The following is a 57,671-nucleotide window of genomic DNA, read 5'->3' on the forward strand; positions in this document are numbered from 1 at the left end:
TGTAGCGCACAAGATAGGATTGGGTATCCGAACGTGGTTGGGTGATGACTGCTTTCAACTGCACATGCCCCGCCTGCGATTCGCCGACTTTTGTACCGTTAAAAAGATCGGGTGAAGAGAGAACCGGCTCGCCCTGACCGGTCACGATGGATTGACGGGCGCCCAACGCCACCTGGCCGTTTTCCGCGATCCATCCCTGTGCAACAACAAGGTTCAGGCAAACCGTATCGCCGCCGGCGACCGTGTTGCCGGCAGGAAGTAAATTACCATTGGCATTGGAGAGATAAGCCCGGGCGATGGTCAGGCCGCCGGCTTCGTGTACAATGATGCCATTCAGGATGGTTGCCTTGCTGTTGGTCTGCAGATTCGGAAAAGAATCCAGCGGTTCGCCGGATGGTGCAGAAGGCGAGTGGCAGCCGGCAAGGAAAATTGAAAAGGTGCACGAAAAAACAAGAGAGCTCCAACGCATGCGAAAAGGTAACGAGCAGGCGGGTTGTCCCCAAATAAAAACCCGCAAAAAGGAAGTGATGCCGTGAATCTGCCAATGGCCAAGGGGCCTTTTCAGGTGTCAGATGGCACGTATTTTCCAGTTCTGCGGGCCGGGAATGAATCGTATGGTCAGAGAAACCAGTCGTTCCAATAAAGAGGCAGGGAGCCTGAACAAAATCGTTTTACACCAATAGAATAGCGTACGGATTAGGCATTCAGCCGGGAATTGGATTTTATTCGGTCCCTGCTTTTATTGGAGTGTGTTTAAAAATTTAAAATTTGGGGCAGCGCATTTGCATCGGCGTTGACGATTCGTTCGGCAGGCGCCAGCCAAAGCGCACGAGCGTCGAAAAGAACGAGTCGTTGTTTCGCTGCTGGCCACGCTGTTCGCCGTTGTCGGGACGGGAATTGGAGCTATAGCCGCGGTAATAAACCTGCTTTGCTACCGTAGCGTTTTCCGGCGTCAGGTATTTGTCAAACAAAGCGGGATCGATGTAGGTCGAGCTCACATCATCGATATAGTCGGTAAAGGTTTTGCGGTGAAGCACTTCGAGGCCGATATACATCTGGTCAGTCAGGTAGTACTTGGCACCAAAACCCATGGGCACTTCTCTTTGTGTAAGACTGTACGGTGTCCGCCCGGCGTATTCAGCCATTCCCTGGCCTTCGGTGTGCAGGGGCTGAAGGTCTACCCAGCGTTGCGTGCCGTTGGGTGCGTAGTATACTGCCTGCGGATTGAATTTGAAAAATCCTATACCAATCAGCCCATAAGGGCGAAGCTTGCCGGCAAGCCCGTCGTATTGCTCCATGAAAACCGTCGGGTAAAGTTCGATGGCGGCGTATCCTTCTGTCATTGTGGAGCGGAAATGCAAATTCCGTGCTTTCCGGAATGTTTCAAAACCGCCTTTATCGCTGATCAGGCTGTCGGCACCTTCCAGCTGTCCCGAGTTAAAGGCAAGGCGAAAGCCGAACCAGTCGACGGGGTAATAATTCAGGTAAAAGCCTTTGCAAAGCTTGGTCAGCGAGAGGTTCACGTCTTTCACCAATGTCGTTCCCTTTCCGTAGTTGCCACCCAGGTCGCCAAGAAAAAATAGCGGGCCGAGGCCAACGCCGACCTCCACATTGCGATAGGCGACCGATTGTGCATTGGACAAAAAGGAAAAGGAAACAAAGGTTATGAGGAAGACTGTACGGATTGCGTGTACAATTGTTCTCATGGGATTTGGATTTTCGTTTGGATTACTAAACGAAAGTAACCGCCCACTAATTAATTTACAAGCAACTCGTAAAGAATCATTGAATTCTCAGTACTTGTGCGTCGTAGATCTACGATGGTTGTTTTAGCATGTAAATGTGCTCGATACCATCTTCCAGGTAAACCTCGCTGACCTGCTGAAAGCCGAATGACTCGTAAAAGCGTTTGAGGTAAAGTTGCGCCCCGATCCTGATCGGCCCCTGGCCAAATAACCGGTAGCAGGTATCGATGGACGTTGTCATCAGTTCGCGGCCGGCGCCATGGCGGCGCACAGCCGGTGAAGTAACAACCCTTCCGATGGAAATTTCAGGGTAAATGACACCGGGAGGCACCAACCGTGTGTAGGCGACAAGTTTGTTGCCGGTCATTCCCATCAGGTGGTAGCACACCTGGTCTTTATCATCGGCGTCCTGGAAAACGCAGTTCTGCTCCACCACGAAAACTTCGTTTCGAAGCTGCAGGATGGCATAGAGCTCAAACGGAGTCAATACCTCAAATTTTTTTAAGATCCAATCGGTATGCATCATAAACTGGATTAACGGCTTGGTGCCGGAACAACCGGCAGGCTTTCGTTGCCGGTTTCATTCACCGTCTGCACAGCAAAAAAATAGTTGTCTTTTGAGTAGGGCAGTTGCGCCTGTGTCTCGGTGGTAAAAATTTTCTTTTGCCAGACAGGGCTGGTCGTTTCCCGCATCAAAATATAATAGCCTTTCGCCTTCCCTGTTTTGGGTGCCTGCCAGCTGAGGACCGTATAGTTTGTCAGGTTTTTTACGTCCACTTTTACGTCCTGCGGCATGGATGGCGCCTTGGCCAAATTGGCAAGATTGCTCAGGTTCATCGCCGTGTTTTTGCGCAGGTATTCAAAGTCCATGAACTGCGGCAGGTCGCCATATTGAATGCCGTTTTCCATCCGAACATTCTGGTGCTGGTGATAATAATTTTCATTCATTTCGGTGATGCGCACAGCGGCATAGCCATTCTCGACATAGGGAGTGTGATCGCCGCCGCGCAGAAACCGGTCGTTGCGATAGATCATCACCACCTGCAGGTTGTCAACATAGCGTTCGCCCACTTCTTTCACGTAGCGGGCCAGTTGCCTTGCCTTCCCGTCATTTTCCAGTCCCAGTTGCCGGATCGCCTTGCCGGCCTTGTCCAGTTCAAATGCCGGCAGGCCCTCACTGAACACACGAATCCGGGTGTTGTCTATAATGTTGGTTTGGCTGGAATTATTGCTGCCCATGATATCATTGTTCAGCACAGCCTCGATGTTCCAGGCCTCTTTTTTTGCCTTGTTTGCCATGAAATTTGCTCCCAGCAGCCCCTGCTCTTCGCCACTGACAGCGACGAAAATCACCGTTGCCGGGAAACTGTGACGGCTCATCACACGGGCACATTCCAGCACGGCGGCTGTGCCGCTGCCATCGTCGTTGGCGCCGGGTGCATCGCCGGTTCTATCCATTACACTGGTGCGCATGTTGTCCAGATGACCACTGATGATAAAAATGCGGTTGTCGGCAGGGTCGGTGCCTTTCAACGTAGCTACCACGTTTCCGAGGTTAATGGCAGAATCAACCCGCTTGCCGTCGGGACCATAGGTCGTTGTATCGATCAGGGCAGTTAAGCGGCCATTCGATGTTTTGGCAAACTGGCTGAAGCGGCTCAATACCCAGTTTCTGGCTGCACCAATTCCCCGTTTGGAATCTTTTTGGGTGCTCAACGTATTTCGTGTGCCGAAAGCAACCAGCGTTTTGATGTAGGATTGCAGCGAGTCGGCCGACACTTCTTTGACCATGTTTTCAATTTCCGGGTCTCGTTGCACAACTGTTTGCCCCAAAGCAGTAACAGCGAATCCATGGACGGCAATAACGAACACCAACAGTTTTCTCATGCGTAAATTTTAGGGTGCTAAAATTAAGGACTCGCTGCCTTTGGCGCTTTTCTTCTATTTTTAATTTTAAACTTTTGCAGATCCCTGATGAGACAGTCTTTTTTACTTGCCCTTCTTTGCCTTGCTCTTTCGCCATTTGCGCAAAAGAGACCGGAAAGCATCGCCATTGTCGGTGTGGGCGATGTGATGCTGGGCACGACATACCCCGGCAATTCCCTGCCCCCCGGCGACGGCCAGGGTGTATTGACAGCCGTGACACCCTACCTTAAAAAGGCCAACCTGACCTTTGGCAATTACGAAGGGGCTTTGTTCGACGGTACCGGCGTGCCGAAAACCTGTGCCGACACAACGCGGTGTTTTGCGTTTAAAACACCGGAACGATACGCCGCCCACCTGCAAAGTGCCGGCTTTTCGGTGATGAGCGTGGCCAATAACCACAGCGGTGATTTTGGTGAGGAAGGACGGGTGCGAACCGTGGCCGCCTTGCAAAAAGCGGGCATTGCCGCCTGCGGCACCGTAAAGCAGCCCTACACGATCGTGGAAAAAAACGGCGTGAAATACGGCATTGCGGCCTTTGCACCCAACAAGGGCACACAGGATATCAACGACTATAAATCGGCAGGTAGGATCGTCGCGACACTGAGCCGCCTTTGCGACATCGTGGTGGTTTCGTTTCACGGTGGTGCCGAAGGCGCGGACAAGCAGCATGTGCCCCGGCAACCCGAGTGGTTTTTGGGCGAAAACAGGGGGGATGTGTACCGCTTTGCGAGGGTAGTGATCGACTCCGGCGCCGACGTCGTGTTTGGTCACGGGCCGCATGTGTCGCGGGCCATAGACCTGTACAAGGGTCGGTTCATTGCATACAGCATGGGCAATTTTGCCACCTATGGCAAGTTTAGTTTGAAAGGCGATGCCGGTATTGCGCCGATCGTGAAAGTTTATGTCGACAAAAAAGGACAGTTCCTAAAGGGGCAGATCATTCCGATCCGGCAGGTTGGCGCCGGCCGGCCGCGGCTGGATTCGTCCGGGGCCGTTGTGCAAAGAATCAGGGCGTTGACGGCGCAGGATTTTCCCGAATCGTCGCTGGTCATTCATTCAGACGGTGCCATCAGGCACAGGCCAAAAAAGAAAGAGAAACAGGCAACATGACGATTCCCCCTACCGCTATTGCCACTATTACCTGGGCCAGGAACCCTGCAGAAGAAGTCCTGTTGCTTTCGGCGATCAGGGAGCTAACAGCTTTCGGGTTGCCCCTGTTCGTGACCGACGGTGGTTCTTCCGGTGCATTTACCCGGGAGTTGCGATCGATGCCGCAGGTCCAGGTAAGCCAGTCAAAAGGGTTGTGGCCGCAGGTGAAGAACAGCGTAACGAAGGCCGTACGGTCCGGCGCTCAAACCATATTTTATACCGAGCCGGATAAACTTGCTTTTTTCCGTAACCATTTGCCGCAACTGCTGGCAACAAAACAAGCGGGGGAGAAGACAGGTGTCGTGCTGGCATCGCGTACGCCCCAGGCGCTGTCGACATTTCCTCCTTTCCAGCAAATGACGGAAACGACAATCAACAACTGCTGCGCAGAGATTACAGGGAACGTAACTGATTATTGCTACGGGCCCTTCCTTTTTTCCAGTCGCCTTCTTTCCTGTCTCGATGCCCTGCCGGAAAATTGCGGTTGGGGATGGCGACCCTTCCTGTTTGTCATGGCTCATCGCCTTGGGATGGAGATTGACCTGTTTCAGGGCGACTTTGTTTGTCCGCCCGATCAGCGGGAGGATGATGCCACTGAACGGATCTACCGCATGAAGCAACTTTCGCAAAACATCGACGGGATTGTACTGGCAACGTCCCAACTGTTGGTCTAATCATCTGCCATCGCTGGCCAGTAGCTTCCAGTTCCAGGCGACCATGACCCACTCAATGCCATCCGGCGCAGTATAGTGGTGGATGTCGGTAAAACCGATCCGCTCGTGTGCACGAAGCGAACGAAGATTGGTGGCGGCAATTTCCGTGACCGCAAAATCGTAGCGGCCTTGCAGCGATTTTCGGTAATACGCGTAACATGCGTCAAGAACGCCTTTGCCCCTGTATGGCCTGGACACGCAGGCCTGACCCACAACCACATAGTGAAAATCGGAAACCGTCCTGCCGGCAAAAGGTACATGACCGAACAGCTCAAACATCGGTTGCAGGATTGGAATTTCATTTGCGGACTCCGCTGTCATGACGAGGAGGTAAGCGATCACGTAGTCGTCATCTTTTGCGATGATGTGCGGTTCAATTTCATTCAGCGTCTTCAACTGTGCTTCGCTGTGTTCAACGGTTACAAAGCCCTGTGCGCTTTTTTCTTCCCTGCTGAGTGCCGACGGCAAATTCTCCCGTTGCAATTGCAAAATGGCTTTCAGTTCTTCGTCCGATTCAGCACGTTTATAATGGACCATGGCTTGTACAAAATGAAAGGGTCAGTAGCCGTATTTGTTGTTCCAAAGGCTTTTTAAAAAGCGACGCAGCTCGTCTTCCCGCGGGTTTTTGCCCGGATCGTAAAAAGTAGTGCCTTTGATTGCGTCGGGTAAAAATTCCTGCTCGGTAAAATTCTTTTCATAGCTATGGGCATACTTGTAGTTCTTGCCATAGCCCATTCGCTTCATGAGTCCCGTCGGCGCATTGCGGATGTGCAGCGGTACCGGCAAATCACCCTGCTTTCTGACCATGTCCAATGCTTCTTCAATGGCCATGTAGGATGCATTGCTTTTGTGGGAGGAGGCCAGGTAAGTAGCACATTGCGCAAGGATGATCCTCGACTCGGGGTAGCCGATCTTGTTCACCGCTTCGAAACAGGAGTTGGCAAGAACCAGAGCGGTGGGATTGGCGTTGCCGATGTCTTCGGCAGCAAAGATCACCATGCGCCGTGCAATGAATTTTACGTCTTCACCGCCCTCTATCATGCGGGCCAGCCAGTAGATGGCGCCGTTTGGATCGGAGCCCCGCATGGACTTGATAAAAGCCGAAATGATGTCGTAGTGCTGCTCGCCGCTTTTGTCGTAAAGGGCAATGCGCTGCTGGGCGATTTTCAACACGTCCTCATCGGTTATGATAATTGTTGCATCTTCTGGTTGGGCGTCAACAACAATTTCAAACAAGTTCAACAGCTTTCGTGCATCACCGCCGGACAAGCGGATGAGTGCTTCGGTTTCCCTGAGCTCGATCTTTTTTGTGCGCAGCCACTCGTCCTTTTCCATTGCCTGGTGAAGAAGCTGCACGAGGTCGTCCACTTCCAGCGGCTTCAGCACGTATACCTGGCAGCGGCTTAATAAGGCGCTGTTGACTTCAAAAGAAGGGTTTTCCGTGGTTGCACCGATCAGGGTAACAATTCCTTTTTCAACAGCCCCTAACAATGCATCCTGCTGGCCCTTGTTAAAGCGGTGAATTTCGTCGATAAACAGGATGGTGCCTTTTTCTTCCTGGGCTGCTGCAATGGCCTCCCGAACGTCTTTTACGCCGGAACTGATGGCGCTGAGCTGGATAAACGGAACGTTCAGCGTGTGGGCGATGATGTTGGCAATGGTGGTTTTGCCCGTACCCGGCGGACCCCATAAAATAAGCGACGGGATTTTGCCTCTCTCGATCGCCGACCGCAAAATACTGCCTTTGCCGGTGAGGTGCTGCTGGCCTACCAGTTCATCAAGGGTTTGCGGACGCATGCGTTCCGCCAGGGGAGCTGCTGTTTGCATATGTAAAAAATTCGAAGGTCAAAGGTAAAGTGGGCTCTCGTGAAGCAGGAATGGTTCTGCATATTACGGATTTGCCCGGAAGATGCGCTTGCATTTACTTTGCGCTCTTCATACGACTTTATGAACGATTATACCATCAATGTGGCACAGGTTGAAGAATTGCAGACCATCCGCAATGTCGATGAACTGGAAACAATCTTTACCCGTGCAAAAAGCGCTGTCGTCAACGGCGCAAAAGTGATCCTGGTAAGAAAAGAGGCCTCCGGCAAGATCAATAAATTCGATGCAATGGATACACTGGAAGACCTGGAAAAATACCGCGAACGTGTTTTTCGCTACCTGTAAAAAACAAACGTCAAAATTCAAAAGCTTCCCTGTGTTTAGCTTTGAATTTTGACGTTTGAATTTGCCTTTGTCAGATTTCCTTACTCAGAAAAAACCTTTACACTCCGCTCGACAAATGCCGTCAGGTCGGCGCCTTTCAGCATGCCTTGCGAAAGAAGCGCCAAATCAAAGGCCTGCTTTGCTAGTTGCGTGGCGTGTGCTTCATCGCTCTGGAGAATCTTTGTTACCAGTTTGTGATTGGCGTTGATGGTAACCTTGTAGCTGTCGGGCAGGTTGCCGTAGAAGCCCATACCGCCACCGCCCATACGGGCCATGTCTTTCATGCGGCGCATCCACTCTTCCATGGTAATGGTCACCGGCATTTCTTCGGACGAAAGGCTTTCCACTTCTACCTTCATGTGACCGTTGCCGATCGCCTTCTCAAAAACTTCTTTCACCTTTTTGGTTTCGTCTTCCGTGAGCTGGTGCGTTTGTGCATCGTCTTTTTCGATCAGCTTGTCCATTACGTCGGCATCCACCCGCTTGAAGGAAACTTTTTCCAGCTTCATTTCCAGTTGCTGCATTAAGTGGTTGTCGAGCGGCATGTCCATCACCAGCACATCGTAATTGCGCTTTTCGGCCGTAACGATGTAGCTGTGCTGCTTTTCCGCGTCGATGGTGTAGAGATAGATGGCTGTGCCGTTTTTGTCGGTTTGAAAATCCTTCACTTTGGCGTTGTATTCTTCGAGGGTAAAATGTTCGCCTTTGGTGTTGGTGAGGAGCGCAAAGTCCTTTGCCTTTTCGTAAAACTTCTCCTCGGTGATCATGCCGTACTTCACAAACAAGCCAATGTCTTTCCATTTTTCCTCATAAGCCTTGCGGTCTTTTCGGAAGAGTTCGTTGAGCTTGTCGGCCACCTTGCGGGTGATATAGCTGTTGATCTTTTTCACGTTGCTGTCGGCCTGCAAAAAGGAACGGCTGACGTTCAGCGGAATGTCCGGTGAGTCAATCACACCGTGCAGCAGCATTAAGAATTCCGGCACGATATCCTTGACTTCGTCGGTAATGAAGACCTGGCGGGAGAAAAGTTTGATCTTGTTTTTTTGCAGCTCAAAATCATTCTTCACCTTGGGGAAGTAAAGTACGCCGGTCAGATGGAAAGGGTAATCAACGTTCAGGTGAATCCAGAACAGCGGCTCTTCCGACATCGGATAGAGTTCGCGGTAAAATTTCAGGTAGTCTTCATCTTTTAATTCAGAAGGCTGCCTGGTCCAGATGGGCGTGGTGTCGTTGATGATGTTGTCCACTTCCACATCCCTGAACTTCGTCTTTCCTTCTTCGTCTACGCCATCTTCTTCGTGTTCTGTCTTGGTGCCGAACTTGATGGGCACAGGCATGAACTTGCAGTATTTCTCGAGGATGCCCTGCAGCTTCCATTTGTCGAGGAACTCTTCGTTTTCGCTATTGATGTACAGGATGACATCGGTGCCCCTTTCTGTTCTGTTGCCCTCGGTAATCTCAAACTCGGTGCTGCCATCGCAAACCCAGCGGGCCGGCTCGGCGCCTTCCTGGTAGGAGAGGGTTTGGATCTCCACTTTATCCGCTACCATAAAAGCGGAATAAAAACCAAGACCAAAACGGCCGATGATCTCATTGGCGTCTTTGGCTTCCTTGAATTTTTCCATGAACTCCGTCGCGCCGGAAAACGCAATCTGGTTGATGTACTTTTTGATCTCTTCGGCTGTCATTCCAATTCCACGGTCAGACACCGTGATGGTTTTGGCTGTTTCGTCCAGCGAAATTTCAATCTGCAGGTTTCCCAGCTCCTTGTTGTATTGCCCGAGAGAAGAGAGACGCTTTACTTTTTGCGTGGCATCAACGGCATTGCTTACCAGTTCCCGCAAAAAAATCTCGTGATCGGAGTAAAGAAATTTTTTAATGATGGGAAAAATATTCTCCGTGTGAATGGATATCGTTCCTTTTTCCTGTACCATAATAGATTATTTGTAAAAATGATTTTTGAACAGCCTTTCCACTATCAATGCCTGTTCCAGTGTAAAGGTAATTGCCACATTGACAGCAAAAGGGCTTTTTCGCTTGTTTTTCAGTCACCTGCGAAACAAACCGGCAGTCGGAAAACCGCCACAGAACGACAGCGACCTGAACAAATTGCAGTTAATTTTTCTAAAAAAAATTTTCTATACAAATCGACTTCTGGCATTTGTGGGCATACTAGTTGCATTGGAGAACGTGAAATTTTTTCATTGCTAACAAAAAAACACGAAATATGAAAAAGACGTTTCTGGCGATGCTCCTGGTAGGAGGTACTATGTCGGTGTTTGCGCAAAACACGCAGACCAATCCGACAAATCAAAGCACAACAAATCCCACTACGGCTCCGACAACAACGCAGCCGACAACTACACAACCGACTTCAACACCCACTGATCCATCTACAACAACGAGCAGCATGGCCACTGACACTGTCCGGCCCACAGGGGCGCCTTCTGCAACAGGCAACTGGAACGGCGTTAGTGCCAGCACTTCCTGGACTCCGGAAACAGCACCGGCTTATAGCTGGAACAACTACGGTAACTGGCAGAACATGGGCAGTGTGTATCCCACTGGCAACGCAAATCTGAACAACAGCAGCAACATGAACAATACAGCTGCCAATGGCGCCCTGAATTCAACTGGTTCTTACAGTGCTTATGGTGGCACGGCCGTTGCCAACCTGCCTGCCAATGTTCAAATGCGTTTCAACCAGGATTTTCCAACTGGAGCCAACAACCAGTTTAGCTGGAACCAATACGGCGACTGGTTCCATACGCATTACTTGAGCAATGGCCGCCTCTGGCAATACTATTACAGCAAACGCGGTGATGGTTATGCGCTGGTACTGCCGGTTGTTCATACCTATGTGCCGGAAAACATCATTAACAATGCAATCCAGAAGTATGGTACCAACCTGTATTCAATTGGTATGGTAAAAACCAACAGCGGTAACAGTGCTTACCAGGTAGGTTTGATCCAGAATGGACAATTGAACATGCAATACCTGGATGATAACGGTGCGACCGTAGCGGATGTTTGGAGAACAGAAGACAGCACCGGCATGAACTCCATGCAGAACAATGCAGCCATGGATAGCAGTGGCTCCATGAATGCACAGCCCTCAACCGGTAATGAAACCATGAGCAGCAGCACGGACTCTAACATGAACAATAGCGATGCGAACAAGGAAAAAACAAAAGTAAAAGTGAAGCATGCCGACGGCTCGATTGACAAGATCAAGACCAAGAATGGCCAGTTGAAAGTGAAGTCAAAGCCTTCAACAGACAATACGAATAACGAACAGCAATAAGAATTCGTTTTACAAAAAAGAACCCGGCGGATGCTGGGTTCTTTTTTTCATGGTTGTACAATACAGTAGGGGACTGACCGTGTATTGTATTGTTTCAAAAATTTGGTGACCGGAAAAAAATAAATGATGGACAAAAACATTGACAGGCATTTGGATGTGCCGGCGGAAGCCAACCGCGATAAACACATGAATTATTTGGATGAAGAAAGCAGGGATGAAAACCATTCAGGTGACGAACGCACGAGCCATACAAAGGAAGAGCAGGATCGCCGCAGGGAGTGGGAAGAAGGATTGAAAGAAGGCCGACAGGCCGCATCCAAAAACAACGACTGATGTTACCGGAATACAAAGAATCCACGTTTGAAGAGCAGGATCTCCATTGCCCTAATTGCCAGTGGAAAGGAAAGGGCTATGATGCCGTGGTGATTGACTTTTTCGGCGTTGTTGGTAACAAAGAAGTTCATTGTCCCAACTGCGACGAAACCATCGGCATCATCCTGAAAGACGAACATGAGTCACCGGGTGAAAGTACCGATGACGTCAATATACAAGCCGACTAGCTTTCTTTACCTGCCGTTGTAAGGAGTCTTTCTTCGATAACCTGTTGAAACGTCTTTTTTGGTATCGCACCTTTCTGCATCATCGGCGCACCTTCCATGGGAATGAACAGGAGTGTCGGAATACTTTGGATTCCGAATAACATGGATAATTCTGATTCCTTGTCGGTGTCGATTTTGTAAATTAGTACCCGTCCTTCGTATTCCTTCGACAACTCTTCCAGTACAGGGGCAACGGCCTTGCAGGGCCCACACCAGTCGGCATAAAAATCAATGATGGCCGGAAGTGTGCCCTTGTATTTCCAGTTTTCTTCTTTCGCGTAATCAAAGATGTTCTCTTTAAATCCGTCGGCTGTTAATTGAATTGTGGCCATTCTTTTCTTTTTTCCTGTACCAGAATCAGGCCAGTGAAATTCCATGAGCGGCAACCTCTTCGTTTCAGCGAAGCCGGAAAACAGTTCGATGCTGTTAAGTTTGCACAAATTTATCTGCACAATGTTTTCGCAATTTTTCTTCAGAGCCATTTTGGTGCCTTTCCTGCTTTTTACCGGCCTGGCTAATGCCCAGGACAGTTACCGGTACAGCGTCGATCTGAACAAGCTGACCGATGATAAATTACAGGTGGAGTTGCTGACGCCCCGGGTAAAAGGCGCAACGGCTGTTTTTGCTTTCCCAAAGATCATTCCCGGTACCTACGCCATCAGCGATTACGGGAAATTTATCAGCAATGTAAAAGCGTTCGACAAAGCGGGTAAAGCGCTGGCCGTAACCAAACAGGGCGAAAACCAGTGGAAGATCAGCGGCGCAGCAGCCCTGGCAAGGATTAGCTATACAGTTGAAGATATTTTCGATACACGCCAGAAACACAACGTGTACCCGATGGCCGCCACCGACTTTGAAAAAGACAGTGTGTACGTGTTGCATACACCGGGTGTATTCGGCTTTATCGATGGACTCAATAAATTGCCGTTTGAGGTCACTGTACAAAAGCCCTCGCAGTTTTATGGCGCTACGGCGCTGGTGCCGCAACACACGACGCCGTCGCAGGATGTCTTCCGCGTAGACAACCTGGACGAGCTTTACGACTCGCCAATCATGTATACCCGGCCCGATACGGCGACCGTGCAGGTTGGCAATGCGCAGGTATTGGTTTCGGTATTTTCACCCAACCATAAGCTCCACGCCAAAGAGATGGCCGGCTGGATGAACGACCTGCTGCTGGCCGCCAAAAATTACCTCGGTGGGAAATTGCCCACGGATCGCTACGCTTTTCTTTTTTACTTCCGCGACAGGGCTGCCAATCACTCGTTTCCTTACGGACTGGGTGGTGCACTGGAACACAACACGTCTTCGTTTTACTACCTTTTCGAGGCAGAGCCGGCGCAGATGAAAGACAGGCTCGTCGACATCGCTGCGCATGAATTTTTTCACATCATTACGCCGCTGACCATCTCGTCGAAGGAAGTCAAAGAATTTAATTTTAATGAAGCTGTGTTGTCCAAACACCTCTGGCTTTACGAAGGCGTTACCGAATACACGGCTCACCACGTACAGGTAAAATACGGTCTCAACACGCCGCAGCAATTCCTTGACAAGCTTTCGGAAAAAATTACAAATTCGCGAACGCAATTCAACGACACGCTTTCGTTCACCACGATGAGCAAGGAAAGCGCCGGTAAATACAAGGACGAATACAACAACGTGTATGAAAAAGGCGCTCTTATTGCGGCGGTGCTCGACGTCTACCTGCTGCACCTGTCGGATGGAAACTACGGTCTTCGCAACCTTACTTACGATCTTGGCATCCGGTTTGGCAAGGAGCGCTATTTCAACGATGATTCCCTGTTCGATGAAATCGGCAAACTGACCTACCCGGAGATCAAGGCGTTTTTACTGAAGCATGTACACGGCGGCGAGCCCATTCCCTACGACTACTACTTTGGCCTGGCCGGCGTGAAATTCTCACCCGTATCGGAAAATAAAACCATGAGTTTCGGTGGCTTCTCGGCCGACGTTAATGACAAAGGACAATTGGTCGTTGGCAAGTCTTCGAAACTGAATGAGTTTGGACAGAAATTGGGGTATCACACCGGCGATGTTTTATATGCGTTCAACGGGGCATCCATCACCCCAACCAACTTTGGCCTTGTGATAGACAGCCTGCGCAAGGTGCTGAAAGAAGGCGAGCCTTTCGAAGTAAAAGTGGGACGACTGAATGCCGAAGGAAAAGAAGAACCGATGACCTTGCGCGGAGTGGTAACCATGGTCACAACCACGGAAAAAAATAAACTGGAATTCATCCCGTCACCGTCCAAAAAACAGGAGCTGGTGCGCAAAGCCTGGCTGACACCAGCCAAGCCGGAATTGGCAGCAACCTACGAAGCCAATTCAGCCGATGTGGCCTCGATCGACGCCTTGCTCAAAGCAACGTACGAGGTCATCAGCGGCCCGGCCGGTGCCCGCAACTGGCAACGTTTTTACAGCTTGTTTTTACCCGAAGCACGGATGGGTGCCTCGATGCAGCGACCCAATGGCACGACGGTGTTCCGTTCGTTTACGCCGGCCGAATACCAGCGCAACAATGCGCCCCATTTTTTACAACAGGGTTTTTACGAGGAAGAACTCGGCAGGGATGTTACCGAGTTTGGCAACTTGGCACATGTGCGGTCGGCCTATCAATACCGCTTTGCTCCGGGAGCGAAGGTGGAGCAACGCGGTATCAACTATTTTACCTTGGTGAAGGCCGAGGGCCGTTGGTGGATTTCGCAATTGGTTTGGCAGAACGAAGGAAAGGAAACGCCAATTCCTTCCACGATGATCAAAAAATAAAAACGATTTGAATAATTAAAAAGCCCGGTGTGATTACCGGGCTTTTTATGTTTTTACAGGGAAGTGGTTTGCGACCGTGTTACGCCGGTTGTCGCATTGGCGTTTTCGAGACTGAATGCAATCAGGTCTTCGTTCAATTTTTTGCGGTGGGTGTAAAACAGTCCATGCGGTGCGCCTTCATATACCTTGTACTGGGCGTTCGGAATCATTTCTGCCGTGCGATGGCTGCTGGCTTCAATGGGCACGGATTGGTCGGCATCACCATGAATGATCAGCGTGGGAAGCGTGATGCGTTCCACGTCTGCCCGAAAATCGGTATTGGCAAACGACAGGGCGCATTGTTGTGTGGCCCTCGGCAAGGCAACAGCGGCAAGGCTGCGGTAGTAGTCCAGCAAGGGTGCGCTGACTGGTTTGCTCAGCAGGGTTACCCCAAAGAATTTTTTGCCGAAATCATCCAAAAAGGCGATCCTGTCTTCTGTCATCTGCTCCATCATTTCTGCAAAGATCGACTGGTCCACACCGTCCGGGTTGTCGTTGGCTTTTGCCAGGTAAGGCAAGACGGAACTGACCAAAACAATTTTGGAAACCCGGTCGGTTCCGTAGCGACTAATGTAACGTGCCACTTCACCGCCTCCCATGGAAAAGCCAACAAGCACGGCATTGCGTAAATCCAGGCTCTCCATTAAAGCATGGAGGTCTTCTGTCAGCGTGTCGTAGTCATAACCATCCCAGGGTTTGTCGCTTTTACCAAAGCCACGGCGGTCGTATTTAATCACCCGCAGGCCGGCATTGACGAGGTCATCGATCTGGTATTCCCACATGTCTTTACTAAGTGGCCAGCCGTGAATGAGAACGACGGGCCGGCCCTTGCCGTAATCTTTATAGGAAATCTGCACGTCTTCGCCTGTAGCGGAATCTTTTGCTGTAATGTATTTCATCGTTTTCGTTTTTGCGATCAATACGTCAGGCAGCGAAAATTATTCCGTAGGCAAAGCAGGAACTTTGTTTACCGTTTACACAAGAAGGCAAGGGCCGATTTTGAACAGTCCTCTTGCTGAGTTCTATAATTTGAGAAAGAAAAAGGGCACACCTTATCAGGCACGAAGCGAATCGATTTTAAAATTCATGATCTGCGCAATCGACCGGGCCCGCTGTTTTGCTTCTTCTGCTTTGGGCCCGCTGAAGTTTTCGTCGATGGTTGCCCGGAAAAGTGCCAGCCATTGCGAGAAATGCTTTTCTTCAATCGGCAGCGACAAATGCTTTTGCATGGGATTGCCGTCGAATCCCCGTTCGGCAAAAAGGATGGCATTCCAGAAGGCATACATCCGTTGCAGGTGAGCGGGCCAGGCTGCAGCAGGAATTTTTGAATCAAACACCGGCGAAAGCAGGTTATCGTTCCGCACTTTCCCGTAAAAGGCATCGACAAATGTGCGAATGTCATCCAGGTTTTCTATGTCTCTCATGCGTGGGTATCCTCCAAAGCGGGCAAATCTGCACCCTTTCGCTCAAACTATACGTGATTGTTGTCAGGTTGGACAAATTTTGACGAAAACCTAACAGCTGCGTTGTGCGAAACTTCTTCCGGTAAAGGATGGCCGTTTCGCTGAATAAAATTTATATTTAATCTGTCTATCCCTTGTGAAAACCGGCGCACCCTTGAGGCCTTTTGTAAACACTTCAATTCATGCTCATGGCTTCGCAAAAACACTTTCTGCTAACCGCACAGGAACGAAACCTGAAATCTTACCTGCGACTTCTGTTTTTTATTTATGTGGGCGGCGTGCTGGTTTACCTGCTGCCGGCCATCGGTCTTTTGCCCGCTTTTTTAAAACCCTATCCTTTCCTTATCGACCCGGCTTTTGCCAACAACTCCGTGATTAAAATGGGACTGTTTGCCGCCCTTTGCTTTGTGGCGGCCGGGGACGTGCGGCGCTTTCTTGTGACGGTGGAAGCCATCATGGTGGTGATGTGCCTGGCTGTTGTGTCGGGTGTTATCCTGATCCTGACTGCAAAAAACAACTACGTCATGCAGGTGGGCAATAGCACCCTTTCCATTAAAACCATGTTGTTGTATTCGTCGCTTTTCGATGCGGTCTTGAACGGGATCCTGATCGTCCTGTACAACAAGGCGCAAAAAGCCCGGTACGGCCTGCAATTTTTTACGCCTATGCAGTTCCGCACCTTGCAGGCTCTTTCGGATGTACTCATTGAGGGCGACGAGGAGCTGATCACGGATCGCGAAGTGGCCCTGAACGTCGATCGTTACATGAGTTCCTTTTTGGGCAAAACAAAATGGGTGAGCAAACTGTCGCTGGTTGGAATTGAACTTTACCCGCTTTTCTTTCTGAAACCGGCAACGTCGTACATGCGGCCGGAAGACCGGAAAGCGTTTCTTGAACGGCATTTTTACCAGGACGTGGCCCTGCGGATGGCGCCACCCGTTTTGCGCATGTTGGTGCAGGCCATGATCCGGATGGGAAAACAGCTTTGCTTCATGGGATATTACAACGACCCGCGGGTGCATGCCTCTATCGGCTATGAGCCGTTTTCGCAACGGGCCGACTCCAAAAAGCGGCTGGAAGATTTGCCATACCAAAACAATCAGCCCCTGCAAGTGCTTGCAGAAAAGGACGTGGAAACTGATACCCTCGACTGGGATGGCGTCGTGATCGTTGGTACCGGGCCGGGGGCATCGGTGATGGCGAAAGGACTGGCTGAGCAAAACGTGCCGGTGCTGCTGATCGAACGTGGCGAACACACCGATCCCTCGCAGTTCAACGAAGACGAAATCGACATGGTATCACGCCTGTACGCCGATGGGGCCCTGCAGCTGGCGGCCGACTTCCGGTTCCAGGTGATCCAGGGCAGTGCCGTGGGTGGCTCCAGTGTGGTGAACAACGCCGTCTGTTTTGATACGCCGGATAGTGTGCTGGACCGCTGGAATGACCGCGGCGGCATCGATGCCGGGCTGGACCTTTTGCGTTACAAACAGTGCAATCAGCACGTGAATGAAATGATCGGCGTGAGCCGGATCGACAACACACCCAACACCATGTCGCGGGAAGAATACCTGAACCCCGGCGGAAAAAAATTCATCGAAGGCATTCACAATCTCGGGCTGGATGCGGCGCCCAATGTTGCCAATTCGGTTTCGGCCAACATCCGGCAATGTGTGGGCTGCGGCTATTGCAATATCGGTTGCCGGTGGGGGAAAAAGCTGTCGATGCTTAGCAACATCCTTCCCCAGGCACAAAAGCTTGCCGGCGCCGATAAGTTCCGGATCATCGCCGGGTGCGAAGTGATCAGGCTGAAAGCAAGAGGGGGAAAAATTACGTCGCTCATCGGGCGGTTCCGCAACGGAAGAAAGATTGACGTGCGGGGCAAAACCTTTGTCGTGGCGGCCGGTGCTGTTTCTTCGAGCATTCTTTTGCAGCGGTCGGGAATCGCCGCAGGACGGGCCGGCAAACGCCTTTCCTTCAACGTTGGCTCACCCATGACGGCCGTCTTTCCAAAAGGACAGATCATCAACTCCTACAAGGGGCTGCAGATCTCGCATTACCTGCAAGTCGATCCCAGCCGCGGTTTTATTTTCGAAACCTGGTTTAACCCGCCGATGTTCCAGAGTACCATCATGCCGGGCTGGTGGGAAGACCACTGGAAGAATATGCACCGTTACAACCGCATGGCCTGTACCGGTGTACTGGTTGGCAGCGACTCCAATGCGGAGGTGCGCATCGCCGGCCTTACGGCAAGAGAAGTGCGTTACCAGCCAACACAAAAAGACTTCGATACCCTGCTGGACGGGCTGCAACTGGCCGGGGAAATATACCTGGCAGCCGGTGCGGAAGCGGTCATGCCCAACACCTTCCGTTACCACGAGTATGCGACGGGCGAAGACCTGAAGCGGATGAAATACGACATCAAAGACAACAGTGACATTACCCTTGGTACGGGGCACCCGCAGGGAGGCAATATTCTCAGCCGCGACAAGAGTATTGGCGTTGTGGACGAACAGCTAAAAGTGTATGGATACGAAAACCTGTTCATCGCCGATGCATCGGTTTTCCCAACGGCTGTGGGTGTAAATCCGCAGATCACGGTGATGACCTTTGCCGACTACGCCGTGCCGTTTGTGGCCGAAAACGCCGGTGCCGGCGCCGGTGGTGTAAAAGTCATTACACCCGAACGCGAACCGGTGAAAGATTAATCACTGAAACCAAAACTCTTTTTTATGAACGACATCCTTGGTGCCAACAATTCGCTGCTCGATTATGCGCTAGTGGTATTGCTATACGGCCTGATGTTTCTGCTGATCCGCTATCCCCGGCCGCATCTCGAACTGAATTACCGGACGAACTATTTTTTCCTGGTGATTCTCTGGGCCTTTCTCATGTTCACCGGCAATTACCTCTTTTACCGGCTCGGGGTCATGACGTTTTTGCCCTGGCTGAATAACCTGCTTCATTCCTGTGTATGGGTTGGCCTTTGTCTTGGTTGGTTATATTACTGTGCCCATGAACGGCCGTTGTGGGAGCAGTTTATTCTTTTCGCCTTTACCTCGTTTTTGGTGAAGATGGCCGAACATGCCGTGCTGGGGAGCTGGGCCCGCGACAGTTACCTGGGCATTCGAAACCCTTATGCCTACCTGGTGGTCATGAGCATCGTCGATGGTTTTTATCCCATCATTTCGCAATGGATCATCCAGGCGCTTGGCCGGAAGTCGACGTTTGGAATTTATGCACCGCGATTAGCCTGAGACAGCAGGCCCTCGATCAACCGCTTTAAAAAGGAGAGCCGTTCGCACTGAACGGCTCTCCTTTTGACTGACCTGACTGTCGCTATCTGCTATAAGTCCTGTTCAGATGCGTTTGCAAAAGCGGTAGTGACGCACTAGGGGTTTATTCACCGCTCTTGGGGAACAAATTCAGTCAGGATCTCCTGCTTAATTTTTATTCTGCAGTATGGCGGCTTTCTTGGCCTGCCAGTTCTCCCTGCTTTCTTTGCCCAGGAGCCCGTTCTTTTCCAGCACCTTTCGCAGACCGGGTTCCACACCGGCAACAATGGCCTTTTCCTTGATGTTGGACGTCAGTGTATCGTACGCCTGCTGGTCGGGGAGGGCATGAATTTGCGACGCAAGAACTGACGTCATTTTCGCATACTTTTCTTTCAGCCGCCAGATCACGACAATGATCACGACCGCGATCACGCCCAGCACAATTAAAAGCGTCGTGGCGTTTCGTTGAATGAAGGAAAGGTTGTCCTGCAGTGAAGGATTGATGTCGTGCTTCATGCGGTAGGCAATGGCCACCATCGCGGTATCGACAATGCTTTTGATCGCGGCGTTGGTCTTATCGTTCAGCAGGCTGTCACGTAAGGCACTGACGTTGTTTCGCAAAGGCAATCCGGTCATTTCGTCGCGCAAGCGGGCAACGGCCAGTTGCAATTTCTCACCTGTGACCTCGTTCAGCGCCGTGGCAACGAGCAGGCGTACACGTTCCCGGTTTCCCGGGCCCAGAATGCCGGCGACCGATTCCTGCAGGTCGGTCGTAATCGAGTCCACATTACTACGTAATTTTTTGCCGGTAGCTTCTTCCACCATCCTTGCCGTATAGGCAATCAGCTTTTCTGATAACAGCGAATCGACCAGCATCCGGGCCGACCTGTTGGCGCTGAAGCCGGCTGTACTTACCAGGGAATCCACCAGGTGATAGAGGTTCTGTTTGAAAGCGGGATCACTCAACCCTTTGTTAACGCCGGCCATCAGGTTACTGGCAATCGACTGCGTGTTTTCGTTAAAGCCCTTCCCGGTGTCTCTACCGATTTTTTGAAAATTGCACTGGGTAAACAGAACAAGAAGGAGCGTGGCGGCGGGTAAAATTGTGTTTTTCATTTTTTCTTCTTTTTGTCGTTTAACAGCATGGGATCAACGCGGCCAGCATCATCGTTCCACCGTTGCAGCCGTTCCTTGCACGGGTCTTTTTCGGTCAGATCGATGGTAATGAACGTGTAGGTTTTGTCGAAACGCACGTCGGCCGAAGACGTTTCAAAAACCGGTATCCACGTGCCGGTATTGAAATAGCGTTGTTTTTTTGTGCCGGCATTTTCGCCGTCAGCGAAAGGGGTCGTTTGTTCGGGATCGTGGGTGTGTCCAAACAGTACGGCATCGAGTGTGGGGTTGTCTTTTAAAATCCGTTTGGCTTCTTCGGAAAAAGGAGGCTCCCGTTTCAGCAACAGCGATAAAAAAAACCGACCCAGTAAATGCGTGAGGAAATACACCAACGCACAAAGGAGGAGGTGCTCGATGGTCAAACCCTCGACAAAGGGGAGCGTTTGGCCCTTGCTTCTGTTTAGGCGGAAATACGTCGTGATTGCTGCCGCAACCGGGAGCAACACCAACAGCAATAAGGGAACAAGATACTGCAGCGAATACTTGATATACTGGCCCGGAATGCGTCGCAATGCCGCCGGCAACTCCCAGGTAATTACCCGCAGGGCCTTGCCAAAATTTTCTTTCAGCAGTACATTCAGGATGTTGGGCGTCGGTCTTACATTATCGAGGAAAGGATATGAAAGTTCAAATTGGTTGATCAGGTAGCGGTTGATGAAAGAGCCAAAAGGAAGATTCAGTTCTGTGCCGTTGTTGAGCACCGGGCCGCCGACGGGAAAGGTGATTTTTTCGTAACGATGCCCATGTTCGATGTACACTCTTCCGTCGAGCACAAGGCTATCGTCGAAAAAACGAATGCGGGCTTTCATTGAACGGCAGACGGTTTCACCGGCTCCGCCTTCAACGCAATACCTTTCCAGTGCCACACGCAGGTAGGCCTGTACAGCGGGCCAGTGCCATTCCAGGTCATGATTGCCCTGTACGACGAGCAATTCATTCCCGTCTGCTACCCAACGGGCCAGCCGGCGAAAAAAAGCCTTGTGTCCGCGGATGCAGCAATAGAGTTTCCACACCGACTTGTAATCGTGGGTCTTCAGCCCAAATTCTTTTTCCTTTGGTAGAATGGAGCTTTCCAGCTCCGCTAGCTCTTTTTGTATCCCCACCTGTTCCAGGACTTCTTTCCAGCAACGGAAATCATCAGGTGTTTCAGGAATTGTGCAGATGCGCAAAAAGTCGATGAAGTCGCCGTTGATGACCAGCAGTGCACCTTTACCGTCTGCCTGCTGTTGCAAATGGTCGAGGAAGCGAACAAAGGACTGATCGGCATAAAAATTCTCGGTGCCTTCGTAATTGCCGTCAGTATTGAGGCCGGCTGCCATGTGGAGGTCCGAAAGCACATAGACTTTTCGTCCTTTGGTATCGACCATTACCGGTTGGGTGCTTTCTCCTGTCGTTTTGGATGGGTTCATGGAGTTGCTTTTGTTTCGGCGCCAATGGTTGCGCCGGGCTGTTTTTCTTCAAAGGGAGGAAGCCGAATTCCAAGGGTCTGGGGAGAGTTGGTTGCGGGTAGGCCTGGTTAAATTTACCGCCATTTACCAGCAACTGCAACAACGCTTTGGAGGTTGTTGATAATTTATCTTCTTCGGCCTGCAAAACAAATGGCTAAGAGGTTACAACGAACAGCGCTACAGAGCAATTCAATTTGCGATGGAATTGCTCGCATGCAATGTGGACAACGATGCGAATCGGCTTGGATCGGAAATCCACAAACGTTCGGTCAGAGTTCTTATCTTCCGCTCCGTGTGGTTCCCCCTTTTAAAGGCGTATGCAAAGCTGGCCCTTCGGATTTACTGCCGGAAGGTCGTTGTGAACAAGCCCGGATGGCTGAAGGCGAAAGGGCCCTTGCTGCTGGCCTGCAATCATCCCAATTCTTTTCTTGATGGCATGATCCTGACATCGCTTTTTCACGAAGATGTGTACTCACTTGCACGGGGCGATGCCTTTCGGAAGACGTGGCATGGAAACGTTCTGCGCTGGATGAATCTTCTGCCGGTCTACCGGACCAGTGAGGGCGTTGAAAACCTGGAACACAACTACACCACGTTCGAAGCCTGCCGCGACGTGTTCCGGCGCAATGGGATCGTTGTTATTTTTAGCGAAGGACGCTGCATCAACGAATGGCATTTGCGACCGCTGCGGAAAGGCACGGCACGGCTGGCAACAAAAAGCTGGGAGGATGGCCTTCCGCTGACCGTGCTGCCGGTTGGACTCAACTACAATCCCTTTCGCAATTTTGGCAAGAATGTTTTTGTCAATTTTGGCCAGCCGCTCAACAGCGAAGACGTCATGCTGCACCAAACAGACGGACGGATGTTTCTCACCTTCAACGATCAACTCCGCACCGAATTGCAAAAGCAGGTGTATGAAATTGCGCTTTGCGATAACAAAACGCAGGCGCAGAAACTGGCCATTCCCGTGCCTGCCTGGAAAAAAACCGTGTTGGCCCTCCCGGCGGCTGCAGGCTTTTTATTTCATGCGCCGCTTTACTTTGCCGGCAAGCATCTGACAAAAATTTATTTCAACAACGATCATTTCGATAGTGCGCTGGTGGGCATCCTGTGCCTGGCCTATCCCTTTTATTTGCTTTTGTGGTCTATAATTTCCGGTATGCTTCTCGGCTGGTTGGCCGCGCTGTTGGTTTTCTTCGCATTGCCGTTTTGCGCCTGGAGTTGTGTGCAGTTGAAACCGCAGGTCTGATGGCAAATTCGTTTTAATTCCGTTCATACTTATTCAACTGCTGCAAAGCCGGCGCAATAAAAAAACCCACTGTGGAAACAGCGGGTTGATCTAACGATTGCTTGCTATATGAACTTTCTTAAAATTTCAATCAAATGCGGCAGCACGTATATGCTTTCCCGCTTTTCTTAAAGATAGCATACAACTGTTTGCAGGCGATTGCTGAATTTCACGGCAGAATACAATGCAAAATCCAGGACGGGTTCGGTAAAACCCTTTCCTGTGGCTGTTTTCAGGCTATTTTTACTACGATGTCCAACCGGTTTGTTGGTTGCTTTGTTTCTACTGATCGCTTCGCTTGAGGAGGTGTAAAAACGAAGCTTTATCCCTTTACACCAAGGAGATTTTTCTAAACGAAGTCCGGCAGGGAAGTCGCCTTCCCCGCCTATCGAACATTGCCGGTCTGCAAGAAGGCTGTGTCGGGGCAAAAAAAGAAAGGCAAAAATGCAATTTTTTTTTGATGGGCGGAAAGGCTTGGAGATCGTTTTCCGGAATGGTTGAAACGCAGTCCTGGCAAGGCTTTTAACGGGTTTATAAGAGTTTTCTCGTAGGATAAATTGGTGGAAATTATGCATATGTTGGCGTAAAACCGGCGTAGGTTTGTGTTGTCGAAATCAGTTCTTCAACCTTCAAATTTTCTTGCAATGACCACTAAAAACGCCAATCAAACCACTGTCAGTACCGCCTACGTTGTCAATCCTGCAAAGGGTGAAATCAAATTGGTAATGACAACCAGTAAAGAAAAAGAAGTAAAAACTCCGGTGGACGCACAGCCGAAGTATGTGAAGACGTATTATTCCATTGATACAAATGGTGGCGGTTACGCCGGTCTGTAGATCTATTTTTTGCCAAAGGCCGGCTGGTTTTTGCCTGCCTCCTTATCATAGACGAAGCGCAGTTTTGCGCTTTTTTCTTTTGTTGAACTCATGTAAAGCCGGTGATAAAGATTGGGCGCCGTCACGATCAGCAAGGCTGTATTTGGGGGAATCGTGCCTTCATTATCGGCCACCATTTCCACCACCACCACCGGTGTTTCCAGGGTAATCCGGACAGTGGTCGTTACCGGCTTGCCGCCCAGTTTCTCGTGAGAAAGAACCACCTGCTTGTTCACTTTTACCGTAATGGAGTCGCCGTCGATGGTGCCGTTGTCATAAAAGGAAAGCTTTACTTCACCGGTATCGACCCGGATGACGGGGACGGTTTCATCTTTAAATGTTGGGGTTACAATCCGGGAAAGGGTAATGGTGCCACCGGTGCCGCAATCGATGTTGGTGCCTTGGAGTTTACCGGTCCAATAGCCTTCCAGGTACTCGGTTGTTCCATCCTTATGGTAAGTAAGATTAAACCGCTTGACGCAAATGCTGCAGCGGTCTACCAGTGCCTGTTCGGTGACAGCGCCTTCCTGCACGAGTAATTTTTTTGTTTCGGGATCATAGGACCCGCTAATCTCTTTGCGGATGAAATTTTTGGTGTCCATGTAATGATAGGAATCGCCGTAGAGTCCGTCGCCCACCATCTTAATCTGTAACTCGATATTGTTTTGTGCAAAACAGCCGCCGGCAAATGTGAGGGTGCCTTTCCAAAAACCGCCAACTTCCTGCGCAGACACAAGTAGACATTGACACACGAAAAGGGTGAGGAGGAGGCGTAATTTCACTAAAGGAAATTAGGAACAAATTCGCAACTTCCGATCAAGAGGTTGTTAAAGCAAGCCCGGGAATTATTGAAAAGCGCTCCAGTCTCCATGAGCGGCAAAAAAAATGGCGAACCCGAAGCGGTCCGCCATCTCAACAGCTTTCCTGCTTATTATGATAGGGTGGCTTCTGAAGAAATTTCTGCTTTCAAAAGTTTGGAAATTGGGCAGTTTTGTTCGGCATTTTTTACGGCTTCCTGCCATTTCTCCTGGCTGATGCCGGGTACGCGACCGTTGACTTTCAAATGCGATTTGGTAACAGTGCCATTTTCAAAGGTGATCTGGCATTCGGTTTCCAGGCTGTCGGGTGTAAATCCTGCTTCACCAAGGACAAACGTCAGCTTCATGGTAAAACAGCCGGCGTGTGCGGCAGCTACCAGTTCTTCAGGATTGGTGCCGACGCCTTCCGCAAAACGGGAGTTGTACGAATACTGGGTGTCCTTCAAAACGGTGCTTTGGGTCGATAACTTTCCGTTGCCTTCTTTTCCGGAGCCGTTCCATACGGCTGTTGCATGTCTGATCATATTTCCGATTTTTTTAGGATAACAAAGATAGGAGAGAGTTTGGGGTTTGAAGTTTTGCGTACCTGTTTACCTGCTCTCTTTTTTCCTTTTACGGGTGGTTTTAGCAGTGGGTCTTACAGGATCAAGCGCACCGATGCCCGGACGTTTTTAAGCAGTAAAAACAAACGTGCAGGCTGCCCGGGGAAACTTTCTCCGGCCTCAGCAGCCTCAAACGCCAAGCTCATTTCATCCACTTTGCCCACCAGGGCAGGCGGTTCAGGCGAACCGCCGCATATTTTTCTTCGCGGGCACCAAACGAGCTGTAAAAGAAAGCAAGGTTGCGGATATCGCTTCCTTCAAAATCGAGCAGCAATTCCCGGTTTGCATGGTCCTGAATAAACGCGTCGATGAGTGCATGTGAAGCTCCAAGGGTGCGGCCGTTCGGATGATTGCCCACCAGGATATAGTAGGCGCGCCGGTGTGAAAACAAAAACGCCGCAGAGGCCAGCAGGTTTCCGTCCTTTCCCCTGATGCCATACGTCTCACCTTTTCCCTGTTGATGCAAATGCGCAAACAGGTTTTTGAACGACTGCGCTTCCCGGTCGCTGATCGTTGCCGGCTGGAAACGGGTGAGTTCGAAAATCGAATCAAGCGAAACGTTCCGGGCAACTGTACAGCCGTAGTCGCGGCTTTTTTTTATGTTGCGACGGATGTTTTCCCGGTAGCCGTTTTCAATGACTTCATACGGCCGGTTGAGGGAAAGTACATAATTCATCCGTTCGTACAATGGGTACCCGGTACCGGCAAACAGGTTCTGGTGGTTGAGCGAAAAATCCCAGTATCGAAAGCTCCTTGGAATCGCTGCCATGAATGAGGTAATTATGTCTGCTGAAAGGCGGTTGCCAAAAACGCCCAGTTGTGCCGTAAGGAAGGGCTGGTAGAGATAGGCAATGCCCCATTTTTTTCGCCAGGGCAGGGGCATTACGGTTTCGTAATCGTTCCGGACCAGTGCGTCCCAATTGCCGGCCATCGCATCGAGGTAAAAACTGTATGCGTAGACCAGCCCATTACCCGACCGGCTGATGCAATTGTCCCATTTCGAAAGGTCAATCTCCCGCTGTTTGATATACCGTATCTGTCCTGCTCCTGTCATCAGAAATCACCTTCCTGTTTTAGCTTCTTCAGTGTTTTGTTGTTGATGTCGATGCTGAATGAAATGGTTTTTAAAAAACGATTGTGGGTAATGGTCGATTTGAAATAGGTGCTGTACACACGGCTGTATAAAAGCGGAACATAGAGGTTGACTGTTTCGTGCAGCAGGGATACCTGCAGGCCTGCGTCGAAAAGAAAACGGTCAGCATCATTGGCCCTGTCCCAGGCTTCGGCATAGGTGCCAACATCCGCAAAAATGCGTAGTGGAATTTGAACAGGCAATACGGAAAGGGGATTGAGCTTCGCCGGCACCGTGGTAACAAAGTTGACCGCTGCCAGCCAGTTATCGGTTTTTCCAACCTTGTTGGCCAGTAAATCGGTCCGGACTTTAAAAGCCCCGTCCCGGATCATGAGCTGCTGACTTGGCAAGCCATCGAAGCGATTGCGGCCCAAAAAATAATCACTGTAGGTGTAGTCCTCGTACCCGTTTGGACCCGTAAGGTTAAGTGCATACCGGTCGTTGTTAAACTGCTTTTGGATGGTCTTGCCATGGAGGTAGCTGAACTTGCCTGCAAACAGCCGCACCGACAAGCCCCCACCTTTTGCGTAGTTGAAAAAATAATTGCCTGTAAATGTTGTGCGGACAAAATCCTGCGCCTGCTCTGCCTGCAAGGTCAGGTCAAACGGGTAGAGGACACGGGTATTTTGATAGCCCAATTGCAGTTGGTTGAGATACCGGCTGCTTCGCGGTGTGCTGTACCGGTAGACAACCGTCGTGTCGGCCGGCCGAAAAATACTATCGACACCAACTTTTAGTGATTGTTCACCGATCAAAAAGGTTTTCCATTGAAGAAACCGGCTGGCGGTACTGCGGGGATTTTTTTCCCGGAGTGTGAGTCGGAACCCCGGTACCAGCCTGGTAAAACGCATCCGGAGATCCGTTTCGTTTGTCTGATCCCTAAAGTCGTCCATGTGAAAGCTCGACGCGTTGAAGAAAAAATCGGTCTTGCGAATAGCGCCTTCCGAATAGCGTGCATAATTGATTTTTGCCAGGCCGGTTAGGCTTTTGCTGCCGGTGGCATAAAGCGGTATTGCCAGGAAGGTCAGCCGAGCGGTCGGCGAGGCGTAATTGGTAAAAATGGCACCAGGCATTAACCGGTCGTATACATTGTACCCCGCAACAGGCGAAAGAAACAAAAGCGTCCTGGTTGGCGATTGCATGTAATTCCTGATCGCATTTTTTTGAAACGGCGTAAGAAGCGTCTTCCCTTTCCACTGATTGGTTGGAAGAATTCCTTTGGCGGAAAGTTGTGCAAATAGCTGCGGCGTTTTGCTGCCCAAGTAGCCACGTGCAACTTCCGCAAAATCTTCCGGCTGCGGGTGTTTCATTTTCCATGTTTCGAAATATCGGCGCATCATTTGGCGAAACGCTTCCGACCCCAGTTCCTTTTCCAGTTCCCTCATCCATTCGGCTGTTTTGTGGTAGGCCGACAACCCATAATTCGTTGCGCTGAAGTCTTCCGAAGACGTGGCAATGGGCTGGTCAGTTTTTCTTGTGGCTTTGTACTGGAAGTACCATTCTTCCCATTGTTCCTGCCTGCCATATTTCCGTTCGATGTACTTGTTTTCGTAAAACGAATTCATGCCTTCGTCCATCCAGGGGTGTTTGCGTTCGTTGCTGGCGAGCATGCCGTAGAACCAGTTGTGGCCCAATTCGTGGGCAATGGTGGCGTCCAGTTCCTGGGTGTCCTGTAGGGGAGAAATAAGCGTGATAGTAGGATACTCCATCCCGCCGCCAAAACTGGCCGGTCCCTGCACAACCGTTGCTACATTGTACGGATAGTCGCCTACTTCGGCGGAATAAAAACGGAGAGCCTCTTTGGCCGACGCAATGCTTTGCTGCCAGAGGGCTTTTTCTTTCCGGGTGTAAAAAGACGAGACATTGACCACGTGGCCCGAAGGCAATAAAAGCGTATCACTGTTAACGAGAAAATTTTTATCGGCAAACCAGGCAAAGTCGTGAACATTGTCTTGCATGTACCGGAGAGTCTTTGTGCTCTGTGTAAGCTCCGGTGCCGGAGATGATTTGCGTGGGCTGCTATTCTTTGTGCGGGTGTTTTTTCGGTTGATCGGTTGCTTTAGAGGCTTTGGCACTTCAGGCACCAATTCGTCGGTGCGGCTTTTCAGCCATTCTTTTTCAGCGGCATTTTGCAACTCTCCCGTGGCGGCAACGACGTAGTTCTTTGGAACAGTGATGCGAACATCGTACGAGCCAAATTCACTGTAAAATTCTCCCTGGTCCAGGTAGGGCATTTCGTGCCAGCCATTTTTATCATACACGGCCGGCTTGGGGTACCATTGCGTTGCCTGGATGCTTTGGCCGTCGTATCCGCCACGGGAAACGTCAAACGGCAGCTTGACATGAAACGGCGTTGTGATGGCGATGCTTCCATTTGGCGGCAGGGGCCTGGGAAGAATCAGTTTGATGATATCGATGTGTTGCGGGTGGTCTTCGGTTTTTGCCGTGGCGCCGTCGACTTTAAAGGTCAGCCGGTTGATGTAGCCCCGCTCGTCTTTGTTTTCAAAATAAAACCGGGTATTACCGTTTTCCAGCAATTGATCGCTAAACGCGGTACGGTCGTTTTTATAGGCATTCGGCCACAGGTGAAACCAGATGAAATGCAGGGTGTCCGGTGAATTGTTTGTATAGACCAGTTTTTCAAATGCATCCAGCGATTTTTCTTTTTCGTTCAGCGAAACATCAATGGTGTAAGCGATTTGCTGCTGCCAGGATGTTTGCGCATAGGAGAGGGAGGACAGGCAGGCGGCCAGGAAAACAAAAGACAGTTTTTTCACGGCTACAAAATAGGAAATAATCGGTAGGTCGTCTTCCGCAAAGGATCAGGCAAAAAGCTTAGCTTCTTGCAAAACCTCCTTGCACAATAGCGAAACGGGCAATCTTTTACCGGGAAAAGAAATTCAACTTACCGTTGACGGCCATCCAATCTTTTCTTTTCACTACATGGGTGCCTACACCTGGAAGACGCCGGTTTTGAATTCTGCCATCACCGGCTGGTGATTGGCGGCATGGATGGCTTCCGAAATCACTTTCCGTGTGTCCACTGGATCGATGATCTCGTCAACCCACAACCGGGCCGCGGCATAATAGGGTGTTGTTTGTTTTTCGTACCGGTCTTTGATCTTGTTGAGCAGTGCAGCTTCATCTTCCGGCGTAATCGTCTGGCCTTTTGCTTTCAGTGCTGCAACCTGGATTTGCAGCAACGTTTTGGCCGCCTGCTCGCCACCCATCACCGCGATCTTGGCCGTTGGCCAGGCATAAATAAACCGGGGATCATAAGCCTTTCCGCACATGGCATAATTGCCGGCGCCGTAGCTGTTGCCAACAACGATGGTGATCTTCGGCACGACCGAATTGGCAACGGCATTCACCATTTTTGCGCCGTCTTTGATGATGCCCGCATGCTCGCTGCGGCTGCCCACCATAAAGCCCGTCACGTCCTGCAAAAAAACCAGCGGAATTTTCTTTTGGTTGCAATTGAGAATGAAGCGTGCGGCCTTGTCGGCGCTGTCGTTGTAAATGACCCCTCCCATCTGCATCTCGCCTTTTTTTGTTTTGACGATCTTGCGCTGGTTGGCCACAATGCCCACGGCCCAACCGTCGATGCGTGCATAGCCGCAAAGAATGGTTTTGCCATACTCTTCTTTGTATTGATCAAAAGAGGACTGGTCCACGATGCGTTCGATGACCTCCAGCATATCGTAAGGCCTGGCACCTTCCATTGGAAAAATCGTCAGCAGTTCAGCAGCATTTTTTGCAGGCGCCTGCGGTTCGATTCGGTCGAAACCGGCCTTTTCTTTTTCCCCCATTTTATCAACGATGCGTTTGATCTGGTCGAGGCATTCCTGCTCGGTTTTGCATTTGTAATCGGCAATGCCGGAGATCTCGGTATGCGTTTCTGCGCCACCTAGTGTTTCCATGTCGATGTCTTCGCCGATGGCTGCTTTCACCAGGTAAGGGCCTGCCAGGAAAATGGAACCCTGGCCTTCCACGATCAGGGTTTCATCGCTCATGATGGGGAGGTAGGCACCACCAGCCACACAGGCCCCCATTACCGCCGCAATCTGCACGATGCCTTTGGCGCTCATCTGTGCATTGTTGTAAAAAATGCGGCCGAAATGTTCTTTATCGGGAAAGATTTCGTCCTGCATGGGCAGAAATACACCGGCACTGTCCACCAGGTAAATAATCGGAAGGTTGTTTTGCAAGGCAATTTCCTGCATGCGGAGATTTTTCTTGCCTGTAATCGGAAACCAGGCACCGGCCTTTACCGTTTGATCATTGGCGACAATGACACATTGCCGGCCGCTGACATAACCAAGGCCGGCAACCGTACCGCCGGCAGGGCATCCGCCTTGCTCCTCGTACATTTCCCAACCGGCAAATGCGCCGATCTCCATAAAGGTTGAAGCGGGATCGATCAGGTACTGGATTCGTTCACGGGCGGTGAGTTTGCCTTTTTCCTTTTGTTTGGCATTTGCCTTGGGTCCGCCGCCTTCATGCACTTTTTGCAATCGCTGGTTTAGCTCTTCGAGGATGGGTAGCATAGCATTCGTTGATTAAACTCACTTTCGATGCGGCCAAAGATAACAGAAGGGATCGTTAAGCGGAGAAACTTTACGCTAATTAGCCGCCGGCCCTTAATTTTACCCAATGTCCCTAACCATGAGTTTGCCGCAGATAGCTGCGGTGATAAAAGAAACCACCCGGACGTTGCACGAAGAGGTTGAGCAACTGCTCCTACCGCAACTGACAACCATCAAAAATCCCGGCGATTACGGCAGCATCCTGAAAATGTTTTATGGCTACTTCCAGCCACTGGAAAACCTCATTCACCAGTATATTACGAAGGAGGAACTCCCCGACATTGCAGACCGGAGAAAAGCGGCCGCGATCCGCAACGATCTGAACGCAATTGGCGACAGCGAAATAGCATGGCAGTCTTGCACGCATCTTCCCCGTCTTCAGAATACAGCCCAGGCTTTTGGTGCATTGTATGTGCTGGAAGGTTCAACGCTTGGCGGGAAAATGATCGCCAAAATGTTGCTGAAAAATGCTGCGTTTTCCACATGTGAAAATGCCCTGACGTTTTTCTCCGGTTATGGTGAAGACACGGGGAATAAATGGAAAACATTCCTGGACGTTCTCAACCGGCAGGAAAACGCGGGTGACGTCGTGCATGGCGCCAATGAAACATTTCTTTATCTCAAACGCTGGATGCAGCACTGTTTTTCGCATGAGTAAGATCCGGAATTTCGACGCGGAGTTCTGCGGCAAGGTGCCGTTGAACCAAACAAACCTAATACAGCCGCACGGCGTTTTGCTGGTGATCAAAAAGGACGACCTCTCCATTTTGCAGGCAAGTGAAAATGCCGACTCTGTCTTTGGACAACCGGCCGACGAAATCGTGAAAAGGAAATGGAATGATTTCCTTTCCGATGCCGAATCAACGCAGTTCGCCCATCTTTTCCAGGGAACCGTCTCTGGTAAGCTGCCCTTTCTTTTCCGGGTCAACAACCAGTTATTCCTTTCGTTGGTAGAACAGCAGGAATTGTTTTATCTCCTTGAGATCGAAAAAACACCCCACGAAGAAGGCGCCAATACATCGTTTGTCACCATTTACCAGGATGTCAAAAAAGTGATGGCGTCGATCGACTCAACGACGACCACCGAAGAAACCTGCAAGGTGGTGGCAAAAGAACTGAAAGCAGTATCCGGATTCGACAAGGTGATGGTCTACTGTTTCGACAAAGGCTGGAACGGTGATGTAGTTGCCGAGGAAAGGGAACCCGAAATGGAAAGCTATCTAGGGCTCAAGTTTCCTGCGTCGGACATTCCAAAGCAGGCCCGTGACATGTACAAGCGGTCGCCTTACCGACTGATCCCTACCACGGAGTACGAAGGCGTACGCCTGTACCCGATTCTCAACCCGCTGACCAATGGCTTCACTGACCTGACCTTTTGCAACCTTCGCAGCGTGGCACAGGTGCACCTGGAATATTTGCGGAACATGAAGGTGTGTGCGTCGATGTCGACCCGCATTTTAAAGGATGGTGAATTGTGGGGACTCATTTCCTGTCACCACCGCGAGCCAAAATATTTGTCGTACGAAATGTGTTCAGTATTTGAATTGCTTTCCGATGTCATTACGACCAAGATCTCGGCTGTGCAAAACCGTGACAGCTTTCAATATAAATCGCACAAGCAGGACTTGCAAACAAAAGTGATCGGTGCGGTTTTGACGGAAGGTGTTCTCGGAAAAGAAAAGGAAACCGTCCGTCAGTTACTCGACGCCGATGGCGTAGCTATTGTGAGCAACCAGTCGGTGGAAACCGCCGGCGCCACACCCGGTTTGCAGGAACTGGAAGACCTGGTCTTTTGGCTGCAGGCCAATAACATCACCGGCCTGTATCACCAGACCTCACTACCCGCCGTATACGAAGCGGCGGAAACCTATGCGGGCAGCGGCAGCGGGTTGCTGGCTTTGCCTATCGAGCCGGAAAAAGGTGACTTTTTACTGGCCTTCCGTGGCGAAGCCGTACAGAAGATTGACTGGGGCGGCAATCCAAACGAAGTGCTCCAGTTTGAAAGCGATGGCAAAAAGTACCATCCCCGGGCTTCTTTCGGGATTTGGAAACAAACCGTGAAAGCAACTGCGCAACCGTGGAAAAAGGAAACACTTGAAATCGCCGAAGGACTGCGAAATTTTCTTGTGGAGAGCAGGCTTAACAAAAAATATTTTGGATAGTTTTATAATTTACTGATTTAATTCTTTCCCGTGGTATCATCACCCGAAGCGAAATCCAGGAATACATCTCTTTCTGCCAATGACCATTTCGTAGTGGCCATTGGCGCATCGGCTGGTGGCCTCGAAGCGATCCAGGAATTTTTCGACAACATGCCGTCGAACGGCAACCTCTCTTTCATCATCATTCAGCACCTGTCGCCGGACTACAAAAGCCTGTTGGTAGAGCTGATTTCGAAGCATACATTCATGAAAGTGCGGGAGGCCGCACACAACATGCCGGTCGAAAAAAATTGCGTCTACGTCATTCCAAACGACAAGCTGCTCACCATCCGTAATGGCGATTTACAATTGACGGAAAAGAAAATTGAAAAGGCACCCAATACGGCCATCGATACGTTTTTAAAATCCCTGGCGGAAGACCAGGGTAACAAAGCCATCGCCGTCATCCTTTCGGGCACGGGCACGGATGGATCCAAAGGCATTCAAACGATCCAGCATGCCGGGGGTATGGTGTTGGTGCAGGACCCGATCTCCGCAAAATTCGACGGAATGCCCAACAGCGCCATCGCATCGGGATTTGCCGATTACATTCTTTCGCCGGAGTTGATGCCGGAGGAAATATTCAACTATATCAAGGAACGGCCGGTGCGCCTGACAACGGATGGGCGACCCGACGAATCTTACCTCCCGGAGGTGCTGAAGCTGATTGAAAAAAGTTGCACCTACGATTTTACCAATTACAAAACACCAACGATCCTCCGCCGTATCGGCCGGCGCATGACCCAGTTGGGATACCGCAAGTTCACCGACTATCTGGAATTTCTACGCACCTCTTCGGAAGAGTGCAAGCTGCTGGGAAAGGAATTTTTGATCGGCGTAACCAAATTTTTTCGCGACAAAGCTGCCTTCGACAGCCTGCGCAACGACGTGTTGAATGAAATCGTACAGTCGAAAAAGGACGGAGATATCATCAAAGTGTGGGGCACAGCCTGCAGCACCGGTGAAGAAGCGTACTCGATTGCCATTCTGCTCAACGAGATCGTGCAAAGCAGTGAAAAGGATATCGAGATAAAAGTCTTTGCTACCGATATCGACATCGATGCCATAGAATTTGCTTCTAAAGGCACCTACCCGGCGCAAAGCGTGGCCGAACTGGATGAGCACCTGGTGCGCCGGTATTTCACGCAGCAGGACGGTACGGTTACCGTCATTCCAGCCCTACGCAAACAAATCGTCTTTGCCCGCCACAACATCCTCAAGGACCCGCCCTTTATCAAAAACGACCTCATTACCTGCCGGAACATGCTGATCTACATGAACAATATTTTGCAGCGCAAAGTTTGTTCAACCCTGCAGTTCTCGCTCAATACCGGCGGTTATCTTTTCCTCGGACCCAGCGAAATCCCTGCCTCCGCGAGGGATAGTTTCCAGGAGATTAACAGCAAGTGGAAGATCTACCGCAAAACAGGGAACGATCTGGCGTATAACCCGGAGCGGTTCCCGTCCACGCAGGCCTACAAAAGCCAGCGGGAGCTGCGGTTTGTCGGAGGAAAGGAAAATACGCTGGCGAAAGAACTGGCCGAAGATTTTAAATCGCTGCTGACCGAGGAGTATGGTTTTGCTGCCGTTTATATCGACAGGAATTTTGATGTGCGGGAAGCCGTTGGCGACTACAAAAAATATTTATCGCTGCCGTCGAAATCCATCAACCTCCAGTTGCTGAAGATGGTGCGCCCCGAAGTGTCGGCGGCCTTGAATACGGCACTTCGTCGTGTGACAAAAGATGGAGAAAAAATAAGCTTGCACAATGTGCGGATTCGTGGCGACGAAGGCGACCGCGGAGTCAATATTTTTATTAAAGCCGCTGGCCGCGACGGCTACATCATGGTGAGCTTCTCGGACAATCAAGAGACGCTGACCAAAACGGTGCACGAATACCCGCAGCATCCCACCTCCGAAACGGCCGCCTACATTTCCGAGCTGGAAGATGAGCTGAAGGAGACGCGGAACAACCTGCAGATGGCCATCGAAAGCCTGGAGACGGCCAACGAAGAATTGCAGTCGAGCAATGAGGAATTGCTTTCCGCCAATGAAGAACTGCAGTCGAGCAACGAAGAGCTGCAATCCCTGAACGAGGAGCTTCATACCCTCAATACGGAGCACCAGTTGCGCATCAAAGAGTTGGTGGAGCTGAATGATGACCTGAACAACTATTTCCGGAGCACCGAAATTGCACAGGTCTTTGTCGACCGAAACCTGCGGATCCGCAAGTTCAACCCGTCGGCGGTGCAGATGATCAACCTGATTGAAACGGACATCGGCCGTCCCATCGAACACATCTCCACCAATATTCGCGATTACAATTTGTACAGCGATATCCTGGAGGTGATGAAGAAAAGCTCTGTGCTGGAAAAAGAAGTGCAACTGGGGAATGGACGTACATCGCTCATGCGCATTTTGCCTTACCTGCGCCAGGACAGAACCACTGATGGCGTCGTGATTTCGTTCATCGATATTTCGAACCTAAAGCAACGCGACAACATCCTAAAGGGCGTTTTCAATGCATCGCCCAATGCCATCCTTGCCTTCGATGCATCGCGGAAAGAAGAGCAGATAAATGGCTTTACAATTCTCCGGGCCAATTATGCCGCCGAAGCCTTGTTGGGAAAGGAAGAAAAAGGCTACAAAGGAAAAAACATCAGGGAAATTTATCCAGACCTGCTGAAACGCATTTCGTTTGAGCAAATGGTGTCCATCGTGGAAACGGAGCGGCCCTTGCAGGCGGAGATCTTGCTGCCGACAAAGAATGGCCAGGAAGAATGGTTTTTTACGATTGCCACCAAAATGGGCGACGGCATTGCGATGAGCCTTACCAACATCAATGAAAAGAAACTTGCCGAAGAAAAGTTCCGCCGCAACTACCACGAGTTGCTGAAAGCAAAAGAAAACTACCGCAGGCTGAATGTGGAACTTGAAGAAAAAGTGCGGGAGCGGACATTCGAATTATCGGAAAGCGAGGAACGTTTCCGCCTGATTGCCAATGCTACCTCGGATGCAATCTGGGACTGGGACCTGGTGCAAAATAAAGTGTGGTGGAGCGACAGCTTCTACAGCCGATTTGGTTTCGAGGATGCCGAAGCGGTCAACAACAGTTCTTTCTGGCTCACCCGCATTCATCCCGATGACCGGGAAGCGGTGAACCAGTCCTTGCAAAACGCAATCAATAACGGCGTAAAGGATTGGATGGCCCGTTTTCGTTTGCAAAAAGCCGACGGTTCCTATGCTGTGATCATGGATAAGGGAACCGTCCTTGTCGACAGCAATGGCACGCCTTACCGCATGGTTGGTGCCATGATGGATATTACAGAAACGGAAAGGGCATCGCAACTGCTGCAGGGCAAAAATGACGAACTGGAGGCGCTGATCCAGGAGTTCGAATTCGTGACGGATTTTATGCCGCAGATGGTGTGGGCCACTCGTCCCGACGGCTACCACGATTTTTACAACAAGCAGTGGTACGATTACACGGGGCTGAATTTCGAACAGACAAAAAACAAAGGCTGGTCGCTGGTACTGCACCCCGACGACTACGAACGCACCTGGAAAGTATGGCAGCATTCGCTGCAGACCGGTGAAGTGTATGAAACCGAGTACCGCATGCGCCGCCACGACGGGCAGTTCCGCTGGTTCCTGGCAAGAGCACTGCCCATGCGTGACGAAAATGGAAAAATCCTGAAATGGTTCGGCACCTGCACCGATATCCACGACCAGAAAATGGCGGCCGACATTTTGGAGCAAAAGGTCCGCGAACGCACCGGTGAACTGCAGAAAGCCAATGCAGAACTGGAAGCCAGCAATACGGAATTGCTGCAGTTTGCCTCCGTAGCCAGCCATGACCTGAAAGAGCCGCTGCGCAAGATTCATATGTTTGGCAACCTGCTGAAAGACCGTTTCCTCACGGGGAACGACGCGGCCGCCGAGTATATGCAACGCATCATTACGTCTTCGGCACGGATGACAAGGCTGATCAACGACCTGCTCGACTTTACCCGCCTTTCTGTCAATGCGGAATTCGAACTCACCGATTTGAATCTGGTGGCGGAAGAAGTGCTGAGCGATCTTGAAATTGCCATCCGTGAAAAGCAGGCCATTATCGAAGTGGATACGTTGCCGCAGGCAGAAGTGATCCCGGGTCAAATCCGGCAGGTATTGCAAAACCTGGTGAGCAATGCGCTGAAATTTTCAAAGCAGGATTGCCAGCCACAGATCCGCATTTTCGCCGAAAGTGTGGATACACTGGATATCGATGCGCCGCCTTCGGAAAACGGGCCTTATGTGCGCCTCTGGATCACCGATAACGGCATTGGCTTCGACAACCAGTATGCCGAGAAAATTTTTACCATTTTCCAGCGCCTGCACTCACGGGAGAAATACGAGGGAACGGGCATCGGTTTATCCATTACAAAGAAAATTGTCGAACGGCACAATGGCCTGATCGCCGCCAACAGCGTAGAAGGAGAGGGCACCCGGTTTGTGCTGGTCCTGCCCAAAAAACAAACCGGGCAAACATCATCTGCCGACTAGCAATTTCATCGGCCACAACCGGCAGATTTCATGGCTAATATTTTTTTGGGACCGTGTTTAGGCCGCCGGCAGCCAGATGTGCTGCAGGCGTAAGGCCGTGTTTTTGACATTCGGAACAGCGTACTGGTTTATTATTTGCATTTATAGCGACGAAGTGAAACCCGCTAACCAGAATTCGCATGACAACGCACCTGAAAATTGGTCTCTTTTTTCTGTTGATCCTTCTCTTTTTTCAACACCAATCCTCTTTTGCACAATACTTCGGACGAAACAAAGTCCTCTACCAGAATTTTGATTTCCGTGTGTTGCAAACACCGCATTTTGAAATCTACACCTACCTGCAGGATAGGGAAAAGCGGAACCGCTTCACCGAACGTACAGAGCAGTGGTACAGTATGCATCGACGCCTTTTACAGGATACGTTTAAAGAACGTAACCCCCTGATCGTTTACAACAGCCATGCGCATTTTCAGCAAACACGTGCCATTGAAGGACAGATCGACGTGGGCACAGGCGGTGTGACCGAAGGGTTAAAGAACCGTGTAGTGATGCCGTTTATGGAAACCAACGCACAAACCGATCATGTGCTGGGGCACGAGCTGGTGCATGCGTTTCAATACCATCTCGTAAAAGATTCACTCACACTGAATGCACTGAACAACCTGCCGCTCTGGATGGTGGAAGGCATGGCCGAATATGTTTCTACAGGCTATCGCGATGCCAACACGGCGATGTGGTTGCGAAGCGGTGTGGCGGCCGATAAGCTGCCCACATTGAAAGACCTGACCAACCGCCCCGACCTTTATTTTCCTTATCGCTGGGGCGAAGCGTTTTGGGCTTATGTAACCGGCCGTTTTGGTGATGAAGTTGTCAAACGCGTGTTTATGGAAACGGCACGAAGGGGCTACAACGAAGCCCTGAAACGGGTATTGAAAATGGACGAAAAAGAATTCAGCCGGCATTGGCAGGAGGCCATTCGTGCAGCGTATGAACCTTACCGGGCAAAAACGTCCGCTACGCCCCCGGGCCAGCGCCTGGTGAGTAAGAGCGAGGGTGGGCGGCTCAATCTTGTTCCTTCTATCAGTCCCGATGGAAAGCACATGGCCTTTTGGTCGGAGAAGAATTTGTTTTCCATGGACCTCTTCCTTGCCGACGCACAAACAGGTAAAATTCTGAAACGAATCACACGCAATTCGTTCAACTCGCATGTGGACCAATACAGCTCCTTCGAGTCATCGATCACCTGGTCGCCGGACAGCCATCAACTGGCATTTGTTGCATTTGCCGAAGGGCGCAATCGCCTGCTGATTGCAACCGTGGAAGGCAGGATCGAACAGCAGCTGGATATTCCCGGGGTAAACAGTTTTTCCAACCCCGCCTGGTCGCCGGATGGAAGCACGATCGTCGTTAACGGCCTGGTAGAAGGCCAGAGCGACCTGTATGCGTTTATACTGCAAAACAAAATCGTCAGGCAACTCACCAATGATGCCTATTCGGATTTTCAGCCGCAGTATTCTCCCGATGGAAAATGGATTGTGTTTGCAACGGACCGGCTGTCACTTGGCAACAACCTGTTGCAGCACGACTATTGGCACAACCTGGCGCTTTACAACCTGGCCACCGGTACTCTTACCAACCTTGATCTTTTCCCGGGTGCAAACAACCTCAACCCGGTTTTTGGCGTAGACAATGAGACCCTCTTTTTTTTATCGGACAGGGACGGTCTGCGCAATTTGTACAGCTATAACATAGCCTCCCGCCAGTTGAACCAACTGACGAATTTGTTTACCGGCATCGCCGGTATTACGATCTTTTCACCTGCACTGAGCCTGGCCCGTAAAACGGGAGAGGTGGTTTACAGCTATTATGCTAACAATGAATACTCCATCAACAAAGCAAGAGACAAGGACTTCCAGCACCACAATGTTTCTCCGGCCGATGTGGCCATGCAGGCGGCCGTTATGCCGCCTTTTACCCGGAATGGAGTAGACATTGTGCAAGCGAATATTTCCCGGCCTCCTGCAGTAACATCGGCGCAGGCAACTTCGGCAGAAGTGCCCTACCGTCCGAAATTCCAGCTCGACTACATTGGCAGCACCGGCGTGGGTGTGCAAACGGGCGGACCTTTTGGGACCGGCCTGGCCGGCGGGGTAAATGCAATTTTTAGCGACATGCTTGGCAACAACCAGCTTTTTGGTGCGGTGTCGCTCAATGGCGAGATCTATGACCTTGCCGGTCAGTTCGGCTATTTGAATCAAAAGAACCGGCTGAACTGGGGTGCCGGTATTTCCCATATTCCCTACCTCTCGGGTGCGCAGTACCAATACCTTGACTCAATGCAAACGAAGAACGGCGATAAGGTGCAAGTCGTTAACAATTCACTCGACCTGCTGCGCACCTTCCAGGACCAGGTTTCCTTGTATGCTTCCTACCCGTTTTCAACCATTCGGCGCGTTGAAGCCGGTGGCTCTTTTGCCCGGTATTATTACCGGCTCGACCGCTACACCGAATACTACGACCCTGCCAACTATACCTACCTCGGAGGGAAAAAAGAAAAGCAACCTACGCCGTCGGGTTTCAATTTCGGCCAGGTATACACGGCACTGATTGGCGACAATTCATCGTTTGGCGTTGCATCGCCGTTGGTCGGCAGTCGCTACCGGCTGGAGGGAGCGCAGTATTTCGGAGTGGTAAATCTGACCAACGTGACGGCCGATTACCGGAAGTATTTCCGGTTTCAGCCGTTTACGTTTGCTACCCGCAACATGTATATCGGCCGCTTCGGGAGAGATGCGGAAAGCGGTGTGCTGCCACCGCTTTATCTTGGTTATCCTTTCCTGGTGCGGGGCTATGAAGCGTTGGCTTATGCCAACAACACCAGCCAGACCGCTGTTTCCATCAACGACCTGGTTGGAAGCCGCATCTATGTGACCAATGCCGAGTTGCGCCTGCCCTTTACCGGGCCAGAGCGCCTGTCGGCGATCAAATCGGGTTTTTTGTTGACGGAGCTAAACCTGTTTACCGACGGCGGTATTGCCTGGGGCAATCGCAACCTGTTGTCGGAACAGGATAAAACAGGAGAGGTGCAACGGGCCTCCCGGTTTATTGTAAGCAGCGGCGTTTCGATACGGGTAAACCTGTTTGGGGCGCTGGTTGTCGAGCCGTATTATGCAATCCCGTGGCAGAACGGCGGCTTTGCGAATGCGTCGTTTGGATTGAACTTTACACCGGGATTTTAGCGTGTTGCCGGGCCCGGGGAAACAATGAATTAATATTAGGTTCAGATTACGAGCAGGATGTTTGGACCAGGCAGGCGGAGGTGAAACGGCTAATCGCTACCCGTTTGCTTCGCATCGTTTTTTGAAAAATTTTGATTGAATAGAATCACCGGACGTGCCTGTATGCGATGCTACCATTGCTGATCGGTGCACGGCCGGCGGTAAAAAAAATAAACCATGACAAAGAAAGATTTCGAAACCAGCGAGAACATCGATCACGAAAAAAAAGAACACGATGTTCAAAAGCAAGAATCAGCCGGTGATCAAAAGGAGCAGGACGCAATTCGCACGACCAAAACCGAGGTGAAAAACGCCCATGCTTCCGGCGACGGCAGCTTTGGCAGCAACGAGGGAAGATTACCCGATGAGGAAGAGCCGGAACAGTCTGTTGGCAACAACGTGTATTGATTTCAGGCCGCGAATTTTGCGAGCGGCGGGTCGCCGGCCTCCGGTTTGCCAAGCAGGCCTGCACGGTAGCGCAGCAGCGACAGGTCCTTCATTTTTGTTTCCAGCATGATGTCGACATCTTTTCCGTAGGTAGCGATCTTTTCGTGCACCCAGTCGGAGTGTGCTTCTTTTTTGGCCTCCGGGTTTTCGTTTTCCCTTCGCGAACTGGAGTAATGAAAGGTCGGCTTCACCATCCAGGTTTTATACGCAGTGTGAAAGGCTTCTTCTTCGGTCTGGCTGCCGGGGTGCAGCTTGTGATGGAAATAGTCGAACACGATGGGGATGCCGCTTGCCTCGTGAACCTGTTCGAGATCTTTCACGGTGTACAGGCCAGGCTTGTCGTCGTTTTCCACGGTAAGCCTAGCCTGCAGGTTGGGGGAAAGCAACCGGATATTTTTAGCAAAGCGCTTCAGTGTTTCGGCTTTGTTGCCATAGGCGCCGCCCACGTGAATATTGATCTTGTTCCAGGCCGAAGCCTGCAATCCCATCAGGTCGAAAATTTCGGAATGCAATTCGAGGTCTTTGATGGTGTTTTGCAACGTAGCGCCTTCGCCGGCCAGTTTGTTGAACGGCCCGGGATGGCTGCTGACCCGGACCGGCAGTTTGCCAATGGCTTCGAGGATTTCTTTGATCCCGCTGAAATGCGGCAGGTCTTGCAGGCGGTATTCCGAAGCCCACGGAAACAGCTCCGACGTTACCCGGAAAACGGAAATGCCATTGGCGACATTCCATTGCATGATTTTATGAAAGGCCTGCACATTTTGAAAAGCAAGTTCCGACGCATAGGCCATCCCTTTTTCCAGGAATGTTTTCCGGATCATGCTCCGGTTGGTGGTGATGCCTTCATCGGCCAGAGTCAGATTGATGCATGCGTAGCCCAGGTTCATACGTTAGAAACTTTTTCCAGCCAAGTTGGTTCAATTTTGACGCCAGAAGTTTTTGACAGAATTTTTGCCAAGACGCGGGAAAGCCAGGCAGGCCGCGTCTTTTGGCAGTTTCGGCCCCGGCCGGTTTCCTAACATTTTTTTCTGAAAAAGTACAGCCCGGCAAGTGCCACGGTAACCGGTTCTGTCCTATCTTTAGGCCTCACCAAAAAAAAGGAGGTATTCATGAGTCTACAGAATATTCATGGGAAACCTTCGGTTGGTATCGCCTAACCGGGTTGCTCCCATTCAAATATCTGATGCGCTAAAGGCGCAGGAAAATCCCGCTCTGGCGGGATTTCTTTTTCATCTAACTTTAGTAGAGCGTTGGTTTTTCAATGGTTGTTATGAAACGGTGTGCAGGCCTCCTGATCTTTTTTTGGGCACTGGGTGCGCAGGCGCAAAAGCCTACGGCAAATTTTTTTGCCATTGACACCTATGTGCAGTCGGTGCAGGAAGCCAACCTCGATACACTCGCCGGTAAACTTATCTTCCCTTACACAACGGAGCTGGAAAAAGTGCGGGCCATCTATAGCTGGATCTGCCAGAACATCCGCTACAATGCCGACATCTACAAACCGCTTGCCCTGCGTGCCCGCTTCCGGCAGGAACCCCTCGATACAACAACGGAATGGAAGTCGGCCGATGAAATGGTAGCGCAAAAAGTACTGCGCCGGCGGCTGGCGGTTTGCGATGGGTATTCGCGGCTCTTCAAGGTTCTTTGCCAGTATGCCGGTGTGGAAGCTGTTGTGTTGAACGGCTATGTGCGGACTGATTTTGACCGGGCTCCAGAACGCTTCCGCACCAACCACACCTGGAACGCCGTTCGGATCGACAGTGCCTGGCACCTGGTCGATGCTACCTGGGGCGCCGGCTATATGACCTATGGCGATGAATTTGTACAAAAGCAAAACGACTTTTATTTTCTTACGCCACCCGACGAACTGATCCGCGATCATTATCCCGAAGACCTGCGCTGGACGCTGCTGGCAGCACCGCCGTCGCTGGCGGAGTTTCGCAAAATGCCCTTCAAAAGCAAGGCTTATGTGAAGTACGGGATCCATTCATACTTTCCAGCCTATGGACTGGTCGATGCGGAGCCGGGAGATACGCTGGTCTTTTCCATTCGCCTGAACGACGTAAAAAAGGCCCGGGCCATTTCACCGGATCCCTTTCTTGATACGGCCAGTTTTTCCCTGTCGCCGGCCAGTGTTTTTATTCGGCCCGAGAAAGAAGCCGGCGATTCGGTCTATTACCGTTTCGCGGTGGATGGGTCTACCCAATGGGTGCACCTGCTGTTCAACGATGACGTCATTCTTCGCTACCAGGTTCGCCGACGGCCTTCACTGGCAAGCAACTGAGCGGATACGTTCCACAGAACGCAGCATGTCCTGGTAGTGTGAACCTTTCCAGTAAATTTTCCCGCAAGCGGTGCACCGGTAAAACTCTTCAAAGAAAAGCCGGGTCTTTTCCGGCAGCAATTCCACGATTTCATTTTTTGCAACAGTGGCAAGCAGGCCGTTGCAGGCAATGCACCGCATGAATGGTTGCAAATAATTGCATAGCGAAAAGCGACTGATCACCTCCAACAGTTGTTCTTCGCTTTGCTGCGAACGAAGCCAGTAGCCCCACTGCAGCAGTTTGTGTTTAAGCAGGCCAACATCCCGGGTCAGCACCACCCTGTTTTCTGTTGTGGCAATGGCTATGATTTCAGGGTCGTGCAGGTCGTTGCGGTAAATGGTGTCAATGCCCAGCATCCGGAGGCGTCTTGCCAGCCCGCCCAGGTGAACGTCGAGCACAAACCTCGCAGGCGACCCTGCCGGTAACTGCCGTTCATACGGAAAGACGTCGATTTCGTCGCCGGGCTGCAAGAGGTAATCAAACGGTTTTTCTTTCCCGTTCACAACGATCTTCCCCACTTCCACGTGTGGAACGCCATTGGCTTCGATGGCATCCTTGACTGACGAAGAAAAGCGGCAGGGAAAATCCAGCCGCGTATTTTTTTGCCGGGTACGCAGGAAATCATTCAGGCTGCCGTGAAACAGAAAACCGGTATGGAAGAACGGCGGTTGCATGATGTTGCGGTGTGTAGGTATTTGAATGGTCCGGTTATAACGCAGCAATTCATTTACCAGTATACTGAACGGTGATATTCCTTTTTAAAAAGGTTCTGTCTGATGGCGAACGACGGACGACAGTCGGAGAAACGGCTTGCTTTAATCCCGCTTCCATCAGTGGCGGCCGGCTATCATAAAAAAAGGAGCTGAAAAAGCTCCTTTTCAAAATTGTTGGCAATGACCTTCTACCTGATCCAACGCTGGAAAAATTCGTAGGTCCGCAACATCTGGTCGATGCGCTGGCGGTTGTCGCCGCTGCGGGTGAGCTCGTGCGTGGCACCCGGGTGGCGTACATATTCTACCGGCCGCCCAAGCACCTTCAGGCTGCGGTACATCATTTCGCCCTGCACAAAGCCGGTACGGCGGTCGTTGTCGCCGTGAAAAATGATGTAAGGCGTGGTGATATTCTGTACATAGTTGATCGGCGATTCCCGCTCAAGGACTTCCTTCACTTTCGGTTCCCAGGGATAGCCGCCAAAATAACGCGGCACGAGGCGCCAGGCATTGCCTTCGCCGAAAAACGTCGCCAGGTCGTAAACGCCGCGTTGCGAGCAGGCGGCCTTAAACCGGTTGTCGTGCGAAATGATCCATGCCGTGAGATAGCCTGCATAGGAGCCACCTGTTACCATTAGTTTGGTGGTGTCGGCCCAGCCTTCAGCAACCGCTTGATCCAGTGCCGTCAGTACATCCGACGTGGGCCCGGCGCCCCAGTCGTTAACGTTAGCGCGGAGAAAATCCACACCATAGCCACCCGATCCCCTGGGATTGCTGTATACCACACCATATCCCTTTGAAGCGAAGTACTGGAACTCGTGCCACATGCTGGCTTCGCCCGGTCCCCACATGGCGCTGGGACCGCCGTGGATCTCCAGCAGCAGCGGGTACTTTTTCCCGGCTTGAAAATTGGTCGGCTTCATCACCCAGTATTCCACCGTTTGGCCCTTGTTGTTGACAAAGGTTTTTTTCTCCGGCAGGGAAAGTTTTTTGTCTTTCACCCATTCGTTGAAATGACTCAGTTGCGAAATATTTTTCAGCGCGGCATCTTTTGCGGTCATGTCGGCAATGAAAATGTCCGAAGGTGTCGTGACTTCCGTCTTTGCGAAGATCACTTTGTCTCTGCCCACCCCGAAAGAGGTGATACCGGCGTTAAAATCCGATAACTGCTCCACTTTTTTGGTCAGCATGTTGACGCGGTAAAGCGGGGCACCGCCATTGCTTTGCGCAACGAAGTAGAGATATTTTTCATCGGGACTCCACACCAGGTTTCCCTTTGACCTGTCCATCGGGATGACGATCGGGTCTGTCGACCGTTCGCCAAACGGCATGAGGGCCAGGGCCGGAATGTCGCCATCGACGGGGCCGTAAAAATAGGCCAGCCATTTGCCTGTCGGCGACAGGCGTGCACTGTTGAAGCTCTGGCCTTTTTGCCCCAGGAACAACCTGATATGTTTGCCATTGGAGTCGGCTACGTAGATCTCGCTTTCGAGGGAACGGTCGGGATGTTCCAGCGAATCGATATCAGCCGTGATCAGCAGTTTTTTGCCATCGGGAGTAAATTCCACGGAACCATAGCGCGAAAAGCCCGTGAGGATGGGTGTTGATTCGGCCTGTGGCCTGGCATCGACCACAAAGAACTGTGTAAAGCTCATGTTTCCCGAAATATTGGATTCGTCCTGGAAGTTCAGTTTGTTCAGCACCGTGGCCTTGCCATCGGCTTCGTTGTTCAAAAGGTAGGCCCTGATCTCGTCGATGCTGCCATTGGGGTTTGGTCTTGCTTTGGCGGCTCGCTGCAATTCCGCATTGCTGATTCCCGGTTTTTCCGAAGGCCAAACGGGGTAGGAGCGGGTGGGGTTTAAAACCGAATCTTTCAGGAGGTCTTTCATCTGCACCGAAGCCGAATAAATGATGCGGGTGCCATCCGGCGACCATTTGGGGTTGAAGGCACCTGAAGTGCTTTTCGTCAACTGCCAGGCTTCACCACCGCCGAGCGGTAAAATAAAAACCTGCGGCTTGCCATCGACGGCCCTCACGAAAGCAATGCGTTTGCCGTCGGGACTCCAGGCGGGGGCGGAGGAGCTTTCTTTGGCGTAGGTCAGTTGAACCGGTGTTGCGCCGGCGGCCATGTCCACGGCGTAAAGCTGGTTCACGTATTTGTAGTCCTGTTTCGAACGTTCATCGGGTTCGATGGTGGTAAGTGTAAAGACGGCTTTGCTTCCATCGTTGGCGACCGCCACGTTACCGGCGGTTTTCATCTTCAGCAGGTCGGTGACTTCCATCAGGCTGTTGCCGTTTTGGGCAAAGGCAAGGGTTATCCAAATACTGCAGAAAAAAAGAAGGGTTGTTTTTTTCATGAAGGGATTTCATTTTTTGAGAAGGACTAAAGATACTGTACAAACCTGCCGCAAAAACAAAGAAAAAGCCCTGTGGAGAGTACAGGGCTTCAGGAAAAAAATGTGTCAATTTTAGAACGACTTCCCGTTCAGTGTTTCGTTCAGCCATCCAAAAAATTCCCGTTGCCATACCAGGGCATTTTGCGGCTTCAGCACCCAGTGGTTTTCGTCGGGGAAATAAAGCAGTTTGCTTTTGATGCCTCTTGCCTGGGCGGCATGAAAGGCCATCAATCCCTGTTCGATGGGCACGCGGTAATCTTTGCCTCCCTGCACAATGAGGATCGGCGTGTTCCATTTGTCCACGTGACTGATCGGGTTGAAATCGTTGAATGATTTCTGCGCTGTTTTGTTGTTCTTGTCCCAATAATTACCGCCGAATTCCCAGTTGGTAAACCACAGTTCTTCCGTGGTTCCTGACATACTGCGGATGTCGTAAATGCCGTCGTGCGCAATGAATGTTTTGAAACGGTTTTGGTGGATGCCGGCAAGGTAATAGGCGGAGTATCCTCCATACGATGCACCCACACAGCCGCGGCGGTCTTTGTCCACAAAGGGCTCTTTGCTGATTTCGTCAATCGCTGTGAGGTAGTCCTTCATCACCTGTCCACCCCAGTCTTTGCTGATTTGCTCGTTCCAGTCCTGGCCATGCCCGTACATGCCACGGCGGTTCGGCGCAACAACGATGTAGCCATTGGCCGCCATGAGCTGGAAATTCCAACGGAATGAATAGGACTGGGTCAGCGGGGATTGCGGTCCTCCCTGGCAATAAAGCAACGTGGGATATTTTTTCGACGGGTCGAAGCCGGGCGGGTAGATCACCCACACCGTCAGCTTTTTTTTGTCGGTGGTTGTCAGCAGTCGTTTTTCGATTTTGCTCATCCCGATCTTGGCATAGATTGCGTCATTCACATGCGTGACCTGCTCCATCTTGCCCGACGAAAGATCAACCGTGTAAAGCTCCGCCGCATGGTTCATATCGGTACGGCTGACGACCAGGGCGTTTCCGCTTTGTCCCACAATTTCCGCAATGTCAAAATCGCCGTGCGTGAGTTGTTGAATGGAGGGCTTTGCCGAAAAAACCTTATCGATCACGAACAGGTGTTTGGCGCCACCGATGGCCCCGTTGAAGTAGATCGACTGGCCGTCGGCACTCCATACAAAACCGTCTACGGAGTTGTCCCAACCCGCCGTGAGGTTGACAATCCCCTTTGCAGTTTTTACCACGATATCCTGCTTGTCGGCTTCATAGCCATTGCGCTTCATGCTCAACCAGGCCAACGTGCCGGCGGGTGAAAAAACCGGGTGGGTATCATATCCCATCATGCCTTTGGACAGGTTGGTGGTTTTACCGCTGGCAAGATCGTATTGAAAGATTTCGGTGTTGGTGCTGACGGCGTATTGCGTACCGTAGGCCGGCTTGGTAACATATACAATGGATTTGCTGTCCGGCGACCAGATGTAGTCTTCTTCACCACCAAACGGCTTTTGCGGACAGTCGTATGGCAGGTCTTTCATGATGTCGACGCCTTCGCCGGGTTTGCCGTCAACGAGTGGCTGCAGGAACACGTGGCTGTATTCGCCGTCTTCCCATTCGTCCCAATGACGGTAGCCGAGACCATCGTAGATCTGCACGTTCGATTTTGGCAGGTCGGGATAGACGTCCTTGCCAAAGACCTTGCGCAACTTGACCTCTTTTGCTGCCAGCAGGTATTTGCCGTCGGGTGAAATTCGACTGTTGCGTACCAGTTTTTCCGTGTCGGAAACGGCCCTGGCCATACCGTTTGCCAGCGAAATGACATAGGATTTTTTGTTGCTTTTGTTCGCTTCCATATCGGGTGTACTGACACTGTACACGACGCTTTTGCTGTCCCGTGTGAGTCCAACGGCCGAAACTCTTCCGAGTTTCCAAAGGGTTTCCGGTGTCATCCTGTCTTGTGCTTGCAGCATACTAAGCTGCGTAATAAAAACGGTGATCAAAAGAGCTTGCTTCATAACAATTACATTGGTGCCGAAAGGTAGGCAAATTCGACCTCAGCAAGGCTGGACAAGCAAAAAGCCACGAGGTTCCCGTGGCTTTTTCGTTGACAGATCCCGCCTTGTTAGACATCCGGATCACGATCCCGTTCTACGGTCTTGGTAACCCGTACCCTGTCGGTTGTGCTGACGCTATCGCGGCCACGGTTGCTCAGCAGGGCAACGAGTAATAAGATGAACACAGCGGCACCGACCACCCAGACCCAGGGCGATGTGTACCAGGCGGTGTTGCCTGTGCTGTCGTTAGAGGTGACGTTGATACTCGTTTTCTTTTCCGTTGTGGAAGTGGAACTGCTTTCGCTGCCGCCACTACCGCTTCCCTGCTCCTGGCTCCAGACGGCAAGGCTAAAGATGCTCAGGAAAAAAACCAGCAATAGCGATCGTCGTGCAAAGAGATTTGTCGCGTGTTTCATATTGTTTGTTTTAAGGATCCTGTTTTTTGTTCTGTTTGTTTCAACAATTGCGCCACCCATTCTTGATGCCCAACGGCTTGCCATTGGCAAATAAAAACAAACCCGGCAGACTACTGCAAATCTGCAGCCGCGCCGGGATGGGTTTGGCAGGAAAGTTGGAGAAATGTAAGTCTCATTAAACCAAATGGAGGATTTTTATGGCAACACAAGGGGATACCATCAAAACGGTAAGAACAGGAAGAAAAAATCCTGAACACAAAGAAGGTCCTGTCGCAGCTTCGATTGAAGAGCAAACTGCGAAGCTTCCTTCCGATTTGTTTTTATGGCTGGGAGTGGGGTCAATGATTGTTTCTGCGGCATTCCAGATTGCCGGTCAGAAAAAGGTCAGCAATTTTATCGGACACTGGCCTGTGAATTTCCTGGTGCTTGGCTTGTACAACAAGCTGGTCAAACTGGAAGGACACGATTAATTTTTGAAAACAATGGCTGATGATCGATGACGGAAGACAGCCCATTCAGAACTGTCATCCGTCATTCATCATCTGTCATCCTTCTCTTTCCTCTTTCCGCGCCACTTCCAGGACGAAATATGGTTGCGCAAAGCCGGCTTTCTGTAATATATGTTTTGCCACGTTGTACACTTTTACGCCTTTCTGCGTGGTGCCCTCCAGCTTTCCTGCATGTGCATGGCCGTGAAAAGCGGCAACGACATTTCTTCGTTCCAGGGGTTCTGCCAGACGTGACGATCCAAGAAACGGATAGATCACTTCCGGTTCACCTTTGATTGTTTCTGCAATCGGGGAATAATGCAAAACGGCAATTTTGGGAATGCCCTCGTTCTCCTGCTCCAGCCGCGCCAGGGCCCTGTCGAGATGCAAGGCCTCGTCGACCGCTTCCTGCACAAAGGCTTTCATGGCGCCTTCGCCGAACATCGACAACATGTGGTTGTCGAAGCCGCCGCCAAAGCCTTTGATGCCGGCAAAGCCGACGCCTTTGAGCACGATGCATTCGCCGTCCAGCACGTGCACATTGTCGGTTTGGAGGATTTTCCGAATGAGCTTGTGCCGGCCTTTTTCGTGGTCGTGATTACCCAATACACACACAACGGGAATCGTCGCGGCCCGCAGTTCTTCCGCCAGCACCTGCGCTTCGCCTTCATCGCCGGTGTCGGTCAGGTCGCCACCAATCACAAGAACGTCGGCGCTGCGGGAAATTTCTTTAAAATAGTCTGTCCATTTACCCCTGTCGTTTTCCCGCACATGTAAGTCGGCAACGGCGGCAATTTTTACCTTGCTGCCATTGGCGACAGGCGTTTCGTTGATTGCGCTGTTTGTCTCCATGCCTGCTATTTTACGTCGTTAAGAGAAGCTGCCTACACGGTCATAATCGTGCAGCTCTTATAGTTCCATTCCTTGATATCGATTTCGTACTGGGTGTTGTCGATGATGGGGCCCCTGCACACTTTTTCGTAGGGCGATGGCAGGTCGTATTGTTCCTGGGCTCTTTTGATCAGTTCCTGGAAAAGCCATTCCGGAATGATCTCGCGGTATTCCGATGGGTATACAAACTGGAACTGCAGCAATTGCATCAATAAAAGGTGCCAGTGCGGGTCAATCCGCGCCAACAGGCGTTTCCAGTCGAGCTCCTTGCCGTGCTTCAATATGATGTGGTTGATGTCGGAGCCGTCGAAGCGTTCCCGGTTTTGCACATAGAGTTTGCACCAGATGAGTTCTTCCGCTGGAATGATCTTAACCGGCACGCCATAGACCATCGAGTCCTGCGCGAACTCGTACCAGCGGTCGTCTACAATACAGATATTGTTGACGGTGCTGAAGATGATGTCGATGTAATGATTGTCGCGGTGCACCTTGGCCAGCCAGCGGATGTCGTACATCTGTGTTTCATAGCCGTGGTCGGCAAAGAGTTTCAGGATGGAAGCATACTCGGAAGGCTTGCAGAAAATGTCCATGTCCTTAGTGTCGCGGCGAATACCGGTGTAGTGGTAAAACGCAAAACCGCCGCCCATTAAAAAAGAGATGTTGTTTTCGCGGAGCAACTCCAGGGACGCTTTGTAAAAATCGACTGCTTCTGTTCTTGGTTCTACTACTTTTAGCATACAGCTTGATTGAATAAAGGTTAGCCGATGTGGCTGAAAAGGTTAACCCCTATTACGAATAAAGAAACGTGCCAAGTTGAGCTGTTGCAGCAGGTCCCGGAAGCAGGCGTAGGAAATTGATTTTCATCCTGTTTGGATAGATAAACAGCGGCCTGTGGAAAGGACAGGATGAGTTGCCTCGGTGTTGTTCGGAACGGTGAACGGAGCGTCGCAACCGGCGCCCAACCGGAGAGGTGACGCTGGTGCCAAAACCGGCACAGAACTCACAGGTTTTTAAAAACCTCTGAGCCCTGTACACTCACTAATTTTTTTTCTCGATAACACCGTAGTACGAAATGGCCTGGCGGTTGTTGCTGAGCACCTGCAGTGTGGCGTACCCGTTTGTGGAGATGGAATAAGAGAGTTCCGAGACGTCCCGTGCATCTGTTGGACGAATGGTGATTTCCCAGCCGCCTTTTTGTTTTTCCTTCAGCTTGTAATCAAACTTCTTCGACGTAAAATGGATTCCGCCTTCCGAGCCATAGGCGCTGGAATAGGCCCGTCCGAAATAGGGGAGATAGGTATTGATGGAGTCCTGCAGCACTTTCATGTCGTAGCCGTTGGTAAGCTGGATGACGGTACCCTGTAAGGGCCAGGCAGATTGCGCTTTAAAAACAAACTGCTTGTTGGATAAAATTGTTTTCAAAGTGGCACTGTTGGTTTCCTGGGCCGATGCGTCTCCCCAGGATACCAATCCAAGTGCAAAGATTGCCAATGAGTGAATGCTGATCTTCATGCAAATACCTCGTTTTCAGAATACAAAATTAGCCAAAGCCCGTACCACCGGGACCAGCCCGGCTAAACATTAACAGGGGGGAAAAGTTAAAACAACTTTGCTAATGTTGGCGGTTGCAAAAAATAAAAGGCAAAAGCAATGTCATTGGTGCACTACTTTTTCCTTTCGGGCTCACGAATATAGATGTAATCAGGTTGCAAGTGTTCCTTCTGCCGGTTGTACCGTTTCTTCTTTAATCAGCTCCTTGTTGATAATGACAGCAGCCTTTGCTCCTTCGGCGGCGGCCACCACAACAAAATGCATGTCCTTGGCGGCGTCGCCGGCAACGTAGAGACCTTCAACGTTGGTTTGCTGTTGCCGGTTGGTGAGCACAACACCCTTCTTCGACATGATGCAGCCAAAGGTTTCGGCGAGGTCGCACTGCATGCGGAAGCCGTTCACAAAAAACAGGGCATCGCACTGGCGCTTCTCCCCATTTTTGAAACGAATGTTTTTGAGGTGGTCGTCTTTGTGTTCCAGTTCGGCAATGGGATAGGAAACGATCGTGATGCCGTTGGCGACCAGTGTTTCTACTTCGGTCGGTTTGAGGCGGTTGCGTCCGTCCGTATAAAGTGTAACGGAATCTGTCCAGCATTTCAGTGCCAGTGCCAGTTCGAAACCGTTCTTGTTGCGGGCATAGACGCCCACATTTTTTTCCTGTACCTCCCAGCCATCACAATAGGGGCAGTGAAAAACGGATTTACCGTACAGTTCCTTAAAGCCAGGGATCTCCGGGAGGTTGTCCCACAGACCCGTAGCGATCAGGAGTTTTTTGGAATGATAGGCTTTTCCATCTTCGTCTTTCACCATGAAAATTCCATCATCGTTTTTGCGGGCTGTCGCCACTTTTTTATGGATCATTTTTGCACCATATTTCTTTACTTCCGTATGGGCGAGGGTCAGCAATTCAGACGGCAGGATATTGTCCCGGGTCAGGTAATTGTGTACGCCATGCGAATAGCGGTTGCGGTAGGTGGCGCTGTCAAAAACCAGCACTTTGCGGCGGCAACGGCCCAATACGACAGCGGCGTTCAGGCCGGCAGGACCGCCACCAACAATGATGCAATCTTGAAGGTTCATGTTCTGTTGCGTTTGCAGTTTCACGGGTTATCTAACAAACAGGTTCACAAATTGTTTTTCCCGGTTTGGTAGAACAACCTGTGAACCCGTGAACTTGTGAACTGTAAATTTACTCGGCCCCGGCCCGGCGATGTGCATCCACCATTTTTTCCTTTTGTTTGCGCAGGATGCCTTGCAGTTTGTTGATGCATTCATCGATCGCCTGCTCAAAACGTTCGTCCTGCTCTTTTACAAAAAGGTCTGGTCCCGGCACTTCCAGGCGTATTTCGCAATAGTCGCTTGGCGTAGAGCGGTCGGGCCCCTGAAACAGGGTCACGTTGGCACGGATGATCTTATCGGAAGGGCTGAGTTTTTCCAGTTTTTCGTTAATGTATTGCTCCAGGTTGTCGCTGTGTTTGAATCCTAACGATTGAATGATTACGTCCATAACGGTGATTTTTGTTTTATCAATTTGAACAAATTTTTTTCCTTACCGCCGCAAGCCTCGTTTTCCTTTTCCATCCTTCGCATTTTTTTGCACCACGGTAACCGTGGCGTGCGGCCTGGCCGGCAATATCTGTCAGATGAGTGAAAAATTAGTGCCACTCCCTCAGGCAGAGATCGATTTTGCCATTGCAATGCGCTTGCGTTTCCGTGGCAGGGGCAGGCAAAACTCTTCGTGCTGTGCCGGGATTTCCACCCGGGGAAATCCTTTTGTTTGCAGCCGATCGCAAAAATCTTTCTGGACGGCATATTCACCGTGTACGAGAAAAATGCCTTTTACGCTTTCGGCTTGCTGCGCAGAGAGAAATTGCGACAGGTCGTCGGTATCGCCATGCGCACTCATCCCCTGCAATTGGCCAATTTCGGCGCCTACCCGGAGTGCTTCGTTAAAGATCTCCACGTCCTTTGTCCCGGAAAGGAGCTGGCCTCCCAGAGATTTGGAACCACAATACCCGACAAAAAGGATGGCGTTGGCCGGGTTGGCAATGCATTGGTTAATGTGGTGTCGAACACGGCCGGCATCGGCGGTACCACTGGCGGAAATGATCACGCAAGGCTCTTTGTAGTCGACCAGTTTGCGACTGTCTTCGACCGACTCCACGTATTTAAGCCCGGGGAAGTCAAACGGGTCGTTATCGATTTCCAGCACCTGCTGTAATCGTTCGTTGTACTGGTCTTTGTATTTTTTGATGATTTCTGTTGCCTTGAGACTAAGCGGGCTGTCGATAAAATATAAAAGTTCCGGAAGGCGGTTTTCAAGGCTTAACTGGTTCAGCGCATACAGCACTTCCTGTGTACGCCCAACGCTGAATGCCGGGATAATCAGTTGCCCTCCCTTTTGTACGCAAATTCGGCGGATCCAGTCGTGGAGCGTTTCAATGGTGTTGAAGGTAATGTCGTGTCGTTTGTCGCCATAAGTGCTCTCCATGATGATGTAGTCGGCCTTTGGCGTATCGGCCGGCGGTTGCAGCAAAACCGAGCGGTAACGTCCGATATCACCTGTAAAGAGCAGGGTGGTTTTTTTTCTTCCTTCCCGGATGCGCAAGGTGATGGCGGCACTGCCAATGAGGTGACCAGTATGGGTAAAAATCGCCTCCACACCGTCCATAATTTGGGTCCATTGATCAAAGGGCACCGTTTCCATTTGCTGCAGGCTTTGCACCACATCGTCGCTGTTATAGAGTGGATGGTAAGGAGAAAGGCCTTTAGCTTCCCGTTTTTTGTTGACGGTGTCCGTTTCGTAGGTCTGGATTTCGGCACTGTCGAACAGCAGGATCTCCGCCAGTTCGCGGGTCGCTTCCGTACAGATGATCTTTCCGGTAAATCCTTCCTTTACGAGTTTTGGGATCAGTCCCGTATGATCGATGTGGGCATGCGATAACAGCAAGATATCGATGGAGGAAGGTGAAAAGCCAAAATGGTTGTTCAGTTCATCGGTTTCGGCACCAAGCCCCTGGAACAGGCCACAGTCAAGCAAAATCTTTTTTCCGTTGTCCAATGTAACAAGGTGCTTGGAACCGGTCACGGTTCTGGCTGCACCATGAAATGCGATCTTCATAAGTGGGATAAAACGAATATCGTACCCGGCTTGCCGGCCGGTGAGGGTGAAAAAAAATCCCGGCACCTGGCCGGGATGATTGGGTTTATATACCGCTTCTGTCGCGATCCTGTTTTTTGTCGCTTAATTCACGTGACTGGTAGTTGTTCCAATCTGATCCATCCTGTGAATTTTGATCCTGCTGTCGTTGATCCTGCTGCCGCTGATTGCTGACATCCTGTTGCTGGTCTTGCTGGCCAGACTGATCCAGTTTGCTTCTTTGCGAATCCTGCTGCATACCTCTGTTTTGCTGATTTCTATTCTGTTCCATAATTGTGAATTTTAGTGAAACAATTCATTCCCCAACAGTTGTACAAAAACTGTGCATTTTCCTCTTTGCCATAGGATTAGAGCGGCATTCGGCCGCGGCTGTACCTGGTTTTCGTGTCGAAATGGCAATCGATCGCGTTCGCCTGAAACGGCTTTAAACCAGCTCGATTTGCTTTGGAATTAACGAGTTTGCAGCGGACATTGTGACACCTCACCGTTCGAAATTGCCTGATCCTCTCCGAAACAATAAAAGTGGTTTTCTATGGTCAATTTGGGAAAGACTTTGCCGGCCGACACGTTGTTCCCGATGCGGTTTATCAAATCATTTGAGTCGGAAAGCGGTTTATGTAACGGGCAGATTTATAACCCACGAATGTTTAGGTATGATCATTCCCGCCACTTTCCGCCGGTTTGTTTTTTTTGGGTTAATTCTTCTTATTTTGAGAGCAAATCGTTCATTCACTGCGAGAGGGACTTTTTATACGAAAGAACAAGGCCCGCTGGGAGAAACTGCAGCAGGGCGCCGACACCGATGCCGATGAAACCGCAAAAAACTTTGTGCAACTGGTGGATGACCTCAGCTATGCCAAAACATTTTACCCCGGCAGCCGTGTCACCCGTTACATCAATGCACTGGCAAGTAAAATTTACCTCGGCATTTACCAAAACCGGAAGGAAGAAAGAAACCTCCTGCTCCACTTCTGGAAATACAATGTGCCGCTGACGGTGTACAAGCACCGGCGCATCATGTTGTTTTCGTTTTTTATTTTTTTCCTTTTTTATACCGTCGGTTTTTTTACAGCGCGGCAGGACCCCTTGTTCATCCGTGAAGTTTTCGGCAACGCCTATGTGGACGAAACGGAAAAGAACATTGCTGAAGGAAACCCGTTTGGCATTTACCAGGGCGGCGATTCGCTGTACATGTGGATCGGTATCATGATCAACAACATCATTGTTTCGTTCATGTATTTTGGCAAAGGACTGTTCCTGGGCATTTTTTCACTCCTGTCGCTGGGAAAGGAATCGATGCGGGTGGGCGTGTTTCATAACATGTTTGCGGCAAAAGGGTATGCCACCGGCTTTTTCCTGGCCGTTATGATCCATGGCCTGCTGGAACTGTCGGCGATTGTAATGGCCTGCGGCGCCGGCATCGTCATGGGCACTTCGTACCTCTTTCCCGGAACCCGAAGCCGGCTGGCTGCATTCAAAGACGGGGTGAAGGACGGGGTAAAGATCGTTGTCGGCCTTGTGCCGGTACTGATGCTGGCGGCGTTTTTTGAAGGTTTTGTCACCCGTTATTACAAAATGCCCCTTGCATTGAATATTGTGTTGCTGTTGTTTTCCGCAGCGTTTGTGTTGTTTTATTTTTTGATCTATCCAATTCAATTAAAGCGTAGAGGGAAGGTTGTGCATGTGTAAGAAGGCTTCATTTGTTTTTGCGGTTTTTTTCCTGTTGCTGGCAACAATGGCCGGTGCGCAGTCTGCTACTCCCATTATTGATTCGATTGAAACCAGTCCCTTGCAGGTTGATGATACGGCATCGTTTTCTGTCGTTTCTCAGCCGCAGGCCGTCGCGGCCCGGATCGTTCCGAAACAACAGGTCGATTCGCTCAAAGCGGAAGATGATTTCTGGTACGCCAATACATCGCCAGAGCGAAAAAAACTACCACCCGCTGATAGAGAAAACCGGCAACGAACGCTTTTCCAGCAGGCCTGGTTCCGTGACCTGCTCTGGGTGATTATCCTGTGCAGTTTTGTCGCCGTTGTGCTATGGTACCTGTATTCGAGCCGGATTTTTCTTTTTCGCAAAAAAGCAAAAACGCTTTTCCGGGA

Annotated in this window: 49 protein-coding genes (2 of these 49 running past the window's edge); 20 read left to right on the plus strand and 29 right to left on the minus strand. The window is 50.7% G+C overall.

Annotated features, from left to right (window positions below):
- The 4 genes from D6024_RS11105 to D6024_RS11120 form a co-directional block, all read right to left on the minus strand.
- Positions 1-469, minus strand: the 5' portion of a protein-coding gene (locus tag D6024_RS11105; RefSeq protein WP_121354657.1) for a hypothetical protein. 77 nt of this gene lie to the left of the window's left edge; the window shows 469 of its 546 coding nt (coding positions 1-469); the start codon lies at positions 467-469; its stop codon lies beyond the left edge, outside the window.
- A gap of 292 nt (positions 470-761) precedes the next feature.
- Positions 762-1,706, minus strand: a complete 945-nt coding sequence (locus D6024_RS11110; protein ID WP_121354658.1) for a hypothetical protein — start codon at positions 1,704-1,706, stop codon at positions 762-764.
- Positions 1,707-1,815: 109 nt separating this feature from the next.
- Positions 1,816-2,271, minus strand: a complete 456-nt coding sequence (locus tag D6024_RS11115) for a GNAT family N-acetyltransferase (RefSeq protein WP_121354659.1) — start codon at positions 2,269-2,271, stop codon at positions 1,816-1,818.
- 8 nt (positions 2,272-2,279) lie between these two features.
- Complete coding sequence (locus D6024_RS11120; protein ID WP_121354660.1) at positions 2,280-3,632, minus strand: M20/M25/M40 family metallo-hydrolase; 1,353 nt, start codon at positions 3,630-3,632, stop codon at positions 2,280-2,282.
- An 87-nt stretch (positions 3,633-3,719) separates the two neighbouring features.
- Here D6024_RS11120 and D6024_RS11125 point away from each other — a divergent pair, with 87 nt between their 5' ends.
- Together D6024_RS11125 and D6024_RS11130 are read left to right on the plus strand one after the other, a co-directional pair.
- On the plus strand, positions 3,720-4,781 hold the full coding sequence (locus D6024_RS11125) for a CapA family protein (protein ID WP_121354661.1): 1,062 nt from the start codon (positions 3,720-3,722) through the stop codon (positions 4,779-4,781).
- Positions 4,778-5,494, plus strand: coding sequence for a hypothetical protein (locus D6024_RS11130; protein WP_121354662.1), 717 nt, complete (start codon positions 4,778-4,780; stop codon positions 5,492-5,494). The genes D6024_RS11125 and D6024_RS11130 overlap by 4 nt, the downstream gene beginning before the upstream one ends.
- Here the strand turns inward: D6024_RS11130 and D6024_RS11135 are convergent, their stop codons facing one another.
- A complete protein-coding gene (locus D6024_RS11135; RefSeq protein ID WP_121354663.1) occupies positions 5,495-6,070 on the minus strand; it encodes a GNAT family N-acetyltransferase in 576 nt (191 codons plus the stop codon).
- 21 nt (positions 6,071-6,091) lie between these two features.
- Positions 6,092-7,360, minus strand: coding sequence for a replication-associated recombination protein A (locus tag D6024_RS11140; protein ID WP_121354664.1), 1,269 nt, complete (start codon positions 7,358-7,360; stop codon positions 6,092-6,094).
- 120 nt (positions 7,361-7,480) lie between these two features.
- Between D6024_RS11140 and D6024_RS11145 the strand changes: the two genes are divergently transcribed.
- Positions 7,481-7,705 (plus strand): hypothetical protein, encoded by a 225-nt coding sequence (locus D6024_RS11145; RefSeq protein WP_162944706.1) that lies wholly within the window; start codon positions 7,481-7,483, stop codon positions 7,703-7,705.
- Positions 7,706-7,785: 80 nt separating this feature from the next.
- On the opposite strand, the gene htpG is transcribed toward D6024_RS11145, so the two are convergent.
- Positions 7,786-9,678, minus strand: a complete 1,893-nt coding sequence (htpG, locus tag D6024_RS11150; protein WP_121354666.1) for a molecular chaperone HtpG — start codon at positions 9,676-9,678, stop codon at positions 7,786-7,788.
- 293 nt (positions 9,679-9,971) lie between these two features.
- Here htpG and D6024_RS11160 point away from each other — a divergent pair, with 293 nt between their 5' ends.
- From D6024_RS11160 to D6024_RS11170, 3 genes are all read left to right on the plus strand, one after another.
- On the plus strand, positions 9,972-11,048 hold the full coding sequence (locus D6024_RS11160; protein ID WP_121354668.1) for a hypothetical protein: 1,077 nt from the start codon (positions 9,972-9,974) through the stop codon (positions 11,046-11,048).
- Between the two features lie 126 nt (positions 11,049-11,174).
- On the plus strand, positions 11,175-11,381 hold the full coding sequence (locus D6024_RS11165; protein WP_121354669.1) for a hypothetical protein: 207 nt from the start codon (positions 11,175-11,177) through the stop codon (positions 11,379-11,381).
- Entirely contained in the window at positions 11,381-11,608 is a 228-nt protein-coding gene (locus D6024_RS11170; protein WP_121354670.1) for a hypothetical protein, read from the plus strand. Before D6024_RS11165 ends, D6024_RS11170 begins: the two co-directional genes overlap by 1 nt.
- Here D6024_RS11170 and trxA read toward each other — a convergent pair.
- The gene (trxA, locus tag D6024_RS11175) at positions 11,605-11,979 is read right to left on the minus strand and encodes a thioredoxin (protein WP_121354813.1); all 375 of its coding nucleotides are present in this window, start codon (positions 11,977-11,979) and stop codon (positions 11,605-11,607) included. The genes D6024_RS11170 and trxA overlap by 4 nt on opposite strands.
- A 121-nt stretch (positions 11,980-12,100) precedes the next feature.
- Between trxA and D6024_RS11180 the strand changes: the two genes are divergently transcribed.
- Positions 12,101-14,434, plus strand: a complete 2,334-nt coding sequence (locus D6024_RS11180; protein WP_121354814.1) for a M61 family metallopeptidase — start codon at positions 12,101-12,103, stop codon at positions 14,432-14,434.
- Positions 14,435-14,487: 53 nt separating this feature from the next.
- Here the strand turns inward: D6024_RS11180 and D6024_RS11185 are convergent, their stop codons facing one another.
- Both D6024_RS11185 and D6024_RS11190 read right to left on the minus strand, forming a co-directional pair.
- Complete coding sequence (locus tag D6024_RS11185) at positions 14,488-15,372, minus strand: alpha/beta fold hydrolase (protein WP_121354671.1); 885 nt, start codon at positions 15,370-15,372, stop codon at positions 14,488-14,490.
- A gap of 156 nt (positions 15,373-15,528) precedes the next feature.
- A complete protein-coding gene (locus tag D6024_RS11190; protein ID WP_121354672.1) occupies positions 15,529-15,897 on the minus strand; it encodes a group III truncated hemoglobin in 369 nt (122 codons plus the stop codon).
- 227 nt (positions 15,898-16,124) lie between these two features.
- Here D6024_RS11190 and D6024_RS11195 point away from each other — a divergent pair, with 227 nt between their 5' ends.
- On the plus strand, positions 16,125-18,641 hold the full coding sequence (locus tag D6024_RS11195; RefSeq protein WP_162944707.1) for a GMC family oxidoreductase N-terminal domain-containing protein: 2,517 nt from the start codon (positions 16,125-16,127) through the stop codon (positions 18,639-18,641).
- 24 nt (positions 18,642-18,665) lie between these two features.
- On the plus strand, positions 18,666-19,190 hold the full coding sequence (locus D6024_RS11200) for a hypothetical protein (protein ID WP_121354674.1): 525 nt from the start codon (positions 18,666-18,668) through the stop codon (positions 19,188-19,190).
- Positions 19,191-19,376: 186 nt separating this feature from the next.
- Here D6024_RS11200 and D6024_RS11205 read toward each other — a convergent pair whose 3' ends face one another.
- On the minus strand, positions 19,377-20,324 hold the full coding sequence (locus tag D6024_RS11205; protein ID WP_121354675.1) for a hypothetical protein: 948 nt from the start codon (positions 20,322-20,324) through the stop codon (positions 19,377-19,379).
- Positions 20,321-21,790 (minus strand): metallophosphoesterase, encoded by a 1,470-nt coding sequence (locus tag D6024_RS11210; RefSeq protein ID WP_121354676.1) that lies wholly within the window; start codon positions 21,788-21,790, stop codon positions 20,321-20,323. The genes D6024_RS11205 and D6024_RS11210 overlap by 4 nt, the downstream gene beginning before the upstream one ends.
- A 238-nt stretch (positions 21,791-22,028) precedes the next feature.
- Here D6024_RS11210 and D6024_RS11215 point away from each other — a divergent pair, with 238 nt between their 5' ends.
- Together D6024_RS11215 and D6024_RS11225 are read left to right on the plus strand one after the other, a co-directional pair.
- Entirely contained in the window at positions 22,029-23,078 is a 1,050-nt protein-coding gene (locus D6024_RS11215; protein ID WP_121354677.1) for a 1-acyl-sn-glycerol-3-phosphate acyltransferase, read from the plus strand.
- Between the two features lie 683 nt (positions 23,079-23,761).
- Positions 23,762-23,953: a hypothetical protein gene (locus D6024_RS11225; protein WP_121354679.1), complete on the plus strand. Its 192-nt coding sequence runs from the start codon at positions 23,762-23,764 to the stop codon at positions 23,951-23,953.
- A gap of 2 nt (positions 23,954-23,955) precedes the next feature.
- Here D6024_RS11225 and D6024_RS11230 read toward each other — a convergent pair whose 3' ends face one another.
- The 5 genes from D6024_RS11230 to D6024_RS11250 form a co-directional block, all read right to left on the minus strand.
- Positions 23,956-24,726 (minus strand): hypothetical protein, encoded by a 771-nt coding sequence (locus D6024_RS11230; RefSeq protein ID WP_121354680.1) that lies wholly within the window; start codon positions 24,724-24,726, stop codon positions 23,956-23,958.
- A gap of 197 nt (positions 24,727-24,923) precedes the next feature.
- Positions 24,924-25,334, minus strand: coding sequence for an OsmC family protein (locus tag D6024_RS11235; RefSeq protein ID WP_121354681.1), 411 nt, complete (start codon positions 25,332-25,334; stop codon positions 24,924-24,926).
- Positions 25,335-25,554: 220 nt separating this feature from the next.
- Positions 25,555-26,466: a GNAT family N-acetyltransferase gene (locus D6024_RS11240; protein ID WP_121354682.1), complete on the minus strand. Its 912-nt coding sequence runs from the start codon at positions 26,464-26,466 to the stop codon at positions 25,555-25,557.
- Positions 26,466-29,321 (minus strand): M1 family metallopeptidase, encoded by a 2,856-nt coding sequence (locus D6024_RS11245; RefSeq protein WP_121354683.1) that lies wholly within the window; start codon positions 29,319-29,321, stop codon positions 26,466-26,468. Before D6024_RS11245 ends, D6024_RS11240 begins: the two co-directional genes overlap by 1 nt.
- 174 nt (positions 29,322-29,495) lie before the next feature.
- Entirely contained in the window at positions 29,496-31,091 is a 1,596-nt protein-coding gene (locus tag D6024_RS11250) for an acyl-CoA carboxylase subunit beta (protein ID WP_121354684.1), read from the minus strand.
- 106 nt (positions 31,092-31,197) lie between these two features.
- Between D6024_RS11250 and D6024_RS11255 the strand changes: the two genes are divergently transcribed.
- From D6024_RS11255 to D6024_RS11275, 5 genes are all read left to right on the plus strand, one after another.
- A complete protein-coding gene (locus tag D6024_RS11255; protein ID WP_121354685.1) occupies positions 31,198-31,788 on the plus strand; it encodes a biliverdin-producing heme oxygenase in 591 nt (196 codons plus the stop codon).
- Positions 31,781-33,292, plus strand: coding sequence for a GAF domain-containing protein (locus tag D6024_RS11260; protein ID WP_162944708.1), 1,512 nt, complete (start codon positions 31,781-31,783; stop codon positions 33,290-33,292). Before D6024_RS11255 ends, D6024_RS11260 begins: the two co-directional genes overlap by 8 nt.
- A 30-nt stretch (positions 33,293-33,322) precedes the next feature.
- Complete coding sequence (locus D6024_RS11265; RefSeq protein ID WP_121354687.1) at positions 33,323-37,876, plus strand: chemotaxis protein CheB; 4,554 nt, start codon at positions 33,323-33,325, stop codon at positions 37,874-37,876.
- A gap of 179 nt (positions 37,877-38,055) precedes the next feature.
- Positions 38,056-41,115, plus strand: coding sequence for a basic secretory protein-like protein (locus D6024_RS11270; RefSeq protein ID WP_121354688.1), 3,060 nt, complete (start codon positions 38,056-38,058; stop codon positions 41,113-41,115).
- A gap of 216 nt (positions 41,116-41,331) precedes the next feature.
- Positions 41,332-41,562 (plus strand): hypothetical protein, encoded by a 231-nt coding sequence (locus tag D6024_RS11275; RefSeq protein ID WP_121354689.1) that lies wholly within the window; start codon positions 41,332-41,334, stop codon positions 41,560-41,562.
- Between the two features lie 2 nt (positions 41,563-41,564).
- Here the strand turns inward: D6024_RS11275 and uvsE are convergent, their stop codons facing one another.
- Entirely contained in the window at positions 41,565-42,488 is a 924-nt protein-coding gene (gene uvsE, locus D6024_RS11280; RefSeq protein ID WP_121354690.1) for a UV DNA damage repair endonuclease UvsE, read from the minus strand.
- Positions 42,489-42,871: 383 nt separating this feature from the next.
- Between uvsE and D6024_RS11285 the strand changes: the two genes are divergently transcribed.
- Positions 42,872-43,885 carry a transglutaminase domain-containing protein gene (locus D6024_RS11285; protein ID WP_162944709.1) on the plus strand — a complete coding sequence of 338 codons (1,014 nt, stop codon included), beginning with the start codon at positions 42,872-42,874 and terminating at the stop codon, positions 43,883-43,885.
- On the opposite strand, the gene D6024_RS11290 is transcribed toward D6024_RS11285, so the two are convergent.
- The 4 genes from D6024_RS11290 to D6024_RS11305 form a co-directional block, all read right to left on the minus strand.
- Positions 43,868-44,599 (minus strand): Mut7-C RNAse domain-containing protein, encoded by a 732-nt coding sequence (locus D6024_RS11290; protein ID WP_121354815.1) that lies wholly within the window; start codon positions 44,597-44,599, stop codon positions 43,868-43,870. The two genes, D6024_RS11285 and D6024_RS11290, sit on opposite strands and share 18 nt — an antisense overlap.
- Positions 44,600-44,826: 227 nt before the next feature.
- Positions 44,827-46,992: a S9 family peptidase gene (locus D6024_RS11295; RefSeq protein WP_121354692.1), complete on the minus strand. Its 2,166-nt coding sequence runs from the start codon at positions 46,990-46,992 to the stop codon at positions 44,827-44,829.
- A 111-nt stretch (positions 46,993-47,103) separates the two neighbouring features.
- Positions 47,104-49,023 carry a S9 family peptidase gene (locus D6024_RS11300; protein ID WP_121354693.1) on the minus strand — a complete coding sequence of 640 codons (1,920 nt, stop codon included), beginning with the start codon at positions 49,021-49,023 and terminating at the stop codon, positions 47,104-47,106.
- A gap of 107 nt (positions 49,024-49,130) precedes the next feature.
- Positions 49,131-49,478, minus strand: coding sequence for a hypothetical protein (locus D6024_RS11305; protein WP_162944710.1), 348 nt, complete (start codon positions 49,476-49,478; stop codon positions 49,131-49,133).
- 197 nt (positions 49,479-49,675) lie between these two features.
- On the opposite strand from D6024_RS11305, the gene D6024_RS11310 reads away from it, so the two are divergent.
- Positions 49,676-49,948: a hypothetical protein gene (locus tag D6024_RS11310; RefSeq protein ID WP_121354695.1), complete on the plus strand. Its 273-nt coding sequence runs from the start codon at positions 49,676-49,678 to the stop codon at positions 49,946-49,948.
- Between the two features lie 75 nt (positions 49,949-50,023).
- Here the strand turns inward: D6024_RS11310 and D6024_RS11315 are convergent, their stop codons facing one another.
- The 7 genes from D6024_RS11315 to D6024_RS11345 form a co-directional block, all read right to left on the minus strand.
- Complete coding sequence (locus tag D6024_RS11315) at positions 50,024-50,818, minus strand: metallophosphoesterase family protein (RefSeq protein ID WP_121354696.1); 795 nt, start codon at positions 50,816-50,818, stop codon at positions 50,024-50,026.
- A 32-nt stretch (positions 50,819-50,850) separates the two neighbouring features.
- Complete coding sequence (locus D6024_RS11320; protein ID WP_121354697.1) at positions 50,851-51,594, minus strand: nucleotidyltransferase; 744 nt, start codon at positions 51,592-51,594, stop codon at positions 50,851-50,853.
- Positions 51,595-51,895: 301 nt separating this feature from the next.
- On the minus strand, positions 51,896-52,369 hold the full coding sequence (locus tag D6024_RS11325) for a DUF4251 domain-containing protein (protein ID WP_121354698.1): 474 nt from the start codon (positions 52,367-52,369) through the stop codon (positions 51,896-51,898).
- Positions 52,370-52,558: 189 nt separating this feature from the next.
- Entirely contained in the window at positions 52,559-53,488 is a 930-nt protein-coding gene (locus D6024_RS11330) for an NAD(P)/FAD-dependent oxidoreductase (RefSeq protein ID WP_121354816.1), read from the minus strand.
- Between the two features lie 109 nt (positions 53,489-53,597).
- Positions 53,598-53,915, minus strand: coding sequence for an HPF/RaiA family ribosome-associated protein (locus tag D6024_RS11335; protein WP_121354699.1), 318 nt, complete (start codon positions 53,913-53,915; stop codon positions 53,598-53,600).
- A gap of 162 nt (positions 53,916-54,077) precedes the next feature.
- Positions 54,078-55,529, minus strand: a complete 1,452-nt coding sequence (locus D6024_RS11340) for an MBL fold metallo-hydrolase (protein WP_121354817.1) — start codon at positions 55,527-55,529, stop codon at positions 54,078-54,080.
- A gap of 85 nt (positions 55,530-55,614) precedes the next feature.
- Positions 55,615-55,806: a hypothetical protein gene (locus D6024_RS11345; protein ID WP_121354700.1), complete on the minus strand. Its 192-nt coding sequence runs from the start codon at positions 55,804-55,806 to the stop codon at positions 55,615-55,617.
- 590 nt (positions 55,807-56,396) lie between these two features.
- Here D6024_RS11345 and D6024_RS11350 point away from each other — a divergent pair.
- Entirely contained in the window at positions 56,397-57,257 is an 861-nt protein-coding gene (locus D6024_RS11350) for a stage II sporulation protein M (RefSeq protein ID WP_121354701.1), read from the plus strand.
- A protein-coding gene (locus tag D6024_RS11355; protein ID WP_121354702.1) for a DUF4129 domain-containing protein crosses the window boundary here: on the plus strand, positions 57,250-57,671 show its 5' portion. 337 nt of this gene lie beyond the right edge of the window; only the first 422 of its 759 coding nucleotides appear in the window; it begins with the start codon at positions 57,250-57,252; the stop codon falls past the right edge of the window. Before D6024_RS11350 ends, D6024_RS11355 begins: the two co-directional genes overlap by 8 nt.

This window comes from Flavisolibacter nicotianae, assembly GCF_003628535.1.
Lineage (GTDB): Bacteria > Bacteroidota > Bacteroidia > Chitinophagales > Chitinophagaceae > Flavisolibacter > Flavisolibacter nicotianae.

Bases quoted from the DNA above. Each gene is read 5' to 3' on its own strand.
- D6024_RS11335 (WP_121354699.1), bottom strand. From the start codon at position 53,915: ATGGACGTAATCATTCAATCGTTAGGATTCAAACACAGCGACAACCTG.
- D6024_RS11205 (WP_121354675.1), bottom strand. From the start codon at position 20,324: ATGAAAAACACAATTTTACCCGCCGCCACGCTCCTTCTTGTTCTGTTT.
- D6024_RS11115 (WP_121354659.1), bottom strand. From the start codon at position 2,271: ATGATGCATACCGATTGGATCTTAAAAAAATTTGAGGTATTGACTCCG.
- D6024_RS11260 (WP_162944708.1), top strand. From the start codon at position 31,781: ATGAGTAAGATCCGGAATTTCGACGCGGAGTTCTGCGGCAAGGTGCCG.
- D6024_RS11310 (WP_121354695.1), top strand. From the start codon at position 49,676: ATGGCAACACAAGGGGATACCATCAAAACGGTAAGAACAGGAAGAAAA.
- D6024_RS11330 (WP_121354816.1), bottom strand. From the start codon at position 53,488: ATGAACCTTCAAGATTGCATCATTGTTGGTGGCGGTCCTGCCGGCCTG.
- D6024_RS11125 (WP_121354661.1), top strand. From the start codon at position 3,720: ATGAGACAGTCTTTTTTACTTGCCCTTCTTTGCCTTGCTCTTTCGCCA.
- D6024_RS11325 (WP_121354698.1), bottom strand. From the start codon at position 52,369: ATGAAGATCAGCATTCACTCATTGGCAATCTTTGCACTTGGATTGGTA.
- D6024_RS11110 (WP_121354658.1), bottom strand. From the start codon at position 1,706: ATGAGAACAATTGTACACGCAATCCGTACAGTCTTCCTCATAACCTTT.
- D6024_RS11240 (WP_121354682.1), bottom strand. From the start codon at position 26,466: ATGACAGGAGCAGGACAGATACGGTATATCAAACAGCGGGAGATTGAC.
- D6024_RS11130 (WP_121354662.1), top strand. From the start codon at position 4,778: ATGACGATTCCCCCTACCGCTATTGCCACTATTACCTGGGCCAGGAAC.
- D6024_RS11140 (WP_121354664.1), bottom strand. From the start codon at position 7,360: ATGCAAACAGCAGCTCCCCTGGCGGAACGCATGCGTCCGCAAACCCTT.
- D6024_RS11195 (WP_162944707.1), top strand. From the start codon at position 16,125: ATGGCTTCGCAAAAACACTTTCTGCTAACCGCACAGGAACGAAACCTG.
- D6024_RS11270 (WP_121354688.1), top strand. From the start codon at position 38,056: ATGACAACGCACCTGAAAATTGGTCTCTTTTTTCTGTTGATCCTTCTC.
- D6024_RS11160 (WP_121354668.1), top strand. From the start codon at position 9,972: ATGAAAAAGACGTTTCTGGCGATGCTCCTGGTAGGAGGTACTATGTCG.
- D6024_RS11135 (WP_121354663.1), bottom strand. From the start codon at position 6,070: ATGGTCCATTATAAACGTGCTGAATCGGACGAAGAACTGAAAGCCATT.
- D6024_RS11290 (WP_121354815.1), bottom strand. From the start codon at position 44,599: ATGCAACCGCCGTTCTTCCATACCGGTTTTCTGTTTCACGGCAGCCTG.
- D6024_RS11200 (WP_121354674.1), top strand. From the start codon at position 18,666: ATGAACGACATCCTTGGTGCCAACAATTCGCTGCTCGATTATGCGCTA.
- D6024_RS11340 (WP_121354817.1), bottom strand. From the start codon at position 55,529: ATGAAGATCGCATTTCATGGTGCAGCCAGAACCGTGACCGGTTCCAAG.
- trxA (WP_121354813.1), bottom strand. From the start codon at position 11,979: ATGGCCACAATTCAATTAACAGCCGACGGATTTAAAGAGAACATCTTT.
- D6024_RS11305 (WP_162944710.1), bottom strand. From the start codon at position 49,478: ATGAAACACGCGACAAATCTCTTTGCACGACGATCGCTATTGCTGGTT.
- D6024_RS11285 (WP_162944709.1), top strand. From the start codon at position 42,872: ATGAAACGGTGTGCAGGCCTCCTGATCTTTTTTTGGGCACTGGGTGCG.
- D6024_RS11185 (WP_121354671.1), bottom strand. From the start codon at position 15,372: ATGAAATACATTACAGCAAAAGATTCCGCTACAGGCGAAGACGTGCAG.
- D6024_RS11190 (WP_121354672.1), bottom strand. From the start codon at position 15,897: ATGAGAGACATAGAAAACCTGGATGACATTCGCACATTTGTCGATGCC.
- D6024_RS11250 (WP_121354684.1), bottom strand. From the start codon at position 31,091: ATGCTACCCATCCTCGAAGAGCTAAACCAGCGATTGCAAAAAGTGCAT.
- D6024_RS11295 (WP_121354692.1), bottom strand. From the start codon at position 46,992: ATGAAAAAAACAACCCTTCTTTTTTTCTGCAGTATTTGGATAACCCTT.
- D6024_RS11210 (WP_121354676.1), bottom strand. From the start codon at position 21,790: ATGAACCCATCCAAAACGACAGGAGAAAGCACCCAACCGGTAATGGTC.
- D6024_RS11170 (WP_121354670.1), top strand. From the start codon at position 11,381: ATGTTACCGGAATACAAAGAATCCACGTTTGAAGAGCAGGATCTCCAT.
- D6024_RS11120 (WP_121354660.1), bottom strand. From the start codon at position 3,632: ATGAGAAAACTGTTGGTGTTCGTTATTGCCGTCCATGGATTCGCTGTT.
- uvsE (WP_121354690.1), bottom strand. From the start codon at position 42,488: ATGAACCTGGGCTACGCATGCATCAATCTGACTCTGGCCGATGAAGGC.
- D6024_RS11315 (WP_121354696.1), bottom strand. From the start codon at position 50,818: ATGGAGACAAACAGCGCAATCAACGAAACGCCTGTCGCCAATGGCAGC.
- D6024_RS11180 (WP_121354814.1), top strand. From the start codon at position 12,101: ATGTTTTCGCAATTTTTCTTCAGAGCCATTTTGGTGCCTTTCCTGCTT.
- D6024_RS11235 (WP_121354681.1), bottom strand. From the start codon at position 25,334: ATGATCAGACATGCAACAGCCGTATGGAACGGCTCCGGAAAAGAAGGC.
- D6024_RS11345 (WP_121354700.1), bottom strand. From the start codon at position 55,806: ATGCAGCAGGATTCGCAAAGAAGCAAACTGGATCAGTCTGGCCAGCAA.
- D6024_RS11275 (WP_121354689.1), top strand. From the start codon at position 41,332: ATGACAAAGAAAGATTTCGAAACCAGCGAGAACATCGATCACGAAAAA.
- D6024_RS11215 (WP_121354677.1), top strand. From the start codon at position 22,029: ATGGAATTGCTCGCATGCAATGTGGACAACGATGCGAATCGGCTTGGA.
- htpG (WP_121354666.1), bottom strand. From the start codon at position 9,678: ATGGTACAGGAAAAAGGAACGATATCCATTCACACGGAGAATATTTTT.
- D6024_RS11145 (WP_162944706.1), top strand. From the start codon at position 7,481: ATGAACGATTATACCATCAATGTGGCACAGGTTGAAGAATTGCAGACC.
- D6024_RS11255 (WP_121354685.1), top strand. From the start codon at position 31,198: ATGTCCCTAACCATGAGTTTGCCGCAGATAGCTGCGGTGATAAAAGAA.
- D6024_RS11300 (WP_121354693.1), bottom strand. From the start codon at position 49,023: ATGAAGCAAGCTCTTTTGATCACCGTTTTTATTACGCAGCTTAGTATG.
- D6024_RS11225 (WP_121354679.1), top strand. From the start codon at position 23,762: ATGACCACTAAAAACGCCAATCAAACCACTGTCAGTACCGCCTACGTT.
- D6024_RS11165 (WP_121354669.1), top strand. From the start codon at position 11,175: ATGGACAAAAACATTGACAGGCATTTGGATGTGCCGGCGGAAGCCAAC.
- D6024_RS11320 (WP_121354697.1), bottom strand. From the start codon at position 51,594: ATGCTAAAAGTAGTAGAACCAAGAACAGAAGCAGTCGATTTTTACAAA.